This window comes from Ramlibacter sp., assembly GCF_035655895.1.
GTDB lineage: Bacteria > Pseudomonadota > Gammaproteobacteria > Burkholderiales > Burkholderiaceae_C > Ramlibacter.
Genome location: NZ_DASRTN010000006.1, coordinates 1 through 55,001, shown reverse-complemented (window position 1 = coordinate 55,001; position 55,001 = coordinate 1). Strand labels below are relative to the sequence as shown.

Genomic DNA, 55,001 nt, shown 5'->3' with positions numbered 1-55,001 from the left:
GACACAGCCCGAGGTTCACGAACGGCATCGAGAACGCCGCGTTGTCGCCCGCGTACACCAGGTCGCAGTGGAACAGCAGCGTGGTGCCCACGCCCACCGCCGGCCCGCACACCGCGGCCAGCAGCGGCTTGGGGAAATCGGCCATGCCGTGCAGGAACCGGAACACCGGCGCCTGCGGGCCCGAGGCCGGCGGCGCGTTGAGGAAATCGCCGATGTCGTTGCCGGCCGAGAAGATGGTCTCGTGGCCCTGGAGGACCACCACGCGCACCGCCGCATCGTCGCGGGCCTGCTCCAGCGCGTCGGCCATCGCGCCGTACATCGCGGACGTGATCGAGTTCTTGCGCTCCAGGCGGTTGAGCGTGACGGTCATCACGCCGGCTTCGGTATGGGTCAGGATGTCTTGTGTCATTGCAGTGCTTCCTTCACGTGATCGAGGCGGTCCTGGCCCCAGAACATCTGGTCGCCGACGAAGAAGGTGGGCGCGCCGAACACCCCGCGGCCGACCGCCTCCTGGGTGACGGCCTTGAGGCGCTCCTTGACCTCTGGCTCCTGCGTCAGGGCCAGGAGTTCCCGGGGTTCGAAGCCCGCGCCCGCCAGCACGGCCCCCACCTCGGCCGCGTCGTTCAGGTTGCGGCCCTCGACCCAGATGGCCTGCAGCACGGCGTCCCCGTAGGCCCGCAGCCGCTGCGGCTGCCGCAACTGCACGCCGAGGGCGCCGCGCATCAGGGTGAGCGTGTTGATGGGGAAATGCGGGTTCTGCCGGTACTCCACGCCGTAGCGGTGGGCGAAGCGGGCCAGGTCGTCCTTCATGTAGCGGCTCTTGGCCGGCACCTCCATCGGCGAGCGGTTGCCGGTGGCCTGGAACACGCCGCCCAGCAGCATCGGCCGGTAGTCCACCGTGGCGCCGGTCTCGGCCGACAGGCGCGGCATCTGCGTCCAGGCCAGGTAGGCGGCAGGGCTGCCGACGTCGAACCAGAACTCGAGGGTCTTGGGCATCAGAACTTCTCCATCCAGGGCCGCAGGTCCAGCTCGTGCGTCCAGGCGTCGCGCGGCTGGTCGTGCAGCATCCAGTACTGGTCGGCGATGTGGTCGGGGTCGAGGATCCCGTCCTGGTCCTTCAGCGCGTAGCGCTCGGGGAAATTGTCGCGGATGAAGGCGGTGTCGATCGCGCCGTCGACGACGACGTGGGCCACGTGCAGACCCTGCGGACCGAGCTCGCGCGCCATGCTCTGGGCCAGCGCCCGCAGGGCATGCTTGGCTCCCGCGAAGGCGGCGAAGTGGGCGCTGCCGCGCAGCGATGCGGTGGCACCGGTGAACAGGATGGTGCCGCGCCCGCGCGGCACCATGCGCCGGGCGACCTCGCGCGCGCACAGGAAGCCGGCGAAGCACGCCATCTCCCAGATCTTGAAGTACTTCTTGGCCGACTCGTCCAGGATGCTGCTGGGCACGTTGGCGCCGATGTTGAACACCAGCACCTCGATCGGCCCGATGCCGGTCTCGATCTGCTCGACCATCGCCACCACGTCCTCCTCCTTGCGGGCATCGCTCGCGAAGGCCTGCGCGCGGAACCCCTGGGACCGGATCTGGTCGACCAGCGGCTGCAGCTTGTCGGCACTGCGGCGGTTGACGCACGCGGTGTAGCCACCCCGCGCGAAACGCCGCGCGATGGCACCGCCGGTCGCATCACCGGCCCCGACGACGAGGGCGACCTGTTCGATCACGCGGTCCTTCCTATTCCTTGTAGTAGACGACCTGGTGGGTCGTGGCCAGCAATTCTCCTGCTTCCGACCACAGCTGCGCGGTCTGGTCGAAATAGCCGCTGCGGAAGGCCTGGGCCTGCGCCTGGCCCAGCAGGTGGCCGGTGCCCGCCCGCGCCAGCCCGGCGGCGTCGGCGTGGAAGTAGACCGTCAGGCTGACCGTGCCGATCGGCACCAGGAGCGCGCGCCGCCGCCAGATGCGCGGGAAGAAGACGTCGGACAGCGCGGCCAGCGAGGCGAAATCGAGTGGACGCGGCGGCGCGTCGCGCAGCCACAGCCGCGTGATGCTCGCGCCCTGCTCGCGGCCGTCCCACTGGTCGGGGATGCCGCCCTCGATGAAGCGCATCTCGTAGCGGTTGACCCACTCGACCCGCCTGGGGCCGGTGGCTGGCGCCACCTCCGACGCCGGCGGCACCACGGGCATGGCATGCTCGTCGCGGCCCCAGGTCTCGCGCCGCAGCGCCGTGAACGCGGTGCCGGTGAGCACGGTCTGGCCGTCCTGCCGCACGTCGAGCACCCAATGCTGGGTCGAGCGGTTGGTGCGCGCCGGCCGCGCCACGACGTCGAACGGCCCATCGGCGAGCGCGGACGCGAAGTTCACCGTCAGCGCAACGGGGTCGCCCAGCCGCGCCGGATGGCGCAGCACCGCGGACAGCGCCTGGGCCGCGCTGACGCCGCCGAACGGCCCCACCATGTTGGCGTACGCCGGGCTGGTGTGGCCGCGCCAGAGATCGTCGCCGGCCGGCTGCAGGGCCACGGCGAGGTCGAACGGATGCGTGCTCATGCGGCCTCCGGGCGCGCGAGGCTGCCCAGCCATTCGGCCATGCGGGGCCACAGCCCATGTTCCTGGTCGGTGCGGAACGGACCGAAATGGCCGATCCGCCGCTGCGCCAGGTCAGCCGGAGCGATGCGGTGCACTTCGCACCGCGCGTTCTCGTACAGGTCGACCAGGCTGTGGGTGCCGCGCAAGGTCATCAGTTCGTCGTCGGTGAAAGACAGGGCCAGCAGCGGAAAACGGGCGGCGGCATATTGCCGGCGGACCGCCTCGCCTTCGGCGCCCACGCTGTATTTCGGGTCCAGGCACCAGCGCCGCCATTGCAGCATCACGCCGGCCGGCAGGTCGCCGACCTTGCGCAGCCTGCGGCCGGGGAAGTAGCCGCACAGCCGCGTCGCGACCGGGACCAGCACCCACCAGAAATACCAGATGGTGCGGCGCAGCCGCGGCGCGTTCTCGCGCCAGTAGCCGCTGCCGGCGGCCACGCTCAGCATGCCGCTGACCTTGTGCTGGTTGCACAGCAGCCCGGGCAGCTGGGCGCCCAGGCTGTGCCCCAGCAGGTGCAGCGGTACGCCGGGAAGTGCGGCCTCGGCATGGTCAACCACCGCCTCGTAGTCGCGTGCCCAGTCGAACAGGTCGGCGCGGAAGCCGCGCAGCGACCGGCCCGGCGGCAACGACGCGCCGCTGCCGCGGTAGTCGAACGTGGTGACGCGCCAGCCTTGTCCCGCCAGCCAGCCGGCGAACGCGGCGTAGTAGTCCTGCCGCACGCCCATGGCGCCGCCGATCACGACGTTGCCGCGCGCCGGCCGCCCGGGCTCCCACACCCGCAGCGCGATCTCGGCGCCATCGGGCGTGGTCAGGGTCTCGGCTCTCATCTCCCGTCTCCTTCCTGCGCGTGGCGCGAACGAGAAAAAGGCCACGCTGCGGTGGCCTGGATCGCCGTCGTCAGACGCGCTCGAAGATGCCGGCCGCACCCTGCCCCATGCCCACGCACATGGTCACCATGCCGTACTTGAGGTTCTTGCGGCGCAGCGCGTGCACCACGGTGGCCGAGCGGATCGCACCGGTGGCGCCCAGCGGGTGCCCGAGGGCAATCGCGCCACCCATCGGGTTGACCTTGCTGGCGTCGAGCCCGAGCGTGTCGATCACCGCGAGCGACTGGGCCGCGAAGGCCTCGTTCAGCTCGATCCAGTCGAGCGCATCCTGCTTCAGGCCGGCCGCCTTGAGCGCCGCGGGGATCGCCTCGATCGGCCCGATGCCCATGATGTGCGGCGGCACGCCGCGGCTGGCGTAGCTCACGAAACGGGCCAGCGGCTGCAGGTTGAAGCGCTTGAGTGCGGCCTCGCTCACCAGGATCAGCGCGCCGGCGCCGTCGGACGTCTGCGAGCTGTTGCCGGCGGTCACGCTGCCGCGCGCGGCGAACACGGTCTTGAGCTTGGCAAGGCCCTCGGGCGTGGTGTCGGGGCGCGCCCCTTCGTCGAGGTTCACGGTGCGCGTCTTCACGCTCACTTCGGCGGACTCCAGGTCGACCGAGCGGTCGGCCACTTCCACCGGCGTGATCTCGTCGGCGAACTCGCCGGCCTTCATCGCCGCGATCGCCTTCATGTGCGACTGGTAGGCGAACTGGTCCTGCGCCTCGCGGCCGACCTTCCACTGCTGCGCGACCTTCTCGGCGGTCAGGCCCATGCCGTAGGCGATGCCATAGCTCTCGATGTCGTCGGGATTGGAGAAGATGGACGGCGACAGTGACGGCGAGTTGCCCATCATGGGCACCATGCTCATGCTCTCGACGCCGGCCGCGATCATCACGTCGGACTCGCCCACGCGGATGCGGTCGGCCGCCATCTGCACGGCCGACAGGCCGGAGGCGCAGAAGCGGTTGACCGTGATGCCGCCCACGCTCTTGGGCAGCCCGGCGAGCACCGCGCCGATGCGCGCCACGTTCAGGCCCTGCTGCGCCTCGGGAATCGCGCAGCCGCAGACGATGTCCTCGATCGCCTGGGGATCCAGGCCGGGCACCTGTGCCAGCGCCGACCGCAGCGCGGTGGCCAGCAGGTCGTCCGGCCGCGTGTTGCGGAAGAAGCCGCGGTGCGAGCGCCCGATGGGCGTGCGGGTGGCGGCGACGATGTAGGCGTCTTGGACTTGCTTGCTCATGTCGGTGTCTCCGCTCAGTTGCGAACCGGCTTGCCGGTCGAGAGCATCCCCAGGATGCGCTCCTGGGTCTTGGGGTGCTGGACCAGTTCGCAGAACGCCTGGCGCTCCAGCGTCATCAGGTATTCCTCGGTGACCAGGGTGCCGGCGTCGACGTCGCCGCCGGTCACCACGTGGGCGATCAGCGAGGCAATGCGGAAGTCGTGCGCGCTGATGAAGCCGCCGTCGCGCATGTTCACCAGCTGCCCGAGGATGGTGGCCTTGCCGCTGCGGCCGGCCACCGGGAACATCCGCTTGGGCGGCGCGCGCCAGCCCGTGTCGGCCATCGCCCTGGCTTCGGCGATTGCCACGTAGAGCAGCTCGTCCTTGTTGGGCACGATGACGTCGCTGTCGAGCAGGTAGCCCAGCTTGCGCGACTCGAGCGCGCTGGTGCCCACCTTGGCCATCGCGGCGGCGGTGAAGCCCTCGGTCAGGAAGGGCAGCAGGTCCTTGTGGTTGGTCTGCGCCTGCACCTCGGCCGCCCGGCGCGCGATGTAGGTCAGGCCACCGGCGCCGGGCACCAGGCCCACACCCACTTCCACCAGGCCGATGTAGCTCTCCATCGCGGCCACCCGGCGGTGCGAATGGATCGCCAGCTCGCAGCCGCCGCCCAGCGCCATGCCGCGCACCGCGGCCACCACCGGCACGCCGGCGTAGCGCAGCTTCAGCATGGTCTGCTGCATGAACCCTTCGGCATCCTCGACCGCGGCGACGCCGACGGCCATGAACGCGGGCAGCAGGGCCTGCAGGTCCGCACCGACCGAGAACGGCTCGTCGCCTGACCAGATCACCAGGCCCTGGAAGTCCTTCTCGGCGGTGTCCACGGCCTGCTGCAGGCCCTCGCACACCTCGGGGCTGATGGCGTGCATCTTGGTCTTGATGCTGGCGATGAGCACCTGCTCGTCCAGCGTCCACAGACGGATGTTGGCGTCCTCGTGCAGGGTGCGCCCGGCGGCGTCCCAGCGCGTGGCCTGGCTGCCCAGCACCGTCTCGGGGAAGTGCTGGCGCTGGTGCACCGGCAGCTGCCGGCGCGCCTCGAAGCGGCCACTGGTGGGATTCCAGGAGCCCTCGGGCGTGTGCACCCCGCCGGCATCGGCCACCGGGCCCTTGAACACCCAGTCGGGCAGCGGTGCGCTGGACAGCGCTTTGCCGGCGTCGATGTCCTCCTGGATCCAGCGCGCCACCTGCAGCCAGCCGGCTTCCTGCCAGAGCTCGAACGGGCCCTGCTTCATGCCGAAGCCCCAGCGCATGGCGAAGTCGACGTCGCGCGCCGTCTCGGCGATGGAGGCCAGGTGCACCGCCGCGTAATGGAAGCTGTTGCGCAGGATGGCCCAGAGGAAGCGGCCCTGCGGGCCTTCGCTGTTGCGCAGGAGCTTGAGCCGCTCGGCGGCAGGCTTCTTCAGCATCCGCGCATAGACCTCGTCGCTCTTCTGGCCGGCCGGGACGTAGTCGCGGCTGTCCAGCTCGAAGCGCAGCACGTCGCGGCCCACCTTCTTGTAGAAGCCGGCCTTGGTCTTCTGCCCGAGATGGCCCATCTCCAGCAGCGTCTTGAGGACCTCGGGCGTCCCGAAGCTGCCGTAGAACGGATCGGTCTCGGCGCTGAGCGTGTCCTGCAACGTCTTGATCACATGGGCCATGGTGTCCAGGCCCACCACGTCCGCGGTGCGGAAGGTGCCGCTGGAGGCGCGGCCCAGTTTCTTGCCGGTGAGGTCGTCCACCACGTCGTAGCTGAGGCCGAAGTTCTCGACCTCGCGCATCGTGGCCAGCATGCCGGCGATGCCCACGCGGTTGGCGATGAAGTTGGGCGTGTCCTTGGCGCGCACCACGCCCTTGCCCAGGCCGCTGGTGACGAAGGTTTCCAGGTCGTCCAGGATCTGCGGCTGCGTGCCCGGCGTCGCGATCAGCTCGACCAGGTACATGTACCGGGGCGGGTTGAAGAAGTGGATGCCGCAAAATCGCGGCTTGAGTGCCTCGGGCAGCGCCTCGGACAGCTTGGTGATCGACAGGCCCGAGGTGTTCGAGGCCAGGATCGCGTGCGGCGCGACGTGCGGCGCGATCTTTTTGTAGAGGTCGAGCTTCCAGTCCATGCGCTCGGCGATCGCCTCGATCACCAGGTCGCATTCGCCCAGCAGCGCCATGTGCTCCTCGTAGTTGGCCTGCTGGATCAGCGCCGCGTCGTCGGCCACGCCCAGCGGGGCCGGCTTGAGCTTCTTGAGCCCCTCAACCGCCTTGGTCACGATGCCGTTCTTCGGGCCTTCCTTGGCGGGCAGGTCGAACAGCACGACCGGCACCTTCACGTTCACGAGGTGTGCCGCGATCTGCGCGCCCATCACGCCGGCGCCGAGCACCGCCACCTTCTTCACCTGGAAACGGCTCATCGTCGAGGTCCTTTCGCCGCTGCTCGCGCCGCTGGCGCGCTCGTCGTGGTCTTTGTACATACGTTCTCTCCGGAGCCTCCCCGCGGGGAGGCGACTTTCACTGCACCCGCACCCAGGTCTGCGTGCGACCGAACGGCCCGATCGAGCCGCGCACCTCGAGGCGCTTGCCGCCCTCGATCGGCGTCAGCCGCGCGGTGTATTCGCGGCCGCTCTCGGGGTCGAGGATCTTTCCGCCCTCCCAGACGTCGCGGCCGTCGGCCTTGGTCACGCCGCGGATGATCTCCAGGCCGTCCAGCGGCTGGTTCTTGCGGTCGTCGCGGCACTCGCCGCAGACCGCGCCGGCCTGGGCGTCCTTGCCCAGCCGGCGCTCGATGCGGCCGCTGACGCCGCCGGCCGACTCGGTGATGCGGATCTCGGCGCGCACGTCGCCGCTCTTGTCGTCGACGCTGCGCCACAGGCCCAGGGGCGACATCTGCGCGAACGCGGACGTCGCCAGCAGCAGGCCCGCGGCCACGGCCGGCCGGCGGATCACGCCAGGGCCTCGTCGGTGTCGAGCAGCACCTTGGCGCCGGCGCGCGCGGTGCGCATCAGCGTCGCGGTCTCCGGGAACAGCTTGGCGAAATAGAAGCGCGCGGTCTGCAGCTTGGCCTTGTAGAACGGATCGGTGTTGCCGGCGGCGATCTCGCGCAGCGCGACCTGGGCCATGCGGGCCCAGAAGTAGCCGAACACCAGGTGACCGGCCACGCGCAGGTAGTCGACGGCGGCCGCGCCCACCTCGTCGGGGTTCTGGAAACCCTTGAAGCCGATCTCGGTGGTGAACTTGGTCATCTGGTCGCCCAGCAGCGCGATCGGGTTGATGAACTCGGCCATCTTCTCGTTCACGCCCTCCTCCTCGACCAGCTGGGCGACCAGCTTGCCGAACTTCTTGAGCGTGGCGCCCTGGTTGCCCAGCACCTTGCGGCCCAGCAGGTCCAGCGACTGCACGGTGTTCGTGCCCTCGTAGATCATGTTGATGCGGTTGTCCCGCACGAACTGCTCCATGCCCCATTCCTTGATGAAGCCGTGGCCGCCGAACACCTGCATGCAGGCGTTGGTCGCGATGTGGCCGTTGTCGGTGATGAAGGCCTTCACGATCGGCGTGAGCAGCGCCACCAGTTCGGCGGCGTCCTTGCGCACCTTCGCGTCGGGATGGTGCAGCTCGCGGTCGATCAGCAGCGAGCAGAACATCGTGAGCGCGCGGCCGCCTTCGGCGTAGGCCTTGGCGGTCAGCAGCATCTTGCGCACGTCGGGGTGCACGATGATCGGGTCGGCCGGCTTGTCCTTGGCCTTGGTGCCCGAGAGGCTTCGCATCTGGATGCGGTCCTTGGCGTAGGCCAGCGCGTTCTGGAACGCCACTTCGGTCAGGCCCAGCGACTGCATGCCGACGCCGATGCGGGCGGCGTTCATCATCACGAACATGGCCTGCAGGCCCTTGTTGGGCTCGCCCACCAGGGTGCCGACCGCGCCTTCCAGCACCAGCTGCGCGGTGGCGTTGCCATGGATGCCCATCTTGTGCTCCAGGCCGCCGCAGTAGATGCCGTTGCGCTCGCCCAGCGAGCCGTCGGCCTTGACGTGGAACTTGGGCACGATGAACAGGCTGATGCCCTTGCTGCCCTTGGGCGCGTCCGGCAGCCGGGCCAGCACCAGGTGCACGATGTTCGGCACGAAGTCGTGCTCGCCGGCGGAGATGAAGATCTTGTTGCCGGTGATGCGGTAGGTGCCGTCCGGCTGCGGCTCGGCCTTGGTGCGCAGCAGGCCCAGGTCGGTGCCGCAATGGGGCTCGGTCAGGCACATGGTGCCGGTCCACTCGCCGCTCACCAGCTTGGGCAGGTAGACCTTCTTCTGCTCGTCGGTCCCGTGCGCGTGGATCGCCTCGTAGGCGCCGTGCGACAGGCCGGGGTACATCGTCCAGGCCTGGTTGGCGCTGTTGAGCATCTCGTAGAACGCCTGGTTCACCACGATCGGCAGCCCCTGGCCGCCGTACTCGGGATCGCACGACAGCGCGGGCCAGCCGCCCTCGATGTACTTCGCGTAGGCTTCCTTGAACCCCTTGGGCGTGCGGACCTCGTGCGTGGCCTTGTCCAGGGTGCAGCCTTCCTCGTCGCCGGTGATGTTGAGCGGGAAGGTCACCTCGGCGGCGAACTTGCCGCCTTCCTCCAGGATGGCGTTGATGGTGTCGACGTCGACCTCGGCATGCCGCGGCATCGCCTTGTATTCGTCGGTGACCTTGAGCACCTCGTGCATCACGAACTGCATGTCGCGCAGGGGCGGGGTGTAGGCGGGCATCTGGATTACTCCTTGGAGGCGGTCTTGGTGGTTCGGGGGGACTTGGTCGGCCGCGCGGCCGGCGCGGCGCCGCAGCGCCGCAGGATGTTGTCGAAGCCGGCGTTCGCGCGCGCGATCGAACCGGGTGTCTTGAGGAAGCGCGCCTCGTAGTGGAGCGCCAGGATCAGCCCGTGGATCTCGAACAGCATCTGCTCCTCGTCCACGTCGGCCAGCAGGTGGCCTTCTTCCTTGGCCACCGTGATCGACCGCTTCATGGCGGCGTGCCAGGTGGCCACCGAGCTGGCCAGCGCATCGCGCACGGGACCGGGGCGGTCGTCGAACTCCACGGCGCCGCTGATGTAGATGCAGCCCGAGTCGATCTCCACCGAGGTGCGCTTCATCCAGTTGGCGAACAGCGCACGCAGCCGGGGCAGCCCGCGGGGCGCGCGCATGGCGGGGTAGAAGACTTCCTCCTCGAAGCGCCGGTGGTACTCGCGGATCACCGAGATCTGCAGTTCCTCGCGCGAGCCGAAGTGGGCGAACACGCCCGACTTGCTCATCTGCGTCACCTCGGCCAGGGCGCCGATGGACAGGCCCTCGACGCCGATCTGCGTCGCCAGGCCGAGCGCCGCGTCGACGATCGCCGCCTTCGTCTGCTGGCCTTTCTGCAGGGCGCGGCCTTCGCGGGCGCGGCCTGGCTTGAGCGGCAACTCGGAGACGGACATGGTGGGGTGTTCCATAAAACGAACGGTCGTTCTATTTTGCAGGATTTTTCCGGCACGTCCACCACAACCTCCGGAAATTCGGGGCGGGGCCGGCCTTCTGCGCGGGACTGGCCCATCCGCGCCGGCGGGCCGCGGGTGCTCAGGCGCGCGCCGTCGGCAGGTGCGCCCAGTTGGTCGTGTACTGGGGGGTCAGCCACTCCTGCTTCATGGTCCAGCTGCGGCCGCTGCCACCGACGCCGGTGCTCGCAGGGTGCACCGTGCCACGGCCATAGCGGTCGTTGATCCGGTCCATCGCGGCGGCCAGCAGCCCCTGCCGGGGCGCCGCCTCGTCCTCCAGCGCCAGCTCGCCCTGCCCGGCCGTGGCAGGCTGCAGGTCGAGCAGGATCACGCCCGCCTTATGGTAGCGGTAGCCGGGCCGGAACACCTGCTGCAAGCCCCGCAGCGCCGCCTGCACGATGGGCGTGGTGTCGGACGTCGGCCGCCGCAGCGGCACCGTGGCCGAGCGCGCGTACTGGCGCTCCCATTTGCGGAACGGATTGGTGTGGACGAAGGTGAGCACCTGCGCCGCGTGGCTGCCGTCTTCGCGCAGCTTGAAGGCGGCGCGCGTCGCGTACTCGCTGACCGCTTCGACCAGCGGCGGCAGGCTCGTCACCGGATCGCCGAAGGCGCGCGTGCACGAGACCTCGCGGCGCGGCCCCGGTGCGTCGTCGAGCGCGATGCAGGGCTGTCCCTGCAACTCGCGCACCGTGCGCTCGACCACCACGCTCCACCGCCGCCGTGCCACCGCCGGGTCCATCCTGGCCAGGTCGAGCACCGTCGCCACGCCGTCGGCCTGGAGCTGCGCCGACAGCCTTCGGCCGATTCCCCACACGTCGCCGACCGGCAGGGTGCCCAGGACCGCGTCGCGGTCCGACGCCGGCAGCGCCTGCAGGTCGAACACGCGCGCGAACTCGGGCGGGAAGGGATCGCCCGGGCGGCGGTCGGCCTCCTTGGCCACATGGTTGGCCAGCTTGGCGAGCGTCTTCGTGCCCGCGATGCCGATCCCGCACGGGATGCCGATCCACTGCTCCATGCGCGCGCGCAAGCGGTGGCCCGCCGCGACCAGGTCGCCGCCCAGGCCGGCCAGGTCGACGAAGCATTCGTCGATCGAATAGACCTCCTGCCCCGGCCCCAGCCGTGCGGCGATGGCCATCATGCGGTCGCTCATGTCCCCGTAGAGGGTGAAGTTGGCCGACAGCGCCACCACCCCTGCGTCCGGCAGGCGCGCCCGGATCAGGTGCCAGGGTTCGGCCATCGCGATGCCCAGCGCCTTGGCTTCGTTGCTGCGCGCGATGGCGCAGCCGTCGTTGTTCGACAGCACGACCACCGGCCGGCCTCGCAGACTCGGGCGGAACACGCGTTCGCAGCTCACATAGAAATTGTTGCCGTCCACCAGCGCGTACACGAGGGGCCCCTGCGCGGCTCAGCGGAAGCGCTTGATGGTGCAGGTGACCACGCCCACCACCGCCAGGCGCTGGCCGTCGCGCTCGAAGACGATGTCGGGGAAGGTCGGATCGGCGGCCTGCAGCTTGATGCGGCCCTGGCGCTGGAAGAGGTACTTGACCGTGAAGTCGTTGTCCACCTCGGCCACGACGATGTCGCCGTGCCGCGGCGCCAGCGCCCGGTTCACCACCAGGATGTCGCCGTCGGAGATGCCCGCGCCCTGCATCGATGTGCCACGCACCGTCCAGAAGAAGGTGGCCGTCGGATGCGTGATGAGCAGTTCGTTCAGGTCGTGCCGGCGGACGCTGAAGTCGTCGGCCGGCGAAGGGAAGCCGGCGCGGATGGTGCCCTGCACCATGGGGAGCGGGAGCGCCGGCCCCGCGACGAAGGGCTGGCCGGGGTGAGCTGGACTACTGTTCACCCATCCAGTATATCGGCGCATCTTAGGCCGCGCGTGGCGTGCGGCCGCACCGACCGCGCCGCACGAGGCCGCTGCGGCATTTGCCACAGTGGCGTCGGCAGGGCGCCTGCGGCTTCAGCCGGCCTTGTAGCCGACGATGTCCTGCCGCTGCTCGCCCAGCCCGTCGATGCCCAGCGTCACCACGTCGCCCTTCTTCAGGTAGCGCGGCGGCTTCATGCCCAGGCCGACGCCCGGCGGCGTGCCGGTGGTGATCACGTCGCCCGGCTGCAGCGTCATGAACTTGCTGACGTAGCTCACGAGGGTGGCCACGTCGAAGATCATCGTCTTGGTGTTGCCGGTCTGCATGCGCTCGCCGTTGACGTCCAGCCACATGCCCAGGCGCTGCACGTTGGGAATCTCGTCGGCGGTCACCAGCCAGGGGCCGATCGGGCCGAAGGTGTCGCAGCCCTTGCCCTTGTCCCACTGCGAGCCGCGCTCCAGCTGGTACTCGCGCTCGCTCACGTCGTTGATCACGCAGTAGCCCGCCACGTACGACAGCGCGTCCTTGCGCGAGACGTAGCGCGCGGTCGTGCCGATCACCACGCCCAGCTCGACCTCCCAGTCGGTCTTGACCGAGCCCTTGGGCAGCATCACGGGGTCGTTCGGGCCCTGGATGCAGGAGGTCGCCTTCATGAAGACGATCGGCTCCTTGGGGATGGGCGCATTCGACTCGGCCGCGTGGTCCGCGTAGTTCAGGCCGATGGCGATGAACTTGGGCACGCCGGCGACCGGGCAACCCATGCGGGGCTTGCCGCGCACCAGCGGCAGCTTGGCCGGGTTGGCCTTGCGGATCTTCGCCAGCACCGCCGGCGAGAGCTGCGCCGGGCCGATGTCGGGCACCACGCCGCTCAGGTCGCGCAGCTTGCCGTCGGCATCGATCAGGCCGGGCTTCTCGCGGCCGGGGTTGCCATAGCGGACGAGTTTCATGTTCTTCCTTTCTTGTCGTGGGATCAGTAGGTGGCGCGGCCGCCGGAGAGGTCGAACACCGCGCCGGTGGAGAACGAGCACTCCTCGGTGCACAGCCAGGCAACGAGGGCCGCCACCTCCTCGGGCGTGCCGAAGCGGCCCATGGGAATCTTGCCGAGCATGAACTGGATGTGCTCGGGCGTCATCTGGTCGAAGATCGCCGTCTTCACCGCGGCCGGGGTGACGCAGTTGACGCGCACGTCGACATCGGCCAGCTCCTTGCCCAGCGACTTGGTCAGCGCGATGACGGCCGCCTTGCTGGCGCTGTAGGCGCTGGCGTTCGGGTTGCCGTCCTTGCCCGCGACCGACGCGATGTTGACGATGCGGCCGTACCCCTGCTGGCGCATCAGCGGCGCGATCTCGCGGCAGCACTGGAACAGGCCGTGCACGTTGACCTCGAACACCTGGCGCCAGGCGTCGGTCGGGTAGTCCCAGACCTTCGCGTTGGGGCCGGTGATGCCCGCGCAATTGACCAGCGCATCGATGCGCAGGCCGGTTGCCACGGTGCGCCGGGTGGCGTCAAGCACCGAGGCGTGGTCGGCCACGTCCACCCGCACCACCGAGGCTCTGGGCCCCAGCGTCATGGCCGCCTGCTGCGCGGCGGCCTCGTCGCGGTCCCACAGCGTGACGTTGCCGCCCGAATGCACCAGGCGCTGCGCGATGGCATAGCCCAGGCCGGTGGCGCCGCCGGTCACCACCGCGTGGCGGCCCTGGAAGTCGAGCTGGTTCAAATCGTGATCCCTCCATCCGCCGCGTAGGCCTGGCCCGTGACGAACACGGATTCGTCGCTGGCCAGGAACACCACCAGTGGCGCGATCTCCTCGGCCCGCGCGAGGCGCCCCATCGGCTGACGGGCGACGAAAGCCTGCCGCGCCGCGGTCGGATCGGCGTTGGCGTTGATGCGGTCCTGCAGCGAGGGCGTGTCCACCGTGCCAGGGCACACCGCATTGCAGCGGATGCCGTCGGCCACGTAGTCGGCGGCCACGCTCTTGGTCAGGCCGATGACGGCGGCCTTGGTGGTGCCGTAGATGAAGCGGTTCGGCAGCCCCTTGATGCTGCTGCACACGCTGGCCATGTTGATGATGCTGCCGCCGCGGCCCTGCGCCAGCATCTTCGGCAGCGCCGCCTGGATGGCCCAGAACTGCGCCCGCACGTTCAGGTTCAGCGCGAAGTTCCACTCATCGTCGGTGGCCTGCAGGATGGTCCCGCTGTGCACGTAGCCGGCGCAGTTGAAGAGCACATCGATCGCGGGCATGTCCGCGATCACCCTGCCGATGCCGTCCTTGTCGAGCACGTCCAGCCGCACCGCACGGATGCGCTCGACCCCTTCGTAGCTGGCGAGCAGCGACGCGTTGACGTCGGTCGCCCAGACCTGCGCGCCCTCGGCCGCCAGCGCGAGCGCGCTCGCGCGCCCGATGCCCTGCCCCGCGGCCGTCACCAGCGCGGTCTTCCCCTTCAATCGCATCGCTTGCCTCCGTGTGGTGCCTGCCCCCGGGTTTTGCCGGATGCGTGGGAACAGGGCTCGGGCAGATATTAATTGGCCTGACCACTTGGCCAGTCATGGCGAACCCTGAGTCCCGCCCCCAGAACCCGCATGCCGCTGCAAGCCGTCGAATCCCAGCGCCTCTACCGGCAGATCGCCGAACAGCTGCGCTCGCTGATCGCCGGCGGCGAGTTCGCGGCGGGCAGCCGCCTGCCGGCCGAACGCGACCTGGCCCGCCAGCTGGGCGTGAGCCGCCCGTCGGTGCGCGAGGCGCTGATCGCGCTGGAGGTCGAAGGCTGGGTCGAGGTGCGGGTGGGCTCGGGCATCTACATCCGCCCGCAGGGCCAGCCGGCCGGCCCGGGCAAGACCCACAGCCACGTGAATGGCCATGCCCCTGCGAACGGCCATGCGAATGGGCAGGCGAAAGCCAACGGCAGCGTCGCACTGGGCGCCGCCGACTGGGGCCCGCTCGAGCTGATGCGTGCGCGGGAACTGGTCGAAGGCGAAGTCGCCGCGCTGGCGGCGCGCCACGCCCGCAAGGCGCAGATCGCCGCCATGGCGTCCGCGCTCGCCCGCATGCAGGAGGCGGCCGATGCCGGCGTCATCCCGCGCGAGGGGGACGAGGCCTTCCATGCGGCCATCGCCCAGGCCTGCGGCAACGAGGTGCTGCGCGACACGGTCATGGGCTACTGGCAGGCCCGCAGCGGGCCGCTGTTCGCCCGCATGAGCGAGTACTTCGAGAACCCCGCCTCCTGGACCGCGGCACTCGCCGAGCACGAGCAGGTGCTGCGCGCGATCCACGCGCACGACGCCCAGGCCGCGCGCGAGGCGATGCACCTGCACCTGAAGCGGGCCTACAACCGATACAGCGCGAGCTGGCGCCGCGCCAACAGTTCCTGACGCCAGAACCAACCACTCGGAGACAACGCCAATGACCAAACGCCTCACCCTGAAACTGATCGCGGCCTGCGCCCTGGCCGCGGCGGCGGCCAGCCCCGCCCTCGCGCAGACCAAGCTGAAGTGGGCCCACGTCTACGAGACGTCCGAGCCGTTCCACAAGTGGTCGGTGTGGGCGGGCGACGAGATCAAGAAGCGCACCAACGGCCGCTACGAGGTGCAGGTGTTCCCGGCCTCCACGCTGGGCAAGGAAAGCGACATCAACCAGGGCCTGCAGCTGGGCACGGTCGACATCATCCTGACCGGCGCCAGCTTCGCCGCGCAGGCGTACAAGCCGCTGGCGATCTCGTACTTCCCGTTCGTCTTCCGCGACGCCGAGCACCAGCTGAAGTACGCCAAGAGCGACGTCTTCCGCGACCTGGCCGGCGGCTACGACAAGGCCAGCGGCAACCACATCGTGGCCCTGAACTACTACGGCGCGCGCCACGTCACGTCGAACCGCCCGGTGACCAAGCCGGAAGACATGAAGGGCCTGAAGATCCGCGTGCCCGACGCGCCGGCCTACCTGGCCTTCCCCAAGGCGCTGGGCGCCAACGCCACGCCGATCGCCTTCGCCGAGGTCTACCTGGCGCTGCAGAACGGCACGGTGGATGCGCAGGAGAACCCCCTGCCCACCATCGAGGCCAAGAAGTTCTTCGAGGTGCAGAAGAACATCTCGCTGACCGGCCACATCGTCGACTCGCTGCTCACCGTGGTCTCGGGCCAGACCTGGGGCAAGCTGTCCGACGCCGACAAGAAGGTGTTCACCGAGGTCATGCAGGAAGCCGCCGAGAAGACCGGCCGCGAGATCATCGCGTCCGAGGCCCGGCTGGCCGAGGACTTCAAGAAGCGCGGCAACAACGTGATCGTGGTGGACAAGAACGCGTTCCGCGAGGCCGTGCTCAAGGCCACCAAGCCGACCGACCACGGCTACCGCCAGGCCGACTACGACAAGATCACCGCGATCAAGTGATGTCGACCCCGACCACCACCGCGGCCACGGCCGCCACGGCCGCCGACGATCCCTTCGGCGGCCCCAAGGTGATGGGGGACGACGGACAGTTCCACGCGCAGGACGAGGCCGTGGACCTGTCCGCCACCCCCGTGGAGGCCTGGGTCGCCCTGGGCTTCTTCTGGCTGCTGGGACTGACGGTCTTCTACCAGTTCGTCACCCGTTACGTGCTCAACGACTCGGCAGCCTGGACCGAGGAGATCGCACGCTACTTCCTGATCGGCACCGTGTTCACCGGCGCCGCCATCGGGGTGGCGAAGAACAACCACATCCAGGTGGACTTCTTCTATCGCCATCTGCCGCAGGCCGTCTGCCGCTGGCTCTCGCGCCTGGTGGACGTGCTGCGCATCGCCTTCTTCGGCGCCGCCGTGGCCTTGACCGCGCAGATGATGCTCAGGCTGAACAATGCGCGCATGACCATCGTCGACCTGCCGATGAACCTCGTCTACGGTGTCTGCCTGCTCGGCTTCGCGGCCATGCTGGCGCGGTCGGTGTGGGTCATGAAGGTCCACCTAAAGCGCGGCTACAGCGTGCTGGAGCGTCCCGAATCCACCATGGAGGACCGGGCCTGAAGCCCGGTCGACCCCCTTGCTCAAAGTCGTCTTCCTCTTCCTGATGGGCGGCGGGCTGCCCGTGGCCATCGCCATGGCCGGCGCCTCGCTGATCTACCTGCTGTGGGCGCAGACCACGCCGCCCTTCGTGGTGATCCACCGGATGGTCAGCGGCATCGACAGCTTCCCGCTGCTCGCCGTGCCGTTCTTCATCCTGGCCGGCAACCTGATGAACAACGCCGGCATCACCAACCGCATCTACAACTTCGCGCTGGCGCTGGTCGGCTGGCTCAAGGGGGGCCTGGGCCACGTGAACGTGCTGGGCTCGGTGATCTTCGCCGGCATGAGCGGCACCGCCATCGCCGATGCCGCCGGCCTGGGCACGATCGAGATCAAGGCCATGAAGGACCACGGCTACAGCACCGAGTTCGCGGTCGGCGTGACCGCGGCCTCGGCCACGCTGGGCCCGATCATCCCGCCGTCGCTGCCGTTCGTGATCTACGGGATGATGGCCAACGTCAGCGTCGGCGCCCTGTTCCTGGCCGGCATCCTGCCGGGCGCCCTGATGGCCGTGCTGATGATGCTCACCGTGGCCTGGTTCGCGCACAAGAACGGCTGGGGCGCCGACGTCCGCTTCGAGTGGCCACGCGTGGTCAAGGCGCTGGCGGAGACGGCCGTCGTGATCGGCTGGCCGCTCGCCATGTGGCTGCTGGTCGCCAAGGCCGGCCTGCCCGCGCAGGCCACGGTGGTGGCGGGCCTGGTCGTCCTGTTCGGCATGGACAAGGTCTTCAACTTCCAAGCGGTGCTGCCGATCATGACCCCGGTGCTGCTGATCGGCGGCATGACCACCGGCATCTTCACGCCGACTGAGGGCGCCATCGCCGCGTGCGTGTGGGCCATGGTGCTGGGCTTCGCCTGGTACCGCACGCTCACCTGGAAGATGTTCGTCAAGGTCTGCCTGGAGACGGTCGAGACCACGGCCACGGTGCTGTTCATCGTGGCCGCCGCCAGCATCTTCGGCTGGATGCTCACCGCCACCGGCGTGACCGCGGCGATCTCCTCCTGGGTGCTGGCCTTCACCAAGGACCCCTGGGTGTTCCTGCTGCTGGCCAACCTGCTGATGCTGTTCGTCGGCTGCTTCCTGGAGCCCACCGCGGCTATCACCATCCTCGTGCCGATCCTGGTGCCGATCTGCCAGCAGCTGGGCATCGACCTCGTCCACTTCGGCCTGGTCATGGTGCTCAACCTGATGATCGGCCTGCTGCACCCGCCGATGGGGATGGTGCTGTTCGTGCTGGCCCGCGTGGCCCGGCTGTCGGTCGAGCGCACGACGGTGGCGATCCTGCCCTGGCTCATTCCGCTGCTCGGCTCGCTGGCCGTGATCACCTACTTCCCCAAGCTGGTGCTGTGGGTCCCCAAGATGTTCTATTGACCACCATGCATTCCTTCCTGTCCACCCCAAGCAGTCCTGCCGTCCCGCAGGCGACCGGCGCCCCGGCAGCGCGCGCGGAGGCCGCATGACGCCCTTCATCCGCCTTCATCCGCAGGACGATGTCCTGATCGCCCGCTCGCAGCTGGTGGGCGGGACCACCGTCGAGAACGTCACGGTGCGCGGGCTCGTGCCGCCGGGCCACAAGGTGGCCGTCCGCGCCATCGCGGCCGGCGAACCCGTGCGCCGCTACAACCAGATCATCGGTTTCGCGAGCCAGCCGATCGCCCCGGGCGAGCACGTGCACACGCACAACCTCGCGATGGCCGACTTCGAGCGCGACTACGCCTTCGGCGCCGACGTGAAGCCCGACGCCGCGCGCCAGCAGGCCACGTTCATGGGCATCCGGCGCGCGGACGGCCGGGTGGCCACGCGCAACTACATCGGCATCCTCTCCAGCGTGAACTGCTCGGCCACCGCCGCGCGCGCCATCGCCGACCACTTCTCGCGCCAGACCAACCCCGCCGCACTGGCCGACTACCCCCACATCGACGGCGTGGTGGCCCTCACCCACGGCACCGGTTGCGGCATGGACACGCAGGGGCTGGGCATGCAGATCCTGGAGCGCACGCTGGCCGGCTACGCCACCCACGCCAACTTCTGGGGCGTGATCGTGGTCGGACTGGGCTGCGAGGCCAACCAGATCAACGCCTGGCTCGCGCACTCCAGCCTGCGCGAAGGCGAGACGCTGCGCGTGTTCAACATCCAGGATGCGGGCGGCACCCGCAAGACGGTCGAACGGGGCATCGCGCTGGTCAAGGACATGCTGCCGCAGGCCAACCGCGTGCGGCGCGAATCGTGCAGCGCAGAACACATCACCATCGGCCTGCAGTGCGGCGGCTCGGACGGCTACTCGGGCATCAGCGCGAACCCGGCGCTGGGCGCGGCGGTCGACCTGCTGGTGGCCCACGGCGGCACGGCCATCCTGTCGGAGACGCCGGAGGTCTACGGCGCCGAACACCTGCTCACCCGGCGCGCGGTGCGGCGCGAGGTCGGCGAGAAGCTGATCTCGCGAATCAAGTGGTGGGAGGAGTACACCCGGGCCAACCAGGGCGAGATGAACAACAACCCGTCGCCGGGCAACAAGGCCGGCGGCCTCACCACCATCCTGGAGAAGTCGCTCGGCGCCGTCGCCAAGGGCGGCACGACCAACCTGCAGGCCGTCTACGAATACGCCGAGCCCGTGACGGCGCACGGCTTCGTCTACATGGACACGCCAGGCTACGACCCGGTCAGCGCGACCGGCCAGGTGGCCGGCGGCGCCAACATGATCTGCTTCACGACCGGCCGCGGCTCGGCCTACGGCTGCGCGCCCTCGCCGTCGCTGAAGCTGGCCACCAACACGGCGCTCTGGCAGCGCCAGGAAGAGGACATGGACATCAACTGCGGCGAGATCATCGACGGGGCGGCCTCCATCCAGGCCATGGGCGAGCGCATCTTCCGCCTGGTGCTCGCCACGGCGTCCGGCGAGCCGAGCAAGAGCGAGAAGCACGGCTACGGGCAGAACGAGTTCGTGCCGTGGCAGGTCGGGGCGGTGATGTGACCATGGCCATCACGCTCCAGGCCTCCGACCTCCAGGCGCGGGTCGCCACCATCCTGCGCGCCGCGGGCAGCAGCGACGGCGAAGCGGCCAAGGTCGCCGCCAACCTCGTGCTGGCCAACCTCTCCGGGCACGACTCGCACGGCGTCGGCATGGTGCCGCGCTATGTCGACGCCGTGCTGGAAGGTGGCCTCAAGCCCAACACCGCCGTGAAGGTGACGCTGGATGCCGGCGCCCTGCTGGCGCTGGACGGCTGCCGTGGCTACGGCCAGGTCGTCGGCGAGCAGGCGATGCAGCTCGCGATGGACCGGGCCGGGCAATCCGGCAGCTGCATCTTCGCGCTTGCGCAGGCGCACCACCTCGGGCGCATCGGCCACTTCGCCGAGATGGCGGTCGCGCGCGGGCTGGTGTCGATCCACTTCGTCAACGTGCTGTCCCGGCCGGTGGTCGCCGCCTGGCAGGGTGGCGACGGCCGCTTCGGCACCAATCCCTGCTGCATCGGCGTGCCGCTGCGCGGCCGCGAACCGTTCGTGCTCGACTTCGCCACCAGCCGGGTCGCCCAGGGCAAGATGCGCGTGGCCCACAACCAGGGCAAGCAGGTCGAGCCCGGCACCCTCATCGACGAGGATGGCCGCCCGACCACCGATCCCGGCGTGGTCGTGGTGCCGCAGGCCAAGGGCGGCTACGGCGCCCTGATGCCCTTCGGCGAGCACAAGGGCTCCGGGCTGGCGATCGCCTGCGAGCTGCTCGGCGGCGCGCTCACCGGCGGGGGCACCTGGCACCGCAAGGCCGACAACAGCCGGGCCGTCCTCAACGGCATGCTCACCATCCTGATCGATCCGCAGCGGCTGGGCACGGCCGACAGCTTCGGCCAGGAGGCACTGGCCTTCGTCGACTGGCTGCGGCAGAGCCCGCCGTCGCCCGGCACGCCCGGGGTCCGGCTCGCGGGGGAGCCCGAGCGGGCCGCGCGCGCCCAGCGTGGCCGCGAGGGCATCGCCGTCGACGAGGCGACCTGGGCGGAGATCGTGGCCGCGGGCGCGAAGGTGGGCGCCGCCGTCTAGGCCACCGGCAGCGCGGGCAGGGCCCGCACCACGCCCTCGGCAACCGGGAAGATGCGGTCGCCGGCCCCCGGCTCGATGCGGTGCATCCCCGTGAAGCTGCCGAAGGCCGGCAGCACGCCGACGGCCCGTGGCGGCAGCTCGCCACTGTCGTCGCCGAGCCAGAAGCACGGCAGCCGCAGCCGCTCGAAGGCGCGCCCCCGGATGCTGATGCACGGGTGCCAATGCCCGGCCAGCACATAGGCGCCGCCCACCGGCTCGGGATGGTGGCGCAGCGCGAACGGGCCGAGGGACAGCGGCTCGTCGACCGCGCGGATGCCCAGCCGGGCCGGCGGGTCGCCCGCACGGTCATCGTGGTTGCCGCGCACGAGGGTCAGCTCGATGGTGGCGTGGCGGTCGCGCCAGCCGTCCAGCGCGGCCAGAGTGGCGGGCGCGTGGGACCGGGCCGAGTGCAGGAAGTCCCCCAGGAACACCAGGCGCCGCGCGCCGGTCTGCACCAGGGCGTCGGTGAGCGCCTGCAGCGTCGCCCCGGTGGTCGCCTCGGGCACGGGGACGCCCAGCTTGCGGTAGCTGACGGCCTTGCCGACATGGGCGTCGGCGACCAGCAGGGTGTGGTGCTCCGGCAGGAACATCGCACCGCTGGGATGCAGCACGGCTTCCTCGCCGGCCAGGGAAATGCGCAGCATCGGACGACTGGCGGCCGGGGCCGCGGACACCTGGCCTACAGCATGCAGGCCAGGCTGGCTTCCAGGTGCTCCGACGGGCTGCGGCGAAAGCCCGAGCGGGCAAAGCGCTGCAGACGGCCGACCAGGAAAGCGGTGAGCATGGACGCCCGCACCTGCGCATCGACGGTCGGCGTGGCGGACGGCTGCTCGCCGGCACCGCGCAGGCACTGCCGCAACGTGGCTTCGATCTTGTCGAAGAACTGGTTCATGCGCTGCTGGAGCCGGTCGTTCTCGAACACCAGCGCGTCGCCCACCATCACCCGGGTCATGCCCGGGTTTTTCTCGGCGAACTGCACCAGCATGGCGGCGATGCGGGCGGCCTGGCGGCTGCCGCTCTCGGGCTGGCCGTTCGCCGCCTCGCGTTCCTGGATCTGGTTGACCAGGCTGAACACGCTCTGCTCGATGAACTCGATCAGGCCCTCGAACATCTGGGCCTTGCTGGCGAAATGGCGGTAGAGGGCGGCTTCGCTCACCTCCAGCCGGGCGGCCAGCGCGGCGGTGGTGATGCGTTCGGCGCCCGGCTGCTCCAGCATCATCGCGAGCGCCTGCAGGATCTGCACGCGCCGCTCGCCCGGCTTGGGCCGCTTGCGCGAGGGCGAGGCGCCCTCGGCGGCAACGGGATTGGCGGGCATGCTGATCTCGGCGTCGGTCATGGCTTGGCGATGGATGGGTTGAGGCCATTCTCGCACACCGATGGGCAGCCTCCGAGGGGTGGTGTCACGGCAACATGCGGGTTGCGGACCAAGTGCGCACTTACCACACCCCGCGCGTCGTGCCCGCGCAGCGATGCGGACGTGGCTACAGCACAACACGCACGCGCAGTCCGTGGCCGGCCGCACCCGCCTGCAGTTCCAGCTGGCTGTGGTGCACCCGTGCGATCTCCTGGGCGATCGCCAATCCGAGCCCGTTGCCCTCGCCTTTGGTGCCCTGGACCCGGTAGAAGCGCTCCAGCACCCGCCCGCGTTCAGCCTCCGGAACACCGGGCCCGTCGTCCTCGACTTCGAGCAGGACCCGGCCGTCCAGCGCGGCGCAGCGGATCGTGACGGTGCCGCCTTCCGGGGTGTATTTCACGGCGTTGTCCACCAGATTGGACAGCAGCTCGCGCAGCAGCCACTCGTGGCCCATCACGGTCACTGCCTGGGTGTCCAGGCCGAGGTCGATCCCCTTGGCGCTGGCCGCGTCGAGGTGGCTCTCCAGGATGGTCTCGCAGAGCGACTTGAGGTCGACCCGCTGCATCGGCTGCGCCTGCATGGTCCGCGCGTCGGCCCGCGACAACGCGAGCAGCTGGTTGGCCAGCTGGGTGGTGCGGCGGGTCGCCCCGCGCAGCTTGTGGACCTGCTCGGTGCGCAGCGACAGCATGCCGTCGGCGCTGGCGCTGCTGGCGGCCTGTGCCCACGCTTCCACCTGCGACTGCAGCCCCGCCAGCGGCGTGCGCAACTGGTGGGCGGCATCGGCCACGAACCGGCGCTGGCTTTCGGCCTGGGCGTTCACCAGGCCGAACAGGCGGTTGAGCGACCGCACGAGCGGCCGCACCTCCTCGGGCGAGCCGGTCTCGTCCAGGGCGCTGAGGTCGCGCGGCGAGCGCCGCTCGACGGCGTCCTTCAGGTCCAGCAGCGGCTTGAGCGCGCGTTCGACCGCCCAGCCGACCGCGAAGGCGGCGGCCGCGATGAGCACCAGGTTGGGCAGCAGTACCTTGAGCACGATCGAGCGGGCCCACTGCTGGCGCGGATCCGATCCGTCGGCAATGGTCACGACCACCTCCCCGACGACGGTCTGCTGGCGCTGCTGGACGATCCGCCAGGTGACGCCGGCGTGCTCTTCGCTGTGGAACACCGCCTCCGGCGTGGTCGGAGCGATGTCCGCCAGCCAGGCCTCGCCCAGCATCAGCTTGCCATCGGCGTCGGTGAGGGCGAAGCCGGCGAAGCCCGGACGGTCGTTGAAGAAGGCTTCGAGCACCGGCGCCATCAGCAGCACCGGCGGGTCGGTCCGGCGCAGCCCTTCGCCGATCAGCGAATCGGCCAGCAGCGGCACCAGCGCCGCCAGCCGCTTGTCCTGCTGCAGGGCGACGTTGTCGGCCGAGCGGTAGTCGAACCACGCATTGACCAGGGCCAGCGCGACCAGCGGCAGCAGCAGCATCACCAGCAGCCGCCGCCGCAGGCCCGACAGCATCTGCCGGGAACCCGGCAGTTCGGCGCGGCGTCCGTCGTGGAAGCGGATCACGGTGCCGCGGCGGGCTGCAGCTCGAGCCGGTAGCCGAAACCGCGGATCGAGCGCAGGGCCACGCCGTGCGGCTCGAGCTTGCCTCGCAGGCGGGAGATGTAGACCTCGACCGCGTTGGGCGTGATCTCCTTGTCCCAGCCGGTCAGGGCCTGCAGCAGCTTGTCCTTGCTGGCCGGCTTGGGCGCGTGGATCAGCAGGTACTCCATGACGGTCCATTCGCGCGGGCCGAGCTCGATCGGGATGCTCTGGCCGTTGCGGTGGGCGCTGGCGCGCCGGTTGGCGGTGTCCAGCTCGATGGGGCCGAAGCTCAGGACGGCGCTGGTGGCGGCCTGGGACCGGCGCAGCAGCGCGCGCAACCGGGCGAGCAGCTCGGGCAGCTCGAACGGCTTGATCATGTAGTCATCGGCGCCGAGGTCCAGGCCCTGTACCCGGTCCTGCAGCGCGTCGCGCGCGGTGAGGATCAGCACGGGCATCTTCTGGCTCGACATCTCGGGCTTGCGCAGCCGGCGCGTGAGCTCCAGGCCGTCCATGTGCGGCAGCCCGATGTCGATGATGGCGGCGTCGAACACCTCGGTGCGCAGCACTTCCTCGGCGCGCTCGCCGCTGCCCACCCAGTCGACCGCGTAGCCGGCGTCGGACAGCCCCAGCTTGATGCCGCTGGCGACCATCACGTCATCCTCGACGAGCAGCAGGCGCATCGGCCTCCCCTCCGCCGTTCAGCCGCGCGCCCGCGCCGCGGCGCAGGCAGCGCCCCACCGGCAGGCGAAGGTCATCGACATGGCGGTCGCTGGCACGGGATCACCGCGAACGGATCATCGTCCCGTAGGCCTGCTCGGTGAGGATCTCGAGCAGCATCGAATGCGGCACGCGGCCGTCGATGATGTGGACGGAGTTGACGCCGCTGCGCGCGGCATCCAGCGCGCCGCTGATCTTGGGCAGCATGCCGCCCGAGATGGTGCCGTCGGCGAACAGGTCGTCGATCTCGCGGGCGGTCAGGTCGGTCAGCAGCTGGCCCTGCTTGTCCAGCACGCCGGGCGTGTTGGTCAGCAGCACCAGCTTCTCGGCCTTGAGCACGGTGGCCAGCTTGCCCGCCACCACGTCGGCGTTGATGTTGTAGCTCTCGTTCTCCTCGCCGAAGCCGATCGGGCTGATGACGGGAATGAACTGGTCGTCCTGCAACGCCTTCACCACCGCCGGATCGATGGCGATGATGTCGCCCACCTGGCCGACGTCGTGCTCCTTCGTCGGGTCCTTGCTGTCGACCATCTTCAGCTTGCGCGCGCGGATCATGCCGCCGTCGCGGCCGGTCAGGCCGACGGCCTTGCCACCGGCCTGGTTGATCAGGCCGACGATGTCCTGCTGCACCTCGCCGGCCAGCACCCACTCGACGACTTCCATGGTCTCCGCGTCGGTGACGCGCATGCCCTGGATGAACTCGCCCTTCTTGCCCAGCCGGTTGAGCGCCTGCTCGATCTGCGGGCCGCCGCCGTGGACCACGACCGGGTTCATGCCCACCAGCTTGAGCAGCACCACGTCCTCGGCGAAGTCGGCCTGCAGCTCCGGGTCGGTCATTGCATTGCCGCCGTACTTGATCACCATGGTCTTGCCATGGAACTTGCGGATGTAGGGCAGCGCCTGGGCCAGGATCTCGGCCTTGTCGCGCGGGGCGATCTGGGGAATGTCGGTCATGGAACGGACGGCAAAAGGGTCCGCAAATTGTGCCTCAGGGCGCCGGTCGTCCCGCCGCAAGCCCGCTGTGCACGGTGGGATGGCGCAGCGCCACGCGCAGCTCGCGCTTGAGCCGGCTGTTGTCGAGACGGCGCGACTCGCTCATGAAGCTCAGGAGCATGAGCGGCAGCGCATCCTGGGCCGTGCTGCGCGCCACCCGCGGCGGCCGCGGCAGCCCGTACAGGTCGGCGGCCAGGTCGAAGTAGTCGCCCATCTTCAGCTGCGTGTCGTCGCTCGCATGCACGACGCGCTGCGGACGCCCGCGCCAGAGCGCCGCGACCACGGCACGCGCCAGGTCGTCGGCGTGGATGTGGTTGGTGTACACGTCGTCCTGCGGCTGCAGCACCGGCGTGCCGCGCAGGAGCCGCTCGCGGGGCGTGCCGCCTTCGCGGTCGGCGGCGTAGATCCCCGGGATGCGCAGGATCGTGGCACGCACCGCCGCGGCCCGGCCGAAGTGCCGCACGGCCGCTTCGGCATCGACCCGGCGCTGCGCCCGCGGGGTGCGTGGCGCCACGGCGCGTGCCTCGGTGACCCACCCGCCACCGCAGTCGCCGTACACCCCGCTGGTCGAACCGTAGACGATCGCCTGCGGCGGCGTGCGGGGGCGCAGCGATCGCAGCAGCGCGGTGGTGCGCGGATCGCGCCACCAGTCGGAACCGGCAGGGCCTCCGGCGGGTGGCGGCGCCAGATGCACGACACGCGTGGCCAGCCCGGCCAGCCGGGCCAGGGAGGCCGGCCGGTCCAGGTTTCCCAGCAGCGGCGTGATGCCCCGCGCGCGCAGCTGGTGCACCCGCGTCGCGGTCGAGGTCAGCGCGAGCACCTGCATCCCTGCCGGCAGCGCTCCCGCCACGCGCAGGCCGACATCGCCGCACCCCACGATCAGCACGCGCTGCCGGCGAAAGCGCGCTGGCCGCGCGCCGAGGGGGCTCTGGTTTGAAGGCAAAATCCCTGCTGCTGGAGTGACGACGAGCTCCCCGAGGATACACAAGACATGACCCCCACCGAGGCCACCGCAGGCCCCTTCCAGGTGACGGTGCAGCCCAGCGGCCGTGCCTTCAGCGCCAACGCCGACGAAGCCCTGCTCGCGGCGGCCATCCGCCAGGGCATCGGCCTGCCCTACGGCTGCAAGGACGGCGCTTGCGGCTCGTGCAAGTGCCGCAAGCTCGAGGGCCAGGTGGTGCACCGCTCGCACCAGAGCAAGGCCCTGAGCGCCGAAGAGGAAGCCGCCGGGTACGTGCTCACGTGCAGCGCGGTCGCCCTGTCCGACGTGGTGCTCGAGTCGCGCCAGGTCACCGACGAGAGCGCCTTTCCGATCAAGAAGATGCCGGCGCGGGTGCTGGCGCTGGAGAAGAAGTCGCACGACGTGATGGTGATCCGGCTGCAGCTGCCGGCCAACGACACCATGCGCTTCCATGCGGGCCAGTACGTCGAATTCATCCTGCGCGACGGCTCGCGCCGCAGCTACTCGATGGCCAATGCGCCGCACAACGGCCCCGGGCTGGAGCTGCACGTGCGGCACATGCCCGGTGGCAAGTTCACGGACCACGTGTTCGGCGCGATGAAGGAAAAGGAGATCCTGCGCGTGGAAGGCCCGTACGGCAGCTTCTTCCTGCGCGAGGATTCCAGCAAGCCGATGATCCTGCTGGCATCGGGCACCGGCTTCGCCCCGATCAAGGCAATCATCGAGCACATGCAGGCCAAGCGGATCGACCGGCCCGCCACGCTCTACTGGGGTGGCCGCCGTCCCGAGGACCTCTATCTGGACGACTGGATCCGCGCGCGGTGCGGCGAGATGGGCAACCTGACGTACGTGCCAGTGGTGTCGAACGCGACGCCCGAAGACAACTGGACCGGCCGCACGGGCTTCGTGCACAAGGCGGTGCTGGAGGACTTTCCCGACCTGTCGGGCCACCAGGTCTATGCCTGTGGCGCGCCCATCGTGGTGGATTCAGCCCGTGCCGAGTACAGCGACCGTGCCAAGCTGCCGCCGGAGGAGTTCTACGCCGACGCTTTCACCACGGAAGCGGACAAGCACCGCGACCAGGGAAGCTGACCCGCGCGCGTCGCCCTTCGGCGGCGCCCGTGCTCAGTGGGCGCGGATGCGGCCGCTGTCCAGGTCCATCAGGCCGCTGGGAACCGGCTCGGCAGCGCCGTTGCGCTGCGCCGTGAGGGTTTCGTGCATGCGGTGCGCCACGTACCAGCTTGCCCGCAACCGCGCCTCGCGGGTGTACGAACCCAGGCGCGGCGTTAGGAAGAGGTTGGTGCAGTCGTGCAGTGGCGAGCCGCGGGAGGCGAAGCCGTCTTCCGCGCCGTCGAGCATGGCGGCCTCGATCCGGCCGTCGCCCAGCGCCCGGGCGAACGCCTGCGCATCGAACAGCTGCGACCGGCTGATCCCCACCCAGATCTGCCCCTGCCGGCAATGCGCCAGCAGGTGGTCGTTGATGAAGCCCTGGTAGCGCGAGCCGTAGATCACCTGCACCGACACCGCATCGGCATGGCTGAGCAGCTCCGGCAGACCGACCGGCTGGATGTGCAACCGCGGCCAGACGGCAGCGGTGTGGTGGACCGCAGGGTCATAACCGATCAGCTTCGCGCCCAGGGAATGCAGCATCAGCGCCAGTGCGTGGGCGGTAGGCGCCAGGCCCAGGATGCCGATCACGCTGCCGTTCAGTTCACGCCCGAGCCGCGCTTCGGCGTGTCGCTCGCCGCTGAGAGCCGAGCCGATCCCGCGCCGGAACAGCAGCAGCAGGCTGGCCAGCAGGTATTCGGCATTGGAGCGCACGTTGGCGGTGCTGGCGTGGATGACCCGCACCTGGCGCTGGCGGCAGGCCTCGAGGTCGGTGTTGTCGGTGCCCACGTGCAGGCGGGCGACGGCCTCCAGCACGGGGGCGAAATCGAGGAACTCGCTGGTGACGACCAGCTTGCGCGGCAGGACAACCGCCCTGGCGTTGTAGAGCGCTTTTCGCAGGGCGGCCGGATCGGCTGCGAGCTCCGGCCGCACGTCGACCGAATGGCGCTCCCGTAGCCAGCCCAGCGCTTCGGGAACCAGGCGTTCGACCAGTAAGATGTCCACGGATGCGGCCTTGTCCGACAGTGATATCAGCCGTTGCGAAAGGATGAGACGCGATGGACGTGAAAAACTGCGCACACTCTATCCAGGAAACCCTCTCCAGTCGATGAAAAATGTCACAAGGATCAACAAGGCGGTCTTCCCAGTGGCCGGCCTTGGCACCCGCTTTCTGCCGGCCACCAAGGCCCAGCCGAAGGAGATGCTGCCCGTCGTCGACAAGCCGCTGATCCAGTACGCGGTCGAGGAAGCCTACGAGGCCGGCATCCGGCACATGATCTTCATCACCGGCCGCAACAAGCGCGCCATCGAAGACCATTTCGACACCGCCTACGAGCTCGAGCACGAGCTGGAAGCCAGTCACAAGGACGATCTCCTGGAGCTGCTGCACTCGCTGACGCCGTCGGACATGTTCTGTTCGTTCGTGCGGCAGCCGCGCGCGCTCGGCCTCGGCCACGCGGTGTTGTGCGCCGAGCCGCTGGTGGACAGCGAGCCTTTCGCCGTGCTGCTGGCCGACGACCTGATGTGCGGCAAGGACGGCGGCCAATCGGTCACGGGGCAGATGGTCGAGCAGTTCAGCCGGACTCCCACCTGCATCCTGGCGGTGCAGGAAGTGCCGCGCGAGCACGTCAAGCGCTACGGCATCGTGGCCGGCGACCGCGTCGACCAGCGCCTGACCAAGGTCAACCGGATGGTCGAGAAGCCCAACCCGGACGAGGCGCCCTCGCGCATGGGCGTGGCGGGCCGCTACATCCTGACCCCGTCCGTCTTCGACATGATCCGCACCAACCCGCGCGGCGCTGGCGGCGAGATCCAGCTGACCGACGGCATCGCGCGCCTGATCGACACCGAAGGCGTCCATGCCTTCGAGTACGACGGCCGCCGCTACGACTGCGGCAGCAAGCAAGGATTCCTGGAGGCGACAGTCGACCTGGCGCTCAAGCACCAGCAGGTCGGGCCCGACTTCCGCGAATACCTGCGCGCGCTGAAGTTCTGAGTTCCGCGGCCCGGCGGCACTGCGCCCGACCGGCGAGCGCCGCCGCGCTAGCGCCGACGCAGCACGTGCACGATCTCCTCGCCGAGCTGCTGCTGCTCGACGAGTTCATTGCCGGTCTGCCGGGCGAATGCCTGGAAGTCGCGCAGCGAACCGGGGTCGGTGGCCACCACCCGCAGCAGCTGGCCGGTCGTCATGTCGGTCAGCGCCTTCTTGGCCCGCAGGATGGGCAGCGGGCAGTTCAGGCCGCGGGTGTCGATTTCCTTGTCGATGTGCATGGCTTCCTGGCGAGGGTCTTCCGGATTCTAGGCCGCCCGACGTGACGGCGGCGACGGAAGGCGCCAGGCCTTCCCCGCGGGGTATAATCTTTGGCTTTGCCGCCGCAGCCTGGGAAGGCTGACCGGCAGAACAAGCCGCCTGGCAGGGCGGCAAGGGTTACCGCCACCCCACCTGGCGAGGTGAGGCGAGTCGCGAGGCCACGACGCTGGGCGTCCTGGCCGGCAGTGGCCGCCGTTTCAATTGGAGTGCTTCATGGCACGCGTCTGCGACGTCACGGGCAAGGGCCCGATGGTCGGGAACAACGTTTCCCACGCCAACAACAAAACCAAGCGCCGGTTCATGCCGAACCTGCAATACCGCCGTTTCTGGGTCGAGAGCGAGAACCGCTGGGTGCGCCTGCGTGTCTCGAGCGCCGCGCTGCGCCTGATCGACAAGAACGGCATCGACAGCGTGCTGGCGGACCTGCGGGCCCGCGGCCAGGCCTAATCGCAAGGAGCACCACCATGGCTAGCAAAGGCGGACGCGAAAAGATCAAGCTGGAGTCCACCGCGGGCACCGGGCACTTCTACACGACCAGCAAGAACAAGAAGACCATGCCCGAGAAGATCTCGATCATGAAGTTCGATCCCAAGGCTCGCAAGCACGTCGAGTACAAGGAAACCAAGCTCAAGTGACGCCAGCCGGGCGCCCCGGCGCCCGCAGCTCGTCCCCCGCCCTGGCGGGGAGCCGAAAGCCCCGCCCCGCGGGGCTTTTTTCTTGGGCCAACGCATCGCGGGTGTCGATTCCGGCGACGCTCGGTCGTCGTCCAGGTGGAGCACGATCGCTCCACGGCCAGACAAGGAGACCGACATGCGATTCATGGTCATGATCAGGGCAGACGCGAACAGCGAGGCGGGCGTGATGCCCAGCCAGGAGCTGTTGGCGGCGATGGGCCAGTTCAACGAGGAGCTGGTCAAGGCGGGCGTGATGCAGGCCGGCGAAGGCCTGCATCCCAGCTCGAAGGGCGCTCGGGTGCGGTTCTCGGGTTCGCAGCGCACCGTCATCGACGGGCCGTTCACCGAGACGAAGGAGCTGATCGCAGGCTTCTGGATCTGGAAATGCGCCTCGCTGCAGGAGGCCATCGACTGGACCAGGCGCTGCCCAAATCCGATGCCCGGCGACTCCGAGATCGAGATCCGTCAGGTCTTCGACGTCGAGGACTTCGGTGAGGCGTTGACCCCCGAGCTGCGTGAGCAGGAGGAGCGGCTGCGCGCTGAGGTGGCCGCCCAGGCCAACCCATTGGCCTGAGTGGCGGCATTCTTTCCCACTGCTGCGCCTCAAGTCGAGGGTTGCGGCATGATCCCGGCATGAGCACCTCCGACCAGCGCCTGGCCCAGTGCATCGCCGAACTGGGCCATCGGTTCGACGGCGAGATCGTCAAAGGTGGCGACTACGCGCCCGTGCTGCTGGAGGGAGACACCGCCTGGGTGAGTGGCCAGGTGCCGCGCGTCGGGCAGTCGGTCGTCATCACCGGCCGGGTGGGCGCCGCCACCAGCCTGGAGGAGGCGCGCACGGCGGCCCGCATCTGCGCCGTGCGCGGGCTGGTGCTGCTGCAACGCGAGCTCGGCAGCCTCGACCGCATCGCCCGCGTGCTCCGGGTGGGCGTCTACGTGCAATCGGCGGACACCTTCACCCAGCAGAGCGAAGTGGCCGACGCCGCCTCCGCCCTGCTCAAGAGCGTTCTGGGCCCCGCCGGCGTCCACACGCGCACATCGGTCGGCGTCCACCAGCTCCCCAAGAACGCGTCGGTCGAGCTCGAGATGACGGTTCGGGTGCGACCCGCCTGAAAAGCAGAAAGCCCCGCGAGCGGGGCTTTCGTGGAGGCGGTTCGAGCCTTGTCGTCAGGCGTGGGCCGCGCGCAGGCGCAGCGAAAATTGCCGCAGCGCGTCGATGCCGCTGGCCTCGGCGCGGTGGCACCAGGCCTGGAGGTCGGCCGCCAGCTGCTCACGCGACTGCGACGTGTTGAGCCACATCTGGCGCAGTTCCTCGCGCATGGTGACCATCTTGTCCAGCACCGGATGCGCGGCGCGGGCCTGTTCGAGCTGCACACGGGCAGCCGCCGGCACCTTGTCGTCGTCACGGTGCAGCCAGCGGCGGGCCGCCTTCAGGGGCGAGAGGTCGGCCTGCTTTTCCTTCAGCAGGTCGATCTCCGCCTTGCAGACACGGCGCATCTCGCGAGCATAGCCGGCCATCACCTCGTAGCGGTGGGCGATCAGGGCTTCCAGGGTCTTCTCGTCGGCGACCGGCTTGATCGCGCCCAGGCGCAGCTTCGGCGGCACCTTCTTCACCTTGGCCCAGCCGATGCGCTGCATCAGGGAGATGTAGGCCCAGCCGATGTCGAACTCGTACTTCTTGACCGAGAACTTGGCGGACGTGGGGTAGGTGTGGTGGTTGTTGTGCAGCTCCTCGCCGCCGATGATCAGGCCCCAGGGCGAGATGTTGGTGCTGGCGTCCGGCGCCTCGAAGTTGCGGTAGCCCCAGTAGTGGCCGATGCCGTTGATGATGCCGGCGGCCGTGATCGGGATCCACAGCATCTGCACCGCCCAGACGGCGGCGCCGACGGCTCCGAAGAGGGCCAGGTCCAGGATCAGCATGAGGCCCACGCCCTGCCAGCTGTAGCGCGAGTAGACGTTGCGCTCCATCCAGTCGTCCGGAGTGCCATGGCCGAACTTCGCCATCGTCTCCTTGTTCTTCGCCTCGGCCCGGTACAGCTCGGCGCCGCGCCACAGCACGGTCTCGATGCCGCGCGTCTGCGGGCTGTGCGGATCGTCCTCGGTCTCGCACTTGGCGTGGTGCTTGCGGTGGATCGCAACCCATTCCTTGGTCACCATGCCGGTGCCCAGCCACAGCCAGAAACGGAAGAAATGCGAGGGAATCGGACCGAGGTCCATTGCGCGGTGCGCCTGGGTGCGGTGCAGGAAGATCGTGACCGCGGCAATCGTCACGTGCGTGGTGGCCAGCGTGTACAGCACGATCTGCCACCAGGACAGGTGCCACAGGCCATGGCCCAGCCAGTCGATCGCCGCGTTCAGCACGGCCCAGTCGGGAAGCAACATACGGTTTTGGAGTCTCTCGGGTAAGAAGGCGCAGACAACCCTGCACCCCGTTCGATCCATTTTAGGGGCAAGGGTTCCGCAAACGCGTCATTTCGTGTTATCGGGGTCGCTTTCACCGCCGGACCGGTGATGTTTCGTTGACGCGCGTCAACGCCTGAGCCAAGCGGCGGCAAAGAAGCCGTCGGTGCGGTGGCGGTGGGGCCACAGCCGCAGGTAGTCGCCACCCGCGGCGCCGCCGCTGGCCAGCCCGTCCGGTGCGACCTTCAGGCCGTCCAGCAACCCTGCCACGGGCAGCACCTCGAACTCGCCATGCTCGGCCGTGAAGGCCTGCGCAATCTGCTCGTTTTCCTCGGGCAGCACGCTGCAGGTGGCATAGAGGAGCCGCCCGCCAGGCTTGAGCAGCCGGGCCGCGCTGCGCAGGATGGCCGCCTGCTTGATCGTCATCTCCTGCACCGCTTGGGGCGACTGGCGCCACTTGAGGTCGGGGTTGCGCCGCAAGGTGCCCAGGCCGGAACACGGCGCATCGACGATCACGCGGTCGATCTTGCCGGCCAGCCGCTTGATGCGCTCGTCGCGCTCGTGCGCGATGGCGGCCGGATGGACGTTGCTGAGCTGGCTGCGCGCCAGGCGCGGCTTCAGTGCATCGAGCCGGTGGGCCGAGGTGTCGAACGCATACAGGCGCCCGGTGTTGCGCATCGCCGCACCGATGGCCAGCGTCTTGCCGCCCGCGCCGGCGCAGAAATCCACCACCATCTCGCCGCGTCGTGCCTCCAGCAGCAGCGACAGCAGTTGCGAGCCTTCGTCCTGCACCTCGATGGCGCCTCGGGTAAAGGCCTCCAGCCGGGTCAGCGCGGGCTTGTCCTCCAGCCGCAGCCCCCAAGGGGAGTACGGGGTCGGCTCGGACGGCAAGCCGGCGCGCTGCAGCTCCTGGCGCACGTCATCGCGCTTGTCGGTCAGCATGTTCACGCGCAGATCCAGCGGAGCTGGCTGGTTCAGGCTCTCTGCCAGCGCCCAGAACTCGTCCCCCAGCTGGTCCTTCAGCGGCTGCACCAGCCATTCGGGCAGGTTGTGGCGATGGCGCTCGAGCAGATCACGCGGGTCGATGGCGTCGCACTGGTCGAGCCAGCGCTTTTCCTGCTCGTCCAGGGCGCTGCGCAGGAAGTCCCGCGGCCCGTGGAAGCCGAGGATCGCCAGCCGGCGCGGCTTGGGCCCACTGCCCGACGGCGCCAGGTGCTCGAACAGCAGTTTCTTGCGCAACACCGTGTAGACGGTCTCGGCCAGGGTGGCGCGCTCGCGCGGGCCCATTGCACGGTGCTCGCGGAAGTAGCGTGAGACCACGGCGTCGGCAGGATGCTCCAGCCGGAGCACCTGCTGCAACAGGTCGGCGCACGCGTCGAGCAAGGCTCTTGGGTGCATGTCAGCGTCCTTCCTGCCGCAGCAGCGCCTCGACGGCGCGCGGGTAGATGATGTGTTCCTGCGTCAGCACGCGGGCAGCCAGGCTCTGCTCCGTGTCGCCCCGCAGCACTGGCACGACCGCCTGCTCGAGGATCGGCCCGTGGTCCAGCTCGGCCGTCACGAGGTGGACGGTCACGCCGGCGACGCGACACCCGGCCTCCAGCGCGCGGCGGTGCGTGTGCAGACCCGGAAAGGCCGGCAGCAGCGAGGGATGGATGTTGACGAGCCGGCCGGCGTAGCGGCCCACGAAGGTCGGCGTGAGGATGCGCATGAAGCCCGCCAGCACGACCAGCGCCGGCGCATACCGGTCGATGGCGGCCGCCAGGTCGGCCTCGAAGGCTTCGCGTCCCTCGTAGGCCTTGTGGTCGACCACCTCGGCAGGAATCCCCTGCTCGCGGGCCAAGGCCAGGCCGCCGGCGTCGGGCCGGTTGCTGATGACCGCGGCGACCTGCGCCCCCAGCCGCTCGCGCCAACCGCCCTGCCGGGCCGCGCGCACGAGAGCCGCCATGTTCGAGCCGCCGCCCGAGATCAGAATCACGATGTTCTTCATCCAGCCCGCGATTATCCCCACCCCCTCATGCGTCCCCTGTCCCCGATCGAAGCGCGCGTGCTCGGCACGCTCATGGAAAAGGCCCGCACCGTCCCCGACAGCTACCCGCTGTCCCTGAACGCGGTCGTGGCCGGCTGCAACCAGAAAAGCAGCCGCGACCCGGCGATGAACCTGTCCGAAGCCGAGGTGCAGGGCGCCCTGGACGAGCTCAAGCGGCTGGCGCTGGCGGTCGAGTCCAGCGGCAGCCGCGTCGCCCGCTGGGAGCACAACTTCCAGCGCGCCTACGGGGTGCCCGACCAGTCGGCCGCCCTGCTGGGCCTGCTGATGCTGCGCGGCCCGCAGACCGCGGGCGAGCTGCGCATCAACGCCGAGCGCTGGCACCGGTTCGCCGACATCTCGTCGGTCGAGGCCTTCCTGGTGGAACTGGAGGAGCGCTCGGACGACAAGGGGGGCCGGCTCGTGGTGCGGCTGCCGAGGGCGCCCGGCGCGCGCGAGCAGCGCTGGGCCCACCTGCTGTCCGGGCCGGTCGGCGCGCCGACCGAGGAGCCGCCGGCGGCCGATCCCGCCCGAGCTGGCGCCGCGGCCCCGGCCGGGCTCCAGGCGCGCCTCGATGCGCTGGAAAGCGACGTCGCGCAGCTGCGCGAGATCGTGCAAGCCTTGCAGGAGCAGCTCGGTTTGTCACGACTTGGACACCCTGGATAGCACGAGCGTGCTAGAAATCCGCCTGCACCGAACACCGGAGAGATCCCCCATGGATTTGGCCTTCACCCCCGAGGAACAGAAGTTCCGGGAAGACATCCGCGCCTGGGTGCGCGAGAACCTGCCGCAGGACATCGCCCACAAGGTCCACAACAGCCTGCATCTCACGCGCGACGACATGCAGCGCTGGGCGAAGATCCTGGGCAAGAAGGGCTGGCTGGGCTACGGCTGGCCCAAGCAGTTCGGCGGCCCCGGCTGGAACGCGGTGCAAAAGCACCTGTTCGAGGAAGAGTGCGCGCTCGCTGGCGCGCCGCGGATCGTGCCGTTCGGCCCGGTGATGGTGGCGCCCGTGATCATGGCGTTCGGCAATGCCGAGCAGCACAAGCGGTTCCTGCCCGGGATCGCCAGCGGCGAGGTGTGGTGGAGCCAGGGCTACAGCGAGCCGGGCGCCGGCTCGGACCTGGCCTCGCTCAAGACCCGCGCCGAGCGCCGGGGCGACAAGTACATCGTGAACGGACAGAAGACCTGGACCACGCTCGGCCAGTACGGCGAGTGGATCTTCTGCCTGGTGCGCACCAGCACCGAAGGCAAGCCCCAGACCGGCATCTCGTTCCTGCTGATCGACATGAAATCGCCCGGCATCCAGGTGCGCCCGATCATCATGCTGGACGGCGGCCACGAGGTGAACGAGGTGTTCTTCGACAACGTCGAGGTCCCCGCCGAGAACCTGATCGGCGAGGAGAACAAGGGCTGGACGTACGCCAAGCACCTGCTGTCGCACGAGCGGACCAACATCGCCGACGTCAACCGCGCCAAGCGCGAACTCGAGCGCCTCAAGCGCATCGCCAAGGCCGAGGGCGTGTACGAGGACACCCGCTTCCGCGACGAGATCGCCAAGCTCGAAGTGGACGTCGTGGCGCTCGAGATGCTGGTGCTGCGCGTGCTGTCGGCCGAGAAATCGGGCAAGAACTCGCTGGACATCGCCGGCCTGCTGAAGATCCGCGGCAGCGAGATCCAGCAGCGCTACACCGAGCTGATGATGCTGGCAGGCGGCGCCTACAGCGTGCCGTTCATCCTGGAGGCCATGGAGGCCGGCTGGCAGGGCGACTTCCCGGGGGGCTCCGTCGCGCTCGCGCCGCTGGCGGCGACCTACTTCAACATGCGCAAGACCACGATCTACGGCGGCTCCAACGAGGTCCAGCGCAACATCGTGGCGCAGACCGTCCTGGGCTGAGGAGACAAGACATGGATTTCGACTTTTCCGACGACCAGGAACAGCTGCGCGACGCGGTCCGCAAGTGGGTCGAGCGCAGCTATGACTTCGAGCGTCGCCGCGCGGCGGTGCGCGCCGGCGGCTTCGATCGCAAGACCTACGGCGAGCTGGCCGAATTGGGGCTGGCCGGCCTGTACATCCCCGAGGAGCACGGCGGCATGGGCATGGGCCCGGTCGAGGGCATGGTGGTCCTGGAGGAACTGGGCCGCGGCATCGTGCTGGAGCCGCTGGCGCAGGCGCTGGTCGCCGGTGGCGTGGTCAACGGCTATGCCGACGACGCCGTCAAGGGCGAGTGGTTGCCGAAGATCGCCGGCGGCGAAGCCCTTGTCGTGCTGGCCCACCAGGAGCGCAAGGCGCGCTGGCGCCTCGACCGCTGCGAGGCGCAGGCCACGCAGCAGGGTGGCGGCTGGGCCGTGAGCGGCACCAAGAGCCTGGTCCCCGCCGGCGACCAGGCCGACGCCTTCCTGGTGCCCGCGATGACCGCCGGCGGGATGGTCCTGCTGCTGGTCGAACGGCAGGCGGAGGGCGTGGACGCGCGCGGCTACGTCACCATGGACGGCAGCCGGGCGGCTGAAGTCACCTTCGCCAACACGCCCGCCACCCTGGTCGCGCAGGACGGCCTGGCGGCGCTGGAGCACGCGGTGGACATCGGCATCGCCAGCCTGTGCGCCGAGGCGGTGGGCGTGATCGACAAGACCATGGCGCTCACGGCCGAGTACATGAACACCCGCAAGCAGTTCGGCGTGCCGATCGCGAGCTTCCAGGCCCTGCGGCACCGCATGGCCGACATGAAGATGCAGCAGGAATTGGCGCGTTCGATGAGCTACTACGCCAGCCTGAAGCTCAATGCGCCGGCGGAGGAGCGCCGACGCGCCCTGGCGCGCGCCAAGTACCAGCTGGGCACGTCGATGCGCTTCGTCGGCCAGAACTCCGTGCAGCTGCATGGCGGCATCGGCGTCACCGACGAGTATGTCGGCAGCCACTACTTCAAGAAGCTCACCCAGATGGAGCTGACCTTCGGCGACACGCTGCACCACCTCGGCGAGGTGTCCGCGCGCATGCAGGACACCGCCGGCGTGTTCGCGTGAGCCCGGCCGCGCCCTGACCTCCACGCCCGCGGCACCCGCCGCGGGCGTTTTCTTTTCCAAGCACGAAGGAGACCCCATGCCCCGCCGCCGCGAGCTGCTCGCCGCCACCACCACGACCCTGTTGCTGGCCGCCTGCGCCACGCCCACGTCGCCCCGGATGCAGGAAATGCCCCCGATCGTGTTCGTCCACGGCAATGGCGACAGCGCCTCGATCTGGCAATCCACACTGTGGCGATTCGAGTCCAACGGCTGGCCGCGCGAGCGCCTGCACGCGATCGACGTGCCGTATCCGCTGGCACGCGAGGACGATGCCCGCGCGCAGCCGGGACGCACGTCGACTGCCGAGCACATGGCGTTCCTGCGTGACGAAGTCCAGAAGGTGCTGCAGGCCACCGGCGCCAGGCAGGTCGTCCTGGTGGCGAACTCGCGCGGCGGCTACGCGGTGCGCAACTACATCCAGAACGGCGGCGGCGACCGCGTCGTGAGCCACGCGATCCTGGGCGGCACGCCCAACCACGGCGTCTGGTCGCTGCCGGACTACCTGCCGGGCAGCGAGTTCAACGGGACGGGCCCGTTCCTGAAGGCCCTGAACGCACCGAAGAACACCGCCGGCGACGAGGTGGCGGGGCCGGTCAAGTGGATGACCATCCGCTCCGACAGCAATGACAAGTTCGCGCAGCCGGACGGCGTGTGGATCGGGCGCCGCGGCCAGCCCACCAACGTGACGTTCGCCGGGCCGGAGTTGAAGGGTGCGACCAACGTGGTGATCCCGCGCATCGACCACCGCGAGACCTCGTTCTCGCCGGCCGCCTTCGAGGCGATGCACCGCTTCATCACCGGCCGTGCGCCGTCCGCCGCCATCACGCCCGAAGCGCTCGTCTCGCTGTCGGGAAAGATCACCGGGCTCGGGGTCTCGTCCACCGATCCGGCCTCGGGCAGCTTCTCCAACAACCTGCCGCTGCCCGGCGCGCGGCTGGAGGTGTTCGCCATCGATCCCGCGACGGGCGGGCGGCGCGGCGCACCGGTGCATGTGCAGACCGTCGGTGCCGACGGGCGCTGGGGACCGTTCCGGGCCGACGGCCGCGAGCGCTACGAGTTCGTGGTCACCGCCCCCGGCTACGCCACCACGCACGTCTACCGCAGCCCCTTCCCGCGGTCGACCGCGCTGCTCAACCTGCGGCCGGAGCGCATCGCCGAAACCGACAAGGCGGCGCCCGCCCTGGCCATCCTGAACCGCCCGCGCGGCTACCTGGATCCGACGCGTGACCGGATGGCTTTCGACGGCCAGACGCCGCCGCCCGGGGCGCTGCCCGGCGCCGGGGTGTCGAGCTCACGCTTGCGGCCGGCGGGCGCGCCGAGGACGATCGCGGCGGAGTTCAACGGCGAGCGCGTCGTGGGCCGCACCTGGCCGGTCGCGGAGAACCGGGTCACCGTGCTGGAACTGACGTACTGAAGCCGGGCGGGGCGCCGCGCCCCGCTACGCGTGCAGGCGCGAGCTCTTGGGCAGGTGCGCCATCAGGAACTCCATCTGGTCCGTCAGGATGCGCCGGTTGCGCAGGATGAAGTCTTCCCAGAGGCTGGGCACATAGGGGGCATAGAGCAGCGGCATGTGGGCCTGCTCCGGCGTGCGGTTGCTCTTTCGGTGGTTGCAGGCGCGGCACGCCGTCACCACGTTCATCCAATGGTCCTTGCCGTTCTGGGCGAAGGGGATGATGTGCTCGCGGGTCAGATCTTCCTCGCGGAAATGGCCGCCGCAGTAGGCGCACACGTTGCGGTCGCGGGCGAAGAGCTTGCCGTTGGTCAGGCCCGGCTTGAGATCGAAGGGATTGATGTTCGGCACGCCCTTGGTGCCGATGATGCTGTTGACCGCGATGACCGACTGCTCGCCCGTCATCGCGTTGTGGCCGCCGCGGAACACCGCCACCCGTGCGCCGACCTCCCACCGGACCTCGTCGGCGGCGTAGTGCAGCACGGCCTGTTCGAGCGAGATCCAGGACTGGGGCAGACCCTGGGCGGACAGCTTCAAGACCTTCAAGACGGAAACTCCTTCAAGTCATGACCAACGGCGAACCGAACAGCAAGCACAATATACCCTGATTCCAACGTGACAATCTTTGCTGCGGCGCTTCCGCCACAAGCCCCGGGCGCTATCAAAACGATACCGATCAACAGGCCATGCAGATCTTTCGCGGCTTCCACCACCCCGGCATCGCGAAGGCCTGCGCGCTGACCATCGGCAACTTCGATGGCGTCCACCGCGGACACCAGGCCATGCTCGCCCTGCTCAACAGTGAGGCGCGGCACCGCGGCGTGCCCAGCTGCGTCCTGACCTTCGAGCCGCACCCGCGCGACCACTTCGCGCGTCTGGCCCGGCGCCCGGAGCTCGCGCCGGCGCGCATCGCCACCCTGCGGGACAAGCTGTCGGAGCTGGCGGCGTGCGGCGTCGACCAGTGCGTCGTCCTGCCGTTCGATGCCAGGTTGGCCAGCCAGGTTCCCGAAGGCTTCATCGACGAGGTCCTGGTGCGCGGCCTGGGTGCGAGATACGTGCTGGTGGGAGACGACTTCCGCTTCGGCGCCCGGCGCGCCGGCGACTACGCGATGCTCGATGCGGCCGGCCAGTCCAGGGGGTTCGACGTCGCCCGCATGAACAGCTACGAGGTGCGCAACCTGCGGGTCTCCAGTTCCGCCGTGCGGGAGGCACTGGGCGCGGGCGACCTGGAGTCCGCCGCGGCACTGCTGGGGCGTCCCTACAGCATCAGCGGCCACGTGGTGCACGGCCGCAAGCTCGGCCGCGAACTGGGCTTCCGCACGGTGAACCTGCGGTTCTCGCACTGGAAGCCGGCCGCCAGCGGCATCTTCGTCGTGGAAGTGCACGGCCTGGACGACCAGCCGCTGCCCGGGGTCGCCAACCTGGGCATCCGGCCCTCGCTGGACCCGAACGACGCCAACGGCGGGCGCGTGCTGCTGGAGACGCACTGCCTGCAATGGCCGGGCACCCTGGGGGCCGAGGGGGCCTACGGTAAAATCATCCGCGTGGACCTGCTGCACAAACTGCACGACGAGCTGAAGTACGACAGCCTGGAAGCGCTGCGTGCCGGCATCGCGCGCGACTGCGATGCCGCGCGCGCCTTCTTCGCGTCCACCCGTCGCCAGACCACGCGCGACCGAATTTAGTGCCGCACGCAACTGCTGCGCGCCCTTGCACAGGCTCGGGGCGAACGGCCTGCCTCCCTCCCGTTCCGATCACGCCCCTCCGGGCTGAGCCTGCCTAGCCTGCGAGCGATCCCATGAGCGACACGAAGACCGACTACCGCGCGACCCTCAACCTGCCCGACACACCGTTCCCCATGCGGGGCGACCTGCCCAAGCGCGAGCCCGGGTGGGTCAAGGAGTGGGAGGAGCAGGGTCTGTACAAGCGGCTGCGCGAAGCGCGCTGCGGGCGCGAGAAGTTCGTCCTGCACGACGGGCCCCCGTACGCGAACGGCCAGATCCACATGGGCCATGCCGTCAACAAGATCCTCAAGGACATGATCGTCAAGTCGCGCCAGCTCAAGGGCCTGGACGCGGCCTACGTTCCGGGCTGGGACTGCCACGGCCTGCCGATCGAGAACGCGATCGAGAAGAAGCACGGCCGCAACCTGCCGCGCGACGAGATGCAGGCCAGGAGCCGTGCCTTCGCCACCGAGCAGATCGCGCTGCAGATGGCCGACTTCAAGCGCCTGGGCGTGCTGGGCGACTGGGACCATCCGTACAAGACGATGGACTTCAGCAACGAGGCCGACGAGATTCGCGCGTTCAAGCGCGTGATCGAGCGCGGCTTCGTCTACCGCGGCCTCAAGCCCGTGTACTGGTGCTTCGACTGCGGCTCCTCGCTGGCCGAATTCGAGATCGAGTACGCCGACAAGAAAAGCCAGACGCTGGACGTGGGCTTCCTGGCCGACGACCCGCATGCGCTCGCCGCGGCCTTCGGGCTGGCGCAGCTGCCGCCTGGCAAGGATGCCTTCGCGGTCATCTGGACCACGACCGCCTGGACCATCCCGGCCAACCAGGCGCTGAACCTCAATCCGGAGCTTGACTATTCGCTGGTCGACACCGCGCGCGGCCTGCTGGTCCTGGCCTCGGTGCTGGTCGAGAAGTGCCTGGAGCGCTTCCACCTGCAGGGCGGCACCGTGCTGGCCACCGTCCAGGGCGAGAAGCTGGGCGGGCTGAACTTCCGGCATCCGCTGCACGACGTCGACCCGGCCTTCCGCCGGCTGTCGCCGGTGTACGTGGCCGACTACGCGACCGCGGAGGACGGCACCGGCATCGTCCACTCCTCGCCCGCGTACGGCCTGGACGACTTCAACAGCTGCCTGGCACACGGTCTGTCGTACGACGAGATCCTCAACCCGGTCCAGGGCAACGGCAGCTACGCGGCCGACTTCGCACTGTTCGGCGGCGAGAACATCTGGAAGGCCGTGCCGCACATCATCGAGACGCTCGAGAAGGCCGGCCGGCTGTTCGCCACCCACGGCATCACGCACAGCTATCCGCACTGCTGGCGCCACAAGACGCCGGTGATCTACCGCGCCGCGGCCCAGTGGTTCATCCGGATGGACGAAGGCGAAGGCGTGTTCACCAAGGACAAGGCGCCGGCCACGCTGCGCCAGATGGCGCTGGCCGCGATCGAGGAGACCAGCTTCTATCCGGAGAACGGCAAGGCGCGCCTGCGCGACATGATTGCGGGCCGTCCCGACTGGTGCATCAGCCGCCAGCGCAGCTGGGGCGTGCCGCTGCCTTTCTTCCTGGACAAGGACACGCACGAGCTGCATCCGAAGACCATGGAGATCCTCGACGTCGCGGCCGACATGGTTCAGACCGGCGGCATCGAGGCCTGGAGCAAGGCGACCAACGAAGAGATCCTCGGACGCGTCGGCGCCGCCGCGGACGCGCCGCGGTATGCGAGGAGCACCGACATCCTGGAGGTCTGGTTCGACTCGGGCACCACCCACACCACCGTGCTCAAGGGCTCGCATGCGGGCAGCGCGCACGAGAACGGCCCGGAGGCCGACCTGTACCTGGAAGGCCACGACCAGCACCGCGGCTGGTTCCACTCCTCGCTGCTGACCGCCTGCGCGATGTACGGGCGCGCGCCCTACCGCGGCCTGCTCACGCACGGCTTCACGGTGGACAGCCAGGGCCGCAAGATGAGCAAGTCGCTCGGCAATGGGGTCGACCCGCAGGAGACCTGGAAGAAGCTGGGCGCCGAGATCATCCGCCTGTGGGTGGCGGCGTCCGACTACTCGGGCGACATCGCCGGCGACGACAAGATCCTGGCGCGGGTCGTCGACGCCTATCGCCGCATCCGCAACACCCTGCGGTTCCTGCTGGCGAACGTCAGCGACTTCGATCCTGCCAAGGACGCGGTGCCGCTGGCCGAGATGCTGGAGATCGACCGCTACGCCATGAGCCGCGCGGCGCAGTTCCAGGCCGACGTGCTGGCGCACTACGAGGTGTACGAATTCCATCCGGTGGTGGCCAAGCTGCAGGTGTACTGCTCCGAGGACCTGGGCGCGTTCTATCTCGACATCCTCAAGGACCGCCTCTACACCACCGGCCCGAAATCGCATGCACGGCGCAGCGCGCAGACGGCGCTGTGGAACATCACCCACGCCATGCTGCGCTGGATGGCCCCCTTCCTCAGCTTCACGGCGGAGGAGGCCTGGAAGGTGTTCGGCCACTCGCCGTCGATCTTCCTGGAGGAGTACGCCGAGATCGGCAGCCCCGACCCCGCGCTGCTGGCCAAGTGGAACCGCATCCGCGAGATCCGCGACGTCGCCAACAAGGAGATCGAGGCGGTGCGCGCGGCCGGCCAGGTCGGCTCCTCGCTTCAGGCCAACCTGGCCATCACGGCCCCGGCCGCCGACGCCGCCCTGCTGGCGGCCCTGGGCGAGGACCTGAAGTTCGTGTTCATCACCTCGGCGATCTCGGTGGCCGCCGGCGCCGAACTCGCGGTGCAGGCGACGCCGTCGGTCGACACCAAGTGCGAGCGCTGCTGGCACTGGCGCGCCGACGTGGGCGCGGACCCGGCCCACCCGGCCATCTGCGGGCGCTGCGTGAGCAACCTGTTCGGCGCGGGCGAAGACCGGAGGCATGCCTGAATGGCCAAGTCGCACACCTCGGGCGGCATGCTCTACTGGCTGGGCCTGGCCTTCATCATCGTGCTGGCCGACCAGCTCACCAAGATCCTGATCCTGGGCTACTACCGGCTGGGCGAGTCGACCTACGTCACCAGCTTCTTCAACGTGGTTCGCGCCCATAACCCCGGCGCGGCCTTCTCGTTCCTGGCCACCGCGTCGGGCTGGCAGCGCTGGCTGTTCACCGGCATCGCCATCGCGGCCGTGATCTTCATCCTCTGGATGCTGCGCAGCCATGCCGGCCAGAAGCTGTTCTGCTTCGCCCTCGCCTGCATCCTGGGCGGCGCCGTCGGCAACCTGATCGACCGCCTGCTGCACGGCTACGTGGTCGACTTCCTCCAGTTCCACTGGGGGCGCCGCTGGTACTTCCCGGCCTTCAACGTCGCCGACGCGGCCATCACGGCCGGGGCGATCGGCCTGATCCTGGACGAACTGTTGCGGGTGCGCCGCACCCGCTAGCCCCGCAGAGGCGCTGGCGGGCCCCGGATCCCGATTCCACGCCCGCGGTGCGGCAGGCCACGTATCATCGGATGCCTCAAGCATGAAGCACCTGTTGAACCTGCTGGCGGCCATCGCGCTGCTGGTGTGGGGCACCCACCTCGTCCGCACCGGCATCCTGCGCGTCTTCGGCGCCAACCTGCGGCAGATCCTGGCCCGCAGCATCAGCAACCGTTACACGGCTGCACTCTCGGGCATCGGCGTCACGGCCCTGCTCCAGTCGAGCACGGCCACGGCCCTGATCGTCTCGGCCTTTGTCGGGCAGGGGCTGATCACGCTCCCGCTCGCGCTGGCCGTGATGCTGGGAGCCGACGTCGGCACCAGCCTGGTCACGGTGGTGTTCTCGTTCGACCTGTCCTGGCTCTCGCCGCTCCTGATCTTCCTGGGCGTGGTGCTGTTCATCTCGCGCCCGTCCACCAACGTAGGCCGGTTCGGGCGCGTGCTCATCGGCCTCGGGCTGATGCTGCTGGCGCTGCGGCTGGTGTCCGAGTCGACCGGCATCATGGTCCGTTCGCCGGTGGTCAAGGCGCTGCTCGCCTCGATCAACTCGGACATCCTGCTGGAGATCACGGTCGGCGCGCTGCTGGCCCTGATGTCGTATTCGAGCCTGGCCATCGTGCTGCTCACCTCGACGCTGGCCGGCACCGGCATCATCCCGCTGGAGATGGCGCTGGGCCTGGTGCTCGGTGCCAACCTCGGCAGCGGCATCCTGGGCGTGGTCACCACCGCCCGTTCGGCCATCGAAGTGCGCCACGTGCCGCTGGGCAACCTGCTGTTCAAAGCACTCGGAATCCTGGTGGCGGCGCCGTGCATCGGTCTGTGGCTGCGCTACGCCCGGCCCTACCTGCTCAACGAAGGCGCCGCGGTGGTGATGTTCCACCTCAGCTTCAACATCGTGATGGCGCTGCTGTTCCTCGGCCTCGTGCACCCGATCGCGCGCGCCGCCGTGCGCCTGCTGCCCAAGCCCGAGCGCAGCGCGACCAGCCGCCCGCACCATCTCGATCCGTCGGCGCTGGGCACCCCGTCGCTGGCGATCTCCTGCGCGGCACGCGAGGCGCTGCACCAGGCCGACGTGGTGGAGTCGATGCTGCTGGGCGTGCTGACGGTCATCCGCACCAACGACCTGCGGCTCGCCGAGGAGTTGCGCAAGCTCGACGACACGGTGGACGAGTTGTACTCGGCGATCAAGTACTACCTCACCAAGATCTCGCGCGAGGCCCTGGGCGAGGAGGAGAGCCGGCGCTGGACCGACATCATCAGCTTCACCATCAACATGGAGCAGATCGGCGACACGATCGAGCGGATCCTGATCGACATCGAGGACAAGAAGATCCGCAAGGGGCGCAGCTTCTCCGACGCCGGCATGGCCGAGATCTCGGAACTGCACGCCCGCCTGATCGACAACCTGCGCCTGGGCATGAGCGTGTTCCTCAACGGTTCGGTGCGCGACGCGCAGAAGCTGCTGGAGGAGAAGGCGCGGTTTCGCGACCTGGAGCACGCCTACGCGGCCACCCACCTGAGCCGGCTGTCGGGCAACACCGTGCAGAGCATCGAGACCAGCTCGCTGCACATCGACCTGATCAGCGACCTCAAGCGGATCAACTCGCACATCTGCTCGATCGCCTATCCGATCCTGGAGTCGGCCGGCGCGCTGGCGCCCAGCCGGCTGCGCAGCGACATGCTCGTCAAGACCGAGGTCTAGCCAGCGCCGGCGGGCGCCCGCCCGCCGCGCCCACCCCAGCCGCAGCGCGACCACGCCGGCCACGATCACCACCGTGCCCGCCGCGCGCCGCACACTGAAGCGCTCCTTCAGCAGCCAGGTCCCGAGCAGCCCGGCGAACAGCACCGAGGTCTCGCGCAGCGCCGCCACCGTGGCAACGGGCGCCCGCGTCATGGCCCACAGCGCAATGCCGTACGAGCCCAGCGAGGCGGCGGCGCCCGCCGTGGCGATCGGGGCCCGCACCCGGGCATACGCCCAGGCAGCCCCCCAACCGCGCCGACGGAGCACCAGCAGCGCGAACGGCCAGCCGTCGAGGACGAAGAGCGCGGCCACGTACTGCACCGCACTGCCGCCCGCTGCCACCGCAGCGCGGGCTCCCAGCGCGTCGACCACGGTGTAGACCGCGATCACGACGGCGTTGGCGAGCGCGAAGCCGACCGCCTTCGGCCGCTCCAGGGCGTGGCGCGACAGGCCGAGCAGGAGGACCCCGCCCGAGACCGCCAGCACGCCGGCCCACGCCAGTGGCGACAGCCGTTCGCCGACCGTGGCAGCCGACGACAGGGCCACCAGCACCGGGCCCAGGCCGCGCATGAGCGGATACGTCAGGCCCAGGTCGCCGTGCCGGTAGGCGCCGGTCAATGCCGCGTAGTAGCCGATGTGGATCACCACCGAGGCCAGGATGAACGGCCACGCGGCAGCCGGGGGCGGCCCCGCAGCAAGCAGCAGCGGCAAGGCGATGAAGGAGCCGATCAGGTGAATGAGTGCGGTGTCCAGCGACTTGTCGGTGCTGGACTTCACGAGGGCGTTCCAGCTCGCGTGCAGCAGCGCGCCGAACAGGACGGCCGCTGCCACGCCCCAGGTGAGGATCATGGCCGGGCATTATGGGTCGCCGTCGCGCAGCTGCCGGTTCACGGTGCCGTGCTGCAGGATCTCCGCGCGGCGGCGATCGCCTCGCGCCGGGCGTGAGCAGCCCGGGCGTGCCGGCTCAGGCGGCTTCGAGTTCGCCGCGGGTGCGCACGCAGTAGTCCAGCAGCGCGTCGATCTCGGTGGACTTGTCGAACACGGCGTCGGCGCCGAGCTGGGCACAGCGCCGGCGCATGTCGGACGTCGCGTGGTTGCTCAGCACGATCACCTTCTGGCCATGACGGCGACTGCGGCAGGCCTCGACCACGCGCAGGCCGCTGCCCTGGCGCAGGAACAGGTCGACCACCGCGATGTCCCAGTCGTCCGGATGGGCCGCCAGCCACTGCTTGCCCTCGCGCTCCGTGTCCGCCAGACCAACGGCCTCGACCTGCGCAAGCTCGTGCAGGGTCTCGATCAGGTTGTCGCGGATGGTGGGGCTGTCTTCGACGATGTAGGCGCGCAAGGCCATGCAATGCTCCAGGGCCCCGCCGATCCGACCCGGTCCGGGGCAACTGCTTTGTTGACGACCACTCTACCGGCCCATCCGCGGCGCTGGTGCAAGCAGCGCAGCCGTGCGCCTGTAGGAAAGCACGGTCAGGGCTTGCTCACGCCCCGGTGGCGGCCAGCACGGCCTCCGCCTCCAGCGTGAAGCGGCCGCGCAGCAGTTCCTGGCGCAGCTCGGCCGGCTGCAGCAGTGCGAACTGCGCCACTTCGCCGTCCTGGTTGCAAGGCGTCACGCCGTCGGGAACCACGCACCGGTACCAGTCGACCGTCTCGACCACATAGCCCAGCCCGGTGCTGCTGCTCGGTCCGCGCCGCAGGAACCTGCCACCCCATTCGAGGTCCACCAGCTGGTCCAGGTGCAGCCCGGCCTCTTCCCATGTTTCGCGCGCCAGCGCCATCTGGGGCGTGTCGGTGGCCGGCACCATGCCCCCCATGAGCGTGTCCCAGAGGCCGGGATCGTTGGGCTTGTCGAGGGCGCGCTGCTGGACCCAGTGGCGGCCGTCGGGCGTGCGGCCGGCCAGGTGCACGGCCTGCGTCGCGATGCCGAGCGGCCGGACGGCGGCGCGCTCGACCGTGCCGAGCACCTCCCCGGCCACCGTCACGGCGAGCTGCTCGTCGCGCCAGGCGCTCGCCAGGCCAGCCTCCCGCATGTGCAGCGCCAGGTCGGCAAGCACCGCGGTGAGGTCCCGGCTGTCCAGGGCCACGGCGCGGGTGCCGTCCTGCCGGTCTTCCAGCAGGCACCGACGCGCGGCCGGCGGCAGTGCATCCAGGAACGCGGGATCGACCGAGCCGATCGGCGTGCCGCGCCAGCACAGCGGCCGGCGCGGCCGCGCCGGGGGCTGGTCGAGCCGCCGCGCGAGGCCGTCCAGCCAGTCGGCGGGAAGGCCCGTGGCCGCCGTCACAGCGTGAGGATGGTGCAGCCGGTGGTCCTGCGCGCTTCGAGGTCGCGGTGCGCCTGCTGCACCTGCTCGAGCGGATAGCGCTGGTCGATGCGGATCGCCACCTTGCCGCTGGTGACCGCCTCGAACAGGTCGTCGGCCATGGCCTGGGTGCTCTCGCGGGTGGCAATGTGCGTGAACAGCGTCTGCCGGGTGACGTAGATCGAGCCCTTGGGGCCGAGGATGCCGGGAGCGAACGGCGGCACCGGGCCGGAAGCGTTGCCGAAGCTGGCCATCAGGCCGAAGGGTGCCAGGCAGTCGAGCGACTTGTCCCAGGTGTCCTTGCCGACCGAGTCGTAGACCACCTTGACCCCCTTGCCGCCGGTGATCTCCTTCACGCGGGCGTGGAAGTCCTCCTTGGCGTAGTTGATGACGTGGGCTGCGCCCAGTTCCTTGGCCAGCGCGCACTTCGCGTCGGAGCCGGCCGTGCCGATCAACTGAAGCCCCATGGCCCTGGCCCACTGGCAGGCGATCAGGCCGACGCCGCCAGCAGCGGCGTGGAACAGCACGAAGTCGCCGGGCTGCAGCCCGCCCTGGGGCTGGGTGCGCTTGAGGAGGTACTGCGCGGTCAGCCCCTTGAGCATCATCGCGGCGCCGGTGTCGAAGTCGATCGCGTCGGGCAGTCGGCAGACCGTCTTGGCCGGCATCACCCGCACCTCGCAGTAGCTGCCGGGCGGCTGGCTGGCGTAGGCTGCGCGATCGCCGACCTTCAGGTGGGTGACGCCGGTGCCGACCGCCTCGACGATCCCCGAGCCTTCCATGCCCAGGCGCACCGGCATCGGCAGCTGGTAGAGGCCGGTGCGCTGGTAGACGTCGATGAAGTTCAGCCCCACGGCCTTGTGGCGGATGCGGATCTCGCCGGGGCCGGGATCGCCGACCTGGACGTCGACGATCTTCATCTGCTCGGGACCACCATGCTGGTCGATCTGGACGGCGCGGGTCATGTGAGTCTCCTCGTGCTGGTTGCGGCTCGCGTGCGCCGCTGGAAAAAGCGGGCGCCATCGTGCCACGAATCGTGCAGCCCTGCCGGGACGCCGCCCCGAGGCGCACGTGCGGCCTCCGTCCGCACGTACAGTGGCGGCATGCAACAACGCCTCACGCCGGCCACCGCCGGCCTGCTTGCGCTGGCACCGCTGCTGTGGGCCGGCAACGCGGTGGTGGGCCGCCTCATGGCCGGCCAGGTGCCGCCGATGACCCTGAACTTCCTGCGCTGGGCGCTGGCGTCGGTCCTGCTCGTGCCCGCGACCCGCTGGCTGCTGCGCGCCGACAGCCCGCTATGGCCGCACTGGCGGCGCTTCGCCGTGCTGGGCCTGCTGGGCGTCGGCTGCTACAACGCGCTGCAATACCTGGCACTCAAGACTTCCACGCCGCTGAACGTGACGCTGGTGGCTGCCAGCATGCCGGCCTGGATGATCGGGATGGGCGCCGTCTTCTTCGGGCAGCGGGTGTCGCTGCGCCAGCTGGCCGGCGCGGCGCTGTCGATCGGGGGCGTGCTGGTGGTGCTCAGCCGGGGCGACTGGAACGTGCTGCTGCAGGTGCGGCTGGTGCCGGGCGACTTCTTCGTGCTGCTGGCCACGGCCGCCTGGGCGGTGTACAGCTGGCTGCTGGTGCGCCCGGGGGCGCCGCCGGAGATCCGCGCCGACTGGGCGGCCTTCCTGATGGCGCAGATGGTGTTCGGGCTCGCGTGGTCCGGCCTGTTCGCGGCCGGCGAATGGCTGGCCGCGCCGCAGCAGATCGCCTGGGGCTGGCGGGTCGCGGCCGCCCTGGCCTACATCGCGATCGGCCCGGCGATCCTGGCCTACCGCAGCTGGGGCCTGGGCGTGCAGCGGGTCGGCCCGACGATCGCGGGCTTCTTCTCCAACCTCACGCCGCTGTTCGCGGCCATGCTGTCGGCCGCCTTCCTGGGCGAGTTGCCGCATCTGTACCACGGCGTGGCGTTCGCCCTGATCATCGGCGGGATCGTGGTGTCGTCCCGCGGCGATCCGCGTCAGTAGGTGCCCGGGTACGCGCCGCCGTCGATCAGCACGTTCTGGCCCGTGATGTAGCCGGCGTGCCGGCTGCACAGGAAAGCGCAGGTGGCGCCGAATTCCTCCGGCGTGCCGAAGCGCAGCGACGGGATGGTCTTCATGCGCAGCTGGCGGACCTCGTCGATGCTCTTGCCGCTCTTCTTGGCGCCGCCTTCCATGGTGGCCTTCAGGCGGTCGGTGTCGAAGGCGCCCGGCAGCAGGTTGTTGATGGTCACATTGGCCGAGGCGAGCTTGCTGGTGCGCGACACGCCGGCGACGAAGCCGGTGAGCCCGGACCGGGCGCCGTTGGACAGGCCGAGGATGTCGATCGGCGCCTTCACCGCCGACGAGGTGATGTTGACGATGCGGCCGTAGCCGCGCGCCGCCATGCCGTCGACCGTGGCCTTGATCAGCTCGATCGGCGTCAGCATGTTGGCGTCCACCGCCTTGATCCACGCCTCGCGGTCCCAGTCGCGGAAATCGCCGGGCGGCGGGCCGCCGGCGTTGGTCACGACGATGTCGTAGTCCTGGTGCACCGCGAAGGCCGCTGCCCTGCCCTCGGGGGTCGTGATGTCGGCCGCGACGTGCAGCACCTGCACGCCCTTCGGCAGGGCCGGGTCGGCCGTCAGCCGCTGCGCGGCTTCCTGCAGCGCCGGCGCGCCGCGCGCCACCAGCACCACGTGCACTCCTTCACGCGCGAGTGCCTGCGCGCAACCGAAACCCAGTCCCTTGCTGGCGCCGCACACCAGCGCCCATTTGCCCGCGATGCCCAAGTCCATAGAATTTGCCTTCGTTTCTCCAGGAGGTAGGGAATGATGATACGGGCAGGCCGACACGGCCTCGGCCGCGCCAGGTCGCTGGCGATGGCATTCGCGCTGTTCGCGGCAGCCTGGCCCGTCGCGCACGCGCAGGAGGAGCCGGCGGTGGTCAGGCGCGCGACCGAGTTGCGAGAGGCACCCGGCGAGTCCGGCCGCAGCGTGGCGCCCCTGCCCGCCGACACCGCTGTCACGCGGCTGGGCGACCGGCAGGGCCCCTGGATCAAGGTCCGCACCGGCGCCGGTGCGGCGGGCTGGGTGCACCTGTTCGACATCGGCCCGGCCGGCGGTGGCGGCAACCTGGCCAGCAATGCGCTGCGCAGCGTCACCAGCCTGTTCAGCCGGCCGGCCGCCCAGCGCACCACTACCTCGACGTCCACCATCGGCATCCGCGGTCTGGGCGCCGAGGACCTCGCGCAGGCGCAGCCGGACGCCGCCGCGGTGGCCCGGATGGAAGCGCTGCGCCTGGGCGAGCCGCAGGCGCGCCAGTTCGCGCGCGACGCCGCGCTGAAGGCGGTCGCGGTCGATCCGCTGCCGGAACCTTCGCGCGCACCCGCCGCAGCCCACCAGGGACAACAGCCATGAAGCACCTCCTCGCCTGCGCCGTGTTCGCCACGGCCGCCGCCGCGCCGGCCGCCTTCGCGCAGAACAAGGCGCTCGGGGCCCTGAACTCCCTCCTGGGCCAGCAGGCGCCCGCGACCCTGGGCGGACTGCTCTCGCCCGCCACGCCCGCGCAGCCGTCCGCCACCCCCGGCCAGCCCGGCAACGACCTGTTCTCGCTGCTGGCGCAGTCCGAAGGGACGATCGACGAGGCCCGCGAGATCGAGATCGGCCGCCAGCTCGCCGCCGTGCTGCTGGGCAGCAAGCCGCTGCACCCCGACATGGCGCTGCAGCGCTACGTCAACCAGCTGGGCCGCTGGATCAGCCTGCAGTCCCCGCGGGCGCAACTGCCCTGGAGCTTCGCGGTCCTCGACGACCCGGGCTTCAACGCCTTCGCGGCGCCGGGCGGCTTCGTGTTCGTGACCAAGGGGCTGGTCGACCAGGTCGACGAAGCCGAGCTCGCCGGCATCCTAGCCCACGAGATCACGCACGTCACGCAGCGCCACCACCTGCAGGCGCTGCGCACCAAGGCCCGCGCCGGCCTGGCCGCGCAACTGCTCGCCTCGCAGGTACGGGGCAGCGCCGCGCAGCAGTTCGTGTCCTCGCAGATGCTGGCCCTGGGCAAGGACCTGTACGGCAGCGGCCTCGACCAGTCCGACGAATTCCAGGCCGACCGGGAAGGCGTGGCCCTGGCGGCACGCGCCGGGTTCGATCCGTACGGCCTGCCCGGCGTGCTGCAGCAACTGCGCACGCAGGCACCCGACAACCCGCTGTTCGCGTTGTCGCTGTCCACCCATCCGCCCGCGCAGCAACGGCTGGAGCTGCTGGAGCAGGCAATGGGGCGCCGGCTCGACGCGCTCTCGGGCAAACCGTCGGTGCAGATCGCCCAGCGGCTCAAGCCCGGCAAGCGCTAACGCTGGCCGGCGCGGGTGAAGACGTAGATGCCCGCGATCACCAGCACCGTGCCGGCGGCGATCCAGGCGGTGAACGGCTCGCCCAGGATGACGACGCCCATCAGGATGGTCGAGAGCGGCCCGACCATGCCGGTCTGGGCCGACAAGGCGGGTCCGATCCGCTCGATCGCCATCATCACCAGCAGCACCGGGACCGCGGTGCACAGCGTCGCGTTCAGCACCGACAGCCAGACCACCTGCGGCGCCATTGCCGCCAGTCCGGCCACCGGCCGCAGCAGCAGGAACTGCACGATGCAGCACAGGCACGCCACGCTGGTGGCCAGCCCCACCAGCCGCAGCGAGCCGAGCCGCTGCACCAGCTGGCCGCTGTAGACCAGGTAGACCGCGTAGGTCACCGCGCTGGCGAACACCAGGGAGGCGCCCCAGGCCGCCTCGCGGCCGACGGTGCCGATCTCGTGCCCGAAGACCAGCAGCACGCCCGAGTAGCTCACCGCCATGCCGGCCAGCTGGACGCCGCGCAACGGCCGGCGGTACAGGATCCAGCCGAGCAGGAGCACGAGGGTCGGATTGAGGTACAGGATCAGGCGCTCCAGCGAGGCGCTCACCGACTGCAGCCCCGCGAAGTCGAGGAAGCTGGAGAGGTAGTAGCCGGTCACACCCAGCCCGACCACGCCCAGCCAGTCACGCCCGCCCAGCGGGGGCTTGCCGCGGCTGGCCCACCAGGCCATCGCGACGAAGATGGGCAGCGCGAAGAGCATCCGCAGCATGATCAGCGTCACGGCGTCGACGCCGTGGCGGTAGGCCAGCTTCACGATGATGGCCTTGCCGCTGAACGCGATGGCGCCCACCACCGCGAACACCAGCCCGGCGCCCAGCTGCGGCGACGCTTGCTCGTTCATCGGCGGGCCCGCCCCGGCCACGCCCGCTGCGGCCGGCCTGGCATGGAGCGGACGGAACGCGGGGCGCGCCGCGCGGGCGCGCCGGGTCGAGCGGTGGTGGCTGGCATCTGGTCTGCGGCTCGATTGTGCCCGGTGGACCGAGCGGGCCGAAAATGAAAACGGCGCCCGAAGGCGCCGTTCGCAGGGGGGGCGCAGCGCCTCAGTCCTCTTCCTGGAAGACGTCCTCGCGCTTGCTCTTGATCGAGGGCAGCAGGACGATCACCAGCAGCAGCAAGGCAGCGCCCAGCAGCCCGGCCGACAGCGGACGGGTGACGAACACCGCCCAGTCGCCGCGCGAGAGCAGCAGCGCGCGCCGCAGGTTCTCTTCCATCATCGGGCCCAGGATGAAGCCCAGCAGCAGCGGCGCGGGCTCGCAGCCGAGCTTGATGAAGACGTAGCCGATGACGCCGAAGATGGCCACCATCCAGATGTCCCAGGTGTTGTTGTTCGTGGAGTACACGCCGATGGCGCAGAACAGCACGATGGCCGGGAACAGCCAGCGGTAGGGGACGGTCAGCAGCTTGATCCAGATGCCGATCAGCGGCAGGTTCAGGATCACCAGCATCGCGTTGCCGATCCACATCGAGGCGATCAGGCCCCAGAACAGCTGCGGGTTGCTGGTCATGACCTGCGGCCCGGGCTGGATGTTGTGGATGGTCATGGCGCCCACCATCAGCGCCATCACGGCGTTGGGCGGGATGCCCAGCGTC

At 69.7% G+C, this 55,001-nt stretch carries 56 protein-coding genes and 1 pseudogene (1 of these 57 running past the window's edge); 23 read left to right on the top strand and 34 right to left on the bottom strand.

Annotation, left to right across the window (positions count from 1 at the left end):
- From VFE82_RS03400 to VFE82_RS03330, 15 genes are all read right to left on the bottom strand, one after another.
- Positions 1-409: the 5' portion of an enoyl-CoA hydratase gene (locus VFE82_RS03400; RefSeq protein WP_324998832.1), read on the bottom strand. It extends 362 nt beyond the left edge of the window; 409 of the gene's 771 nt are visible here — the first part of the coding sequence; the start codon lies at positions 407-409; the stop codon falls past the left edge of the window.
- Positions 406-996 carry a 2-hydroxychromene-2-carboxylate isomerase gene (locus VFE82_RS03395; RefSeq protein ID WP_324998831.1) on the bottom strand — a complete coding sequence of 197 codons (591 nt, stop codon included), beginning with the start codon at positions 994-996 and terminating at the stop codon, positions 406-408. Before VFE82_RS03395 ends, VFE82_RS03400 begins: the two co-directional genes overlap by 4 nt.
- A complete protein-coding gene (locus VFE82_RS03390; protein ID WP_324999895.1) occupies positions 996-1,718 on the bottom strand; it encodes an SDR family oxidoreductase in 723 nt (240 codons plus the stop codon). The genes VFE82_RS03395 and VFE82_RS03390 overlap by 1 nt, the downstream gene beginning before the upstream one ends.
- A gap of 13 nt (positions 1,719-1,731) precedes the next feature.
- The gene (locus VFE82_RS03385; protein ID WP_324998830.1) at positions 1,732-2,541 is read right to left on the bottom strand and encodes a thioesterase family protein; all 810 of its coding nucleotides are present in this window, start codon (positions 2,539-2,541) and stop codon (positions 1,732-1,734) included.
- On the bottom strand, positions 2,538-3,407 hold the full coding sequence (locus VFE82_RS03380; protein ID WP_324998829.1) for an alpha/beta fold hydrolase: 870 nt from the start codon (positions 3,405-3,407) through the stop codon (positions 2,538-2,540). The genes VFE82_RS03385 and VFE82_RS03380 overlap by 4 nt, the downstream gene beginning before the upstream one ends.
- Positions 3,408-3,477: 70 nt before the next feature.
- Entirely contained in the window at positions 3,478-4,686 is a 1,209-nt protein-coding gene (locus VFE82_RS03375) for an acetyl-CoA C-acyltransferase (RefSeq protein ID WP_324998828.1), read from the bottom strand.
- Between the two features lie 14 nt (positions 4,687-4,700).
- The gene (locus VFE82_RS03370; RefSeq protein ID WP_324999894.1) at positions 4,701-7,100 is read right to left on the bottom strand and encodes a 3-hydroxyacyl-CoA dehydrogenase/enoyl-CoA hydratase family protein; all 2,400 of its coding nucleotides are present in this window, start codon (positions 7,098-7,100) and stop codon (positions 4,701-4,703) included.
- A 97-nt stretch (positions 7,101-7,197) separates the two neighbouring features.
- Positions 7,198-7,572 (bottom strand): DUF2147 domain-containing protein, encoded by a 375-nt coding sequence (locus VFE82_RS03365; RefSeq protein WP_324999893.1) that lies wholly within the window; start codon positions 7,570-7,572, stop codon positions 7,198-7,200.
- Between the two features lie 56 nt (positions 7,573-7,628).
- Positions 7,629-9,425 (bottom strand): acyl-CoA dehydrogenase C-terminal domain-containing protein, encoded by a 1,797-nt coding sequence (locus VFE82_RS03360; RefSeq protein WP_324998827.1) that lies wholly within the window; start codon positions 9,423-9,425, stop codon positions 7,629-7,631.
- 5 nt (positions 9,426-9,430) lie between these two features.
- A complete protein-coding gene (locus VFE82_RS03355; RefSeq protein WP_324998826.1) occupies positions 9,431-10,129 on the bottom strand; it encodes a TetR/AcrR family transcriptional regulator in 699 nt (232 codons plus the stop codon).
- Between the two features lie 139 nt (positions 10,130-10,268).
- A complete protein-coding gene (locus VFE82_RS03350) occupies positions 10,269-11,573 on the bottom strand; it encodes a Y-family DNA polymerase (RefSeq protein ID WP_324998825.1) in 1,305 nt (434 codons plus the stop codon).
- Positions 11,574-11,591: 18 nt separating this feature from the next.
- Positions 11,592-12,032, bottom strand: a complete 441-nt coding sequence (locus tag VFE82_RS03345) for a translesion error-prone DNA polymerase V autoproteolytic subunit (RefSeq protein ID WP_324998824.1) — start codon at positions 12,030-12,032, stop codon at positions 11,592-11,594.
- 114 nt (positions 12,033-12,146) lie between these two features.
- Entirely contained in the window at positions 12,147-12,998 is an 852-nt protein-coding gene (locus VFE82_RS03340) for a fumarylacetoacetate hydrolase family protein (protein ID WP_324998823.1), read from the bottom strand.
- Positions 12,999-13,021: 23 nt separating this feature from the next.
- Positions 13,022-13,768, bottom strand: coding sequence for an SDR family NAD(P)-dependent oxidoreductase (locus VFE82_RS03335; protein ID WP_324998822.1), 747 nt, complete (start codon positions 13,766-13,768; stop codon positions 13,022-13,024).
- Positions 13,765-14,502, bottom strand: a complete 738-nt coding sequence (locus VFE82_RS03330; RefSeq protein ID WP_324998821.1) for an SDR family oxidoreductase — start codon at positions 14,500-14,502, stop codon at positions 13,765-13,767. The genes VFE82_RS03335 and VFE82_RS03330 overlap by 4 nt, the downstream gene beginning before the upstream one ends.
- 129 nt (positions 14,503-14,631) lie before the next feature.
- On the opposite strand from VFE82_RS03330, the gene VFE82_RS03325 reads away from it, so the two are divergent.
- The 6 genes from VFE82_RS03325 (at position 14,632) to VFE82_RS03300 (ending at position 21,109) form a co-directional block, all read left to right on the top strand.
- Entirely contained in the window at positions 14,632-15,420 is a 789-nt protein-coding gene (locus tag VFE82_RS03325; protein ID WP_324998820.1) for a FadR/GntR family transcriptional regulator, read from the top strand.
- A gap of 31 nt (positions 15,421-15,451) precedes the next feature.
- On the top strand, positions 15,452-16,429 hold the full coding sequence (locus VFE82_RS03320) for a sialic acid TRAP transporter substrate-binding protein SiaP (protein WP_324998819.1): 978 nt from the start codon (positions 15,452-15,454) through the stop codon (positions 16,427-16,429).
- 71 nt (positions 16,430-16,500) lie between these two features.
- On the top strand, positions 16,501-17,040 hold the full coding sequence (locus VFE82_RS03315) for a TRAP transporter small permease (RefSeq protein WP_324999892.1): 540 nt from the start codon (positions 16,501-16,503) through the stop codon (positions 17,038-17,040).
- A 16-nt stretch (positions 17,041-17,056) separates the two neighbouring features.
- Positions 17,057-18,451: a TRAP transporter large permease gene (locus VFE82_RS03310; protein WP_324998818.1), complete on the top strand. Its 1,395-nt coding sequence runs from the start codon at positions 17,057-17,059 to the stop codon at positions 18,449-18,451.
- A gap of 85 nt (positions 18,452-18,536) precedes the next feature.
- Positions 18,537-20,051, top strand: coding sequence for an altronate dehydratase family protein (locus VFE82_RS03305; RefSeq protein WP_324998817.1), 1,515 nt, complete (start codon positions 18,537-18,539; stop codon positions 20,049-20,051).
- 2 nt (positions 20,052-20,053) lie between these two features.
- Positions 20,054-21,109: a malate/lactate/ureidoglycolate dehydrogenase gene (locus VFE82_RS03300; protein ID WP_324998816.1), complete on the top strand. Its 1,056-nt coding sequence runs from the start codon at positions 20,054-20,056 to the stop codon at positions 21,107-21,109.
- Here the strand turns inward: VFE82_RS03300 and pdeM are convergent.
- From pdeM to VFE82_RS03270, 6 genes are all read right to left on the bottom strand, one after another.
- A complete protein-coding gene (gene pdeM / locus VFE82_RS03295) occupies positions 21,106-21,792 on the bottom strand; it encodes a ligase-associated DNA damage response endonuclease PdeM (RefSeq protein ID WP_324998815.1) in 687 nt (228 codons plus the stop codon). The two genes, VFE82_RS03300 and pdeM, sit on opposite strands and share 4 nt — an antisense overlap.
- Positions 21,793-21,827: 35 nt before the next feature.
- Positions 21,828-22,484 carry a nucleoid occlusion factor SlmA gene (gene slmA / locus VFE82_RS03290; protein WP_324998814.1) on the bottom strand — a complete coding sequence of 219 codons (657 nt, stop codon included), beginning with the start codon at positions 22,482-22,484 and terminating at the stop codon, positions 21,828-21,830.
- Positions 22,485-22,629: 145 nt separating this feature from the next.
- Positions 22,630-24,000: a sensor histidine kinase gene (locus tag VFE82_RS03285; protein WP_324999891.1), complete on the bottom strand. Its 1,371-nt coding sequence runs from the start codon at positions 23,998-24,000 to the stop codon at positions 22,630-22,632.
- 47 nt (positions 24,001-24,047) lie between these two features.
- Entirely contained in the window at positions 24,048-24,749 is a 702-nt protein-coding gene (locus tag VFE82_RS03280) for a response regulator transcription factor (protein WP_324998813.1), read from the bottom strand.
- Between the two features lie 100 nt (positions 24,750-24,849).
- Positions 24,850-25,740: an acetylglutamate kinase gene (gene argB / locus VFE82_RS03275; protein ID WP_324998811.1), complete on the bottom strand. Its 891-nt coding sequence runs from the start codon at positions 25,738-25,740 to the stop codon at positions 24,850-24,852.
- Positions 25,741-25,774: 34 nt separating this feature from the next.
- The gene (locus tag VFE82_RS03270) at positions 25,775-26,722 is read right to left on the bottom strand and encodes an SDR family oxidoreductase (protein ID WP_324998810.1); all 948 of its coding nucleotides are present in this window, start codon (positions 26,720-26,722) and stop codon (positions 25,775-25,777) included.
- Positions 26,723-26,770: 48 nt separating this feature from the next.
- Between VFE82_RS03270 and VFE82_RS03265 the strand changes: the two genes are divergently transcribed.
- Positions 26,771-27,832 (top strand): CDP-6-deoxy-delta-3,4-glucoseen reductase, encoded by a 1,062-nt coding sequence (locus VFE82_RS03265; protein ID WP_324998809.1) that lies wholly within the window; start codon positions 26,771-26,773, stop codon positions 27,830-27,832.
- Between the two features lie 33 nt (positions 27,833-27,865).
- Here the strand turns inward: VFE82_RS03265 and VFE82_RS03260 are convergent, their stop codons facing one another.
- Positions 27,866-28,852: an NAD(P)-dependent oxidoreductase gene (locus VFE82_RS03260; protein ID WP_324998808.1), complete on the bottom strand. Its 987-nt coding sequence runs from the start codon at positions 28,850-28,852 to the stop codon at positions 27,866-27,868.
- 103 nt (positions 28,853-28,955) lie between these two features.
- Here VFE82_RS03260 and galU point away from each other — a divergent pair, with 103 nt between their 5' ends.
- Positions 28,956-29,843: a UTP--glucose-1-phosphate uridylyltransferase GalU gene (galU, locus tag VFE82_RS03255; protein WP_324998807.1), complete on the top strand. Its 888-nt coding sequence runs from the start codon at positions 28,956-28,958 to the stop codon at positions 29,841-29,843.
- Between the two features lie 47 nt (positions 29,844-29,890).
- On the opposite strand, the gene VFE82_RS03250 is transcribed toward galU, so the two are convergent.
- Positions 29,891-30,118: a sulfurtransferase TusA family protein gene (locus VFE82_RS03250; protein WP_324998806.1), complete on the bottom strand. Its 228-nt coding sequence runs from the start codon at positions 30,116-30,118 to the stop codon at positions 29,891-29,893.
- Positions 30,119-30,371: 253 nt separating this feature from the next.
- On the opposite strand from VFE82_RS03250, the gene rpmB reads away from it, so the two are divergent.
- From rpmB to VFE82_RS03230, 4 genes are all read left to right on the top strand, one after another.
- Complete coding sequence (rpmB, locus tag VFE82_RS03245; protein ID WP_013902510.1) at positions 30,372-30,605, top strand: 50S ribosomal protein L28; 234 nt, start codon at positions 30,372-30,374, stop codon at positions 30,603-30,605.
- Positions 30,606-30,622: 17 nt separating this feature from the next.
- The gene (rpmG, locus tag VFE82_RS03240; RefSeq protein ID WP_013902511.1) at positions 30,623-30,793 is read left to right on the top strand and encodes a 50S ribosomal protein L33; all 171 of its coding nucleotides are present in this window, start codon (positions 30,623-30,625) and stop codon (positions 30,791-30,793) included.
- A gap of 175 nt (positions 30,794-30,968) precedes the next feature.
- A complete protein-coding gene (locus VFE82_RS03235) occupies positions 30,969-31,406 on the top strand; it encodes a YciI family protein (protein WP_324998805.1) in 438 nt (145 codons plus the stop codon).
- Between the two features lie 59 nt (positions 31,407-31,465).
- On the top strand, positions 31,466-31,945 hold the full coding sequence (locus tag VFE82_RS03230; protein ID WP_324998804.1) for a RidA family protein: 480 nt from the start codon (positions 31,466-31,468) through the stop codon (positions 31,943-31,945).
- A 54-nt stretch (positions 31,946-31,999) separates the two neighbouring features.
- Here the strand turns inward: VFE82_RS03230 and VFE82_RS03225 are convergent, their stop codons facing one another.
- The 3 genes from VFE82_RS03225 to purN form a co-directional block, all read right to left on the bottom strand.
- Complete coding sequence (locus VFE82_RS03225) at positions 32,000-33,214, bottom strand: DesA family fatty acid desaturase (RefSeq protein ID WP_324998803.1); 1,215 nt, start codon at positions 33,212-33,214, stop codon at positions 32,000-32,002.
- Between the two features lie 147 nt (positions 33,215-33,361).
- A complete protein-coding gene (locus tag VFE82_RS03220; RefSeq protein ID WP_324998802.1) occupies positions 33,362-34,630 on the bottom strand; it encodes an RsmB/NOP family class I SAM-dependent RNA methyltransferase in 1,269 nt (422 codons plus the stop codon).
- Position 34,631: 1 nt separating this feature from the next.
- Positions 34,632-35,219 carry a phosphoribosylglycinamide formyltransferase gene (purN, locus tag VFE82_RS03215; RefSeq protein ID WP_324998801.1) on the bottom strand — a complete coding sequence of 196 codons (588 nt, stop codon included), beginning with the start codon at positions 35,217-35,219 and terminating at the stop codon, positions 34,632-34,634.
- 27 nt (positions 35,220-35,246) lie between these two features.
- Between purN and VFE82_RS03210 the strand changes: the two genes are divergently transcribed.
- The 4 genes from VFE82_RS03210 (at position 35,247) to VFE82_RS03195 (ending at position 39,732) form a co-directional block, all read left to right on the top strand.
- On the top strand, positions 35,247-35,921 hold the full coding sequence (locus VFE82_RS03210) for a YceH family protein (RefSeq protein WP_324998800.1): 675 nt from the start codon (positions 35,247-35,249) through the stop codon (positions 35,919-35,921).
- Between the two features lie 49 nt (positions 35,922-35,970).
- Positions 35,971-37,152 (top strand): acyl-CoA dehydrogenase family protein, encoded by a 1,182-nt coding sequence (locus VFE82_RS03205; RefSeq protein WP_324998799.1) that lies wholly within the window; start codon positions 35,971-35,973, stop codon positions 37,150-37,152.
- Positions 37,153-37,163: 11 nt separating this feature from the next.
- Positions 37,164-38,279 carry an acyl-CoA dehydrogenase family protein gene (locus VFE82_RS03200; protein ID WP_324998798.1) on the top strand — a complete coding sequence of 372 codons (1,116 nt, stop codon included), beginning with the start codon at positions 37,164-37,166 and terminating at the stop codon, positions 38,277-38,279.
- 76 nt (positions 38,280-38,355) lie between these two features.
- Complete coding sequence (locus VFE82_RS03195; RefSeq protein WP_324998797.1) at positions 38,356-39,732, top strand: alpha/beta fold hydrolase; 1,377 nt, start codon at positions 38,356-38,358, stop codon at positions 39,730-39,732.
- A 24-nt stretch (positions 39,733-39,756) separates the two neighbouring features.
- Here the strand turns inward: VFE82_RS03195 and VFE82_RS03190 are convergent, their stop codons facing one another.
- Entirely contained in the window at positions 39,757-40,314 is a 558-nt protein-coding gene (locus tag VFE82_RS03190; RefSeq protein WP_324998796.1) for an HNH endonuclease, read from the bottom strand.
- Positions 40,315-40,454: 140 nt separating this feature from the next.
- Between VFE82_RS03190 and VFE82_RS03185 the strand changes: the two genes are divergently transcribed.
- From VFE82_RS03185 to VFE82_RS03170, 4 genes are all read left to right on the top strand, one after another.
- Positions 40,455-41,453 (top strand): bifunctional riboflavin kinase/FAD synthetase, encoded by a 999-nt coding sequence (locus VFE82_RS03185; RefSeq protein WP_324998795.1) that lies wholly within the window; start codon positions 40,455-40,457, stop codon positions 41,451-41,453.
- Positions 41,454-41,566: 113 nt separating this feature from the next.
- On the top strand, positions 41,567-44,419 hold the full coding sequence (gene ileS / locus VFE82_RS03180) for an isoleucine--tRNA ligase (protein ID WP_324998794.1): 2,853 nt from the start codon (positions 41,567-41,569) through the stop codon (positions 44,417-44,419).
- A complete protein-coding gene (gene lspA / locus VFE82_RS03175; RefSeq protein WP_324998793.1) occupies positions 44,420-44,914 on the top strand; it encodes a signal peptidase II in 495 nt (164 codons plus the stop codon).
- Between the two features lie 82 nt (positions 44,915-44,996).
- Positions 44,997-46,655, top strand: coding sequence for a Na/Pi cotransporter family protein (locus VFE82_RS03170; protein ID WP_324998792.1), 1,659 nt, complete (start codon positions 44,997-44,999; stop codon positions 46,653-46,655).
- A 54-nt stretch (positions 46,656-46,709) separates the two neighbouring features.
- On the opposite strand, the pseudogene VFE82_RS03165 reads toward VFE82_RS03170, so the two are convergent.
- The 4 genes and pseudogenes from VFE82_RS03165 to VFE82_RS03150 form a co-directional block, all read right to left on the bottom strand.
- Positions 46,710-47,264 (bottom strand): annotated as a pseudogene (locus VFE82_RS03165) (EamA family transporter); the annotation flags it as partial.
- A 394-nt stretch (positions 47,265-47,658) separates the two neighbouring features.
- Positions 47,659-48,045, bottom strand: a complete 387-nt coding sequence (locus VFE82_RS03160; protein WP_324998791.1) for a response regulator — start codon at positions 48,043-48,045, stop codon at positions 47,659-47,661.
- Between the two features lie 136 nt (positions 48,046-48,181).
- The gene (locus VFE82_RS03155; RefSeq protein WP_324998790.1) at positions 48,182-48,982 is read right to left on the bottom strand and encodes an NUDIX hydrolase; all 801 of its coding nucleotides are present in this window, start codon (positions 48,980-48,982) and stop codon (positions 48,182-48,184) included.
- A complete protein-coding gene (locus tag VFE82_RS03150; protein ID WP_324998789.1) occupies positions 48,979-49,962 on the bottom strand; it encodes a quinone oxidoreductase in 984 nt (327 codons plus the stop codon). Before VFE82_RS03150 ends, VFE82_RS03155 begins: the two co-directional genes overlap by 4 nt.
- A gap of 138 nt (positions 49,963-50,100) precedes the next feature.
- Between VFE82_RS03150 and VFE82_RS03145 the strand changes: the two genes are divergently transcribed.
- Positions 50,101-51,012, top strand: coding sequence for a DMT family transporter (locus tag VFE82_RS03145; RefSeq protein WP_324998788.1), 912 nt, complete (start codon positions 50,101-50,103; stop codon positions 51,010-51,012).
- Here VFE82_RS03145 and VFE82_RS03140 read toward each other — a convergent pair.
- Positions 51,006-51,803: an SDR family oxidoreductase gene (locus tag VFE82_RS03140; RefSeq protein WP_324998787.1), complete on the bottom strand. Its 798-nt coding sequence runs from the start codon at positions 51,801-51,803 to the stop codon at positions 51,006-51,008. The two genes, VFE82_RS03145 and VFE82_RS03140, sit on opposite strands and share 7 nt — an antisense overlap.
- An 84-nt stretch (positions 51,804-51,887) precedes the next feature.
- Between VFE82_RS03140 and VFE82_RS03135 the strand changes: the two genes are divergently transcribed.
- Both VFE82_RS03135 and VFE82_RS03130 read left to right on the top strand, forming a co-directional pair.
- Positions 51,888-52,424: an SH3 domain-containing protein gene (locus tag VFE82_RS03135; RefSeq protein ID WP_324998786.1), complete on the top strand. Its 537-nt coding sequence runs from the start codon at positions 51,888-51,890 to the stop codon at positions 52,422-52,424.
- The gene (locus tag VFE82_RS03130) at positions 52,421-53,353 is read left to right on the top strand and encodes a M48 family metalloprotease (protein WP_324998785.1); all 933 of its coding nucleotides are present in this window, start codon (positions 52,421-52,423) and stop codon (positions 53,351-53,353) included. Before VFE82_RS03135 ends, VFE82_RS03130 begins: the two co-directional genes overlap by 4 nt.
- Here VFE82_RS03130 and VFE82_RS03125 read toward each other — a convergent pair.
- Complete coding sequence (locus VFE82_RS03125; protein ID WP_324998784.1) at positions 53,350-54,252, bottom strand: DMT family transporter; 903 nt, start codon at positions 54,250-54,252, stop codon at positions 53,350-53,352. The genes VFE82_RS03130 and VFE82_RS03125 overlap by 4 nt on opposite strands.
- A 199-nt stretch (positions 54,253-54,451) precedes the next feature.
- The coding region (locus VFE82_RS03120; RefSeq protein ID WP_324998783.1) for a tripartite tricarboxylate transporter permease at positions 54,452-55,001 on the bottom strand (550 nt) is incomplete at its 5' end.

Bases quoted from the DNA above. Each gene is read 5' to 3' on its own strand.
- VFE82_RS03315 (WP_324999892.1), top strand. From the start codon at position 16,501: ATGGGGGACGACGGACAGTTCCACGCGCAGGACGAGGCCGTGGACCTG.
- VFE82_RS03210 (WP_324998800.1), top strand. From the start codon at position 35,247: ATGCGTCCCCTGTCCCCGATCGAAGCGCGCGTGCTCGGCACGCTCATG.
- VFE82_RS03135 (WP_324998786.1), top strand. From the start codon at position 51,888: ATGGCATTCGCGCTGTTCGCGGCAGCCTGGCCCGTCGCGCACGCGCAG.
- VFE82_RS03280 (WP_324998813.1), bottom strand. From the start codon at position 24,749: ATGCGCCTGCTGCTCGTCGAGGATGACGTGATGGTCGCCAGCGGCATC.
- VFE82_RS03160 (WP_324998791.1), bottom strand. From the start codon at position 48,045: ATGGCCTTGCGCGCCTACATCGTCGAAGACAGCCCCACCATCCGCGAC.
- rpmG (WP_013902511.1), top strand. From the start codon at position 30,623: ATGGCTAGCAAAGGCGGACGCGAAAAGATCAAGCTGGAGTCCACCGCG.
- lspA (WP_324998793.1), top strand. From the start codon at position 44,420: ATGGCCAAGTCGCACACCTCGGGCGGCATGCTCTACTGGCTGGGCCTG.
- galU (WP_324998807.1), top strand. From the start codon at position 28,956: ATGAAAAATGTCACAAGGATCAACAAGGCGGTCTTCCCAGTGGCCGGC.
- pdeM (WP_324998815.1), bottom strand. From the start codon at position 21,792: ATGCTGCGCATTTCCCTGGCCGGCGAGGAAGCCGTGCTGCATCCCAGC.
- VFE82_RS03330 (WP_324998821.1), bottom strand. From the start codon at position 14,502: ATGCGATTGAAGGGGAAGACCGCGCTGGTGACGGCCGCGGGGCAGGGC.
- VFE82_RS03145 (WP_324998788.1), top strand. From the start codon at position 50,101: ATGCAACAACGCCTCACGCCGGCCACCGCCGGCCTGCTTGCGCTGGCA.
- VFE82_RS03250 (WP_324998806.1), bottom strand. From the start codon at position 30,118: ATGCACATCGACAAGGAAATCGACACCCGCGGCCTGAACTGCCCGCTG.
- VFE82_RS03325 (WP_324998820.1), top strand. From the start codon at position 14,632: ATGCCGCTGCAAGCCGTCGAATCCCAGCGCCTCTACCGGCAGATCGCC.
- ileS (WP_324998794.1), top strand. From the start codon at position 41,567: ATGAGCGACACGAAGACCGACTACCGCGCGACCCTCAACCTGCCCGAC.
- VFE82_RS03355 (WP_324998826.1), bottom strand. From the start codon at position 10,129: ATGTCCGTCTCCGAGTTGCCGCTCAAGCCAGGCCGCGCCCGCGAAGGC.
- VFE82_RS03375 (WP_324998828.1), bottom strand. From the start codon at position 4,686: ATGAGCAAGCAAGTCCAAGACGCCTACATCGTCGCCGCCACCCGCACG.
- VFE82_RS03395 (WP_324998831.1), bottom strand. From the start codon at position 996: ATGCCCAAGACCCTCGAGTTCTGGTTCGACGTCGGCAGCCCTGCCGCC.
- argB (WP_324998811.1), bottom strand. From the start codon at position 25,740: ATGACCGACATTCCCCAGATCGCCCCGCGCGACAAGGCCGAGATCCTG.
- VFE82_RS03370 (WP_324999894.1), bottom strand. From the start codon at position 7,100: ATGAGCCGTTTCCAGGTGAAGAAGGTGGCGGTGCTCGGCGCCGGCGTG.
- VFE82_RS03140 (WP_324998787.1), bottom strand. From the start codon at position 51,803: ATGGACTTGGGCATCGCGGGCAAATGGGCGCTGGTGTGCGGCGCCAGC.
- VFE82_RS03125 (WP_324998784.1), bottom strand. From the start codon at position 54,252: ATGAACGAGCAAGCGTCGCCGCAGCTGGGCGCCGGGCTGGTGTTCGCG.
- purN (WP_324998801.1), bottom strand. From the start codon at position 35,219: ATGAAGAACATCGTGATTCTGATCTCGGGCGGCGGCTCGAACATGGCG.
- VFE82_RS03305 (WP_324998817.1), top strand. From the start codon at position 18,537: ATGACGCCCTTCATCCGCCTTCATCCGCAGGACGATGTCCTGATCGCC.
- VFE82_RS03220 (WP_324998802.1), bottom strand. From the start codon at position 34,630: ATGCACCCAAGAGCCTTGCTCGACGCGTGCGCCGACCTGTTGCAGCAG.
- rpmB (WP_013902510.1), top strand. From the start codon at position 30,372: ATGGCACGCGTCTGCGACGTCACGGGCAAGGGCCCGATGGTCGGGAAC.
- VFE82_RS03205 (WP_324998799.1), top strand. From the start codon at position 35,971: ATGGATTTGGCCTTCACCCCCGAGGAACAGAAGTTCCGGGAAGACATC.
- VFE82_RS03265 (WP_324998809.1), top strand. From the start codon at position 26,771: ATGACCCCCACCGAGGCCACCGCAGGCCCCTTCCAGGTGACGGTGCAG.
- VFE82_RS03320 (WP_324998819.1), top strand. From the start codon at position 15,452: ATGACCAAACGCCTCACCCTGAAACTGATCGCGGCCTGCGCCCTGGCC.
- slmA (WP_324998814.1), bottom strand. From the start codon at position 22,484: ATGACCGACGCCGAGATCAGCATGCCCGCCAATCCCGTTGCCGCCGAG.
- VFE82_RS03235 (WP_324998805.1), top strand. From the start codon at position 30,969: ATGCGATTCATGGTCATGATCAGGGCAGACGCGAACAGCGAGGCGGGC.
- VFE82_RS03340 (WP_324998823.1), bottom strand. From the start codon at position 12,998: ATGAAACTCGTCCGCTATGGCAACCCCGGCCGCGAGAAGCCCGGCCTG.
- VFE82_RS03380 (WP_324998829.1), bottom strand. From the start codon at position 3,407: ATGAGAGCCGAGACCCTGACCACGCCCGATGGCGCCGAGATCGCGCTG.
- VFE82_RS03200 (WP_324998798.1), top strand. From the start codon at position 37,164: ATGGATTTCGACTTTTCCGACGACCAGGAACAGCTGCGCGACGCGGTC.
- VFE82_RS03170 (WP_324998792.1), top strand. From the start codon at position 44,997: ATGAAGCACCTGTTGAACCTGCTGGCGGCCATCGCGCTGCTGGTGTGG.
- VFE82_RS03195 (WP_324998797.1), top strand. From the start codon at position 38,356: ATGCCCCGCCGCCGCGAGCTGCTCGCCGCCACCACCACGACCCTGTTG.
- VFE82_RS03385 (WP_324998830.1), bottom strand. From the start codon at position 2,541: ATGAGCACGCATCCGTTCGACCTCGCCGTGGCCCTGCAGCCGGCCGGC.
- VFE82_RS03300 (WP_324998816.1), top strand. From the start codon at position 20,054: ATGGCCATCACGCTCCAGGCCTCCGACCTCCAGGCGCGGGTCGCCACC.
- VFE82_RS03285 (WP_324999891.1), bottom strand. From the start codon at position 24,000: ATGCTGTCGGGCCTGCGGCGGCGGCTGCTGGTGATGCTGCTGCTGCCG.
- VFE82_RS03225 (WP_324998803.1), bottom strand. From the start codon at position 33,214: ATGTTGCTTCCCGACTGGGCCGTGCTGAACGCGGCGATCGACTGGCTG.
- VFE82_RS03185 (WP_324998795.1), top strand. From the start codon at position 40,455: ATGCAGATCTTTCGCGGCTTCCACCACCCCGGCATCGCGAAGGCCTGC.
- VFE82_RS03150 (WP_324998789.1), bottom strand. From the start codon at position 49,962: ATGACCCGCGCCGTCCAGATCGACCAGCATGGTGGTCCCGAGCAGATG.
- VFE82_RS03130 (WP_324998785.1), top strand. From the start codon at position 52,421: ATGAAGCACCTCCTCGCCTGCGCCGTGTTCGCCACGGCCGCCGCCGCG.
- VFE82_RS03360 (WP_324998827.1), bottom strand. From the start codon at position 9,425: ATGCCCGCCTACACCCCGCCCCTGCGCGACATGCAGTTCGTGATGCAC.
- VFE82_RS03365 (WP_324999893.1), bottom strand. From the start codon at position 7,572: ATGTCGCCCCTGGGCCTGTGGCGCAGCGTCGACGACAAGAGCGGCGAC.
- VFE82_RS03230 (WP_324998804.1), top strand. From the start codon at position 31,466: ATGAGCACCTCCGACCAGCGCCTGGCCCAGTGCATCGCCGAACTGGGC.